The 55881-nt window shown below is 63.5% G+C and carries 52 protein-coding genes and 1 pseudogene (2 of these 53 running past the window's edge); 25 read left to right on the top strand and 28 right to left on the bottom strand.

Going from position 1 to position 55881, the window contains the following annotated elements; all coding sequences use genetic code 11:
• The 5 genes from ACGLHT_RS04160 to leuS all read right to left on the bottom strand — a co-directional run.
• Positions 1 to 1100: the 5' portion of a lytic murein transglycosylase gene (locus tag ACGLHT_RS04160; RefSeq protein ID WP_274120287.1), read on the bottom strand. The gene continues 217 nt to the left of window position 1, outside the view; the window shows 1100 of its 1317 coding nt (coding positions 1-1100); it begins with the start codon at positions 1098 to 1100; its stop codon lies beyond the left edge, outside the window.
• A 60-nt stretch (positions 1101 to 1160) separates the two neighbouring features.
• Entirely contained in the window at positions 1161 to 1325 is a 165-nt protein-coding gene (gene arfA, locus ACGLHT_RS04165) for an alternative ribosome rescue factor ArfA (protein ID WP_025340762.1), read from the bottom strand.
• Between the two features lie 189 nt (positions 1326 to 1514).
• Positions 1515 to 2552 carry a DNA polymerase III subunit delta gene (holA, locus tag ACGLHT_RS04170; protein WP_024087789.1) on the bottom strand — a complete coding sequence of 346 codons (1038 nt, stop codon included), beginning with the start codon at positions 2550 to 2552 and terminating at the stop codon, positions 1515 to 1517.
• Positions 2553 to 2591: 39 nt separating this feature from the next.
• Entirely contained in the window at positions 2592 to 3197 is a 606-nt protein-coding gene (gene lptE, locus ACGLHT_RS04175) for an LPS assembly lipoprotein LptE (RefSeq protein WP_137162479.1), read from the bottom strand.
• A gap of 60 nt (positions 3198 to 3257) precedes the next feature.
• Positions 3258 to 5864, bottom strand: coding sequence for a leucine--tRNA ligase (gene leuS, locus ACGLHT_RS04180; protein WP_274120288.1), 2607 nt, complete (start codon positions 5862 to 5864; stop codon positions 3258 to 3260).
• Between the two features lie 227 nt (positions 5865 to 6091).
• Here leuS and ACGLHT_RS04185 point away from each other — a divergent pair, with 227 nt between their 5' ends.
• Positions 6092 to 6406, top strand: a complete 315-nt coding sequence (locus ACGLHT_RS04185; protein WP_003257582.1) for a hypothetical protein — start codon at positions 6092 to 6094, stop codon at positions 6404 to 6406.
• Positions 6407 to 6541: 135 nt separating this feature from the next.
• Positions 6542 to 7303 carry a YdcF family protein gene (locus ACGLHT_RS04190; RefSeq protein ID WP_024087786.1) on the top strand — a complete coding sequence of 254 codons (762 nt, stop codon included), beginning with the start codon at positions 6542 to 6544 and terminating at the stop codon, positions 7301 to 7303.
• Positions 7304 to 7428: 125 nt separating this feature from the next.
• Here the strand turns inward: ACGLHT_RS04190 and lnt are convergent, their stop codons facing one another.
• Genes lnt through ACGLHT_RS04210 form a run of 4 tightly spaced genes read right to left on the bottom strand, consistent with a single transcriptional unit; the run spans position 7429 to position 11284 of the window.
• Positions 7429 to 8946, bottom strand: a complete 1518-nt coding sequence (gene lnt / locus ACGLHT_RS04195) for an apolipoprotein N-acyltransferase (protein WP_013974344.1) — start codon at positions 8944 to 8946, stop codon at positions 7429 to 7431.
• Between the two features lie 8 nt (positions 8947 to 8954).
• Positions 8955 to 9794, bottom strand: coding sequence for an HlyC/CorC family transporter (locus ACGLHT_RS04200; RefSeq protein WP_003257584.1), 840 nt, complete (start codon positions 9792 to 9794; stop codon positions 8955 to 8957).
• A 25-nt stretch (positions 9795 to 9819) separates the two neighbouring features.
• Complete coding sequence (ybeY, locus tag ACGLHT_RS04205) at positions 9820 to 10293, bottom strand: rRNA maturation RNase YbeY (protein WP_013974343.1); 474 nt, start codon at positions 10291 to 10293, stop codon at positions 9820 to 9822.
• Positions 10286 to 11284: a PhoH family protein gene (locus ACGLHT_RS04210; protein ID WP_013974342.1), complete on the bottom strand. Its 999-nt coding sequence runs from the start codon at positions 11282 to 11284 to the stop codon at positions 10286 to 10288. The genes ybeY and ACGLHT_RS04210 overlap by 8 nt, the downstream gene beginning before the upstream one ends.
• 168 nt (positions 11285 to 11452) lie before the next feature.
• Between ACGLHT_RS04210 and ACGLHT_RS04215 the strand changes: the two genes are divergently transcribed.
• Positions 11453 to 11779: a DUF1820 family protein gene (locus ACGLHT_RS04215; RefSeq protein WP_013974341.1), complete on the top strand. Its 327-nt coding sequence runs from the start codon at positions 11453 to 11455 to the stop codon at positions 11777 to 11779.
• Positions 11780 to 11782: 3 nt separating this feature from the next.
• On the opposite strand, the gene ACGLHT_RS04220 is transcribed toward ACGLHT_RS04215, so the two are convergent.
• The 4 genes from ACGLHT_RS04220 to ACGLHT_RS04235 all read right to left on the bottom strand — a co-directional run bounded on the left by ACGLHT_RS04220 (position 11783) and on the right by ACGLHT_RS04235 (position 15350).
• Positions 11783 to 12328, bottom strand: coding sequence for a tetratricopeptide repeat protein (locus ACGLHT_RS04220; protein WP_003257587.1), 546 nt, complete (start codon positions 12326 to 12328; stop codon positions 11783 to 11785).
• Positions 12329 to 12617: 289 nt separating this feature from the next.
• Positions 12618 to 13901, bottom strand: coding sequence for a glutamate-1-semialdehyde 2,1-aminomutase (hemL, locus tag ACGLHT_RS04225; protein WP_013974339.1), 1284 nt, complete (start codon positions 13899 to 13901; stop codon positions 12618 to 12620).
• A 14-nt stretch (positions 13902 to 13915) separates the two neighbouring features.
• Entirely contained in the window at positions 13916 to 14539 is a 624-nt protein-coding gene (gene thiE / locus ACGLHT_RS04230) for a thiamine phosphate synthase (protein ID WP_274120289.1), read from the bottom strand.
• A gap of 13 nt (positions 14540 to 14552) precedes the next feature.
• Positions 14553 to 15350, bottom strand: coding sequence for a hydroxymethylpyrimidine/phosphomethylpyrimidine kinase (locus ACGLHT_RS04235; protein ID WP_024087784.1), 798 nt, complete (start codon positions 15348 to 15350; stop codon positions 14553 to 14555).
• Positions 15351 to 15615: 265 nt separating this feature from the next.
• Here ACGLHT_RS04235 and ACGLHT_RS04240 point away from each other — a divergent pair, with 265 nt between their 5' ends.
• On the top strand, positions 15616 to 17604 hold the full coding sequence (locus ACGLHT_RS04240; protein ID WP_013974336.1) for a hybrid sensor histidine kinase/response regulator: 1989 nt from the start codon (positions 15616 to 15618) through the stop codon (positions 17602 to 17604).
• Positions 17605 to 18092: 488 nt separating this feature from the next.
• Positions 18093 to 18353: a DUF3077 domain-containing protein gene (locus tag ACGLHT_RS04245; RefSeq protein WP_003257593.1), complete on the top strand. Its 261-nt coding sequence runs from the start codon at positions 18093 to 18095 to the stop codon at positions 18351 to 18353.
• A 112-nt stretch (positions 18354 to 18465) separates the two neighbouring features.
• Here the strand turns inward: ACGLHT_RS04245 and ACGLHT_RS04250 are convergent, their stop codons facing one another.
• The 3 genes from ACGLHT_RS04250 to ACGLHT_RS04260 are packed head-to-tail and all read right to left on the bottom strand — an operon-like array spanning position 18466 to position 20882.
• A complete protein-coding gene (locus ACGLHT_RS04250) occupies positions 18466 to 19083 on the bottom strand; it encodes a hypothetical protein (protein WP_274120290.1) in 618 nt (205 codons plus the stop codon).
• A 22-nt stretch (positions 19084 to 19105) separates the two neighbouring features.
• On the bottom strand, positions 19106 to 19483 hold the full coding sequence (locus tag ACGLHT_RS04255; protein ID WP_274078606.1) for a hypothetical protein: 378 nt from the start codon (positions 19481 to 19483) through the stop codon (positions 19106 to 19108).
• Entirely contained in the window at positions 19476 to 20882 is a 1407-nt protein-coding gene (locus tag ACGLHT_RS04260) for a PAAR domain-containing protein (RefSeq protein WP_274120291.1), read from the bottom strand. The genes ACGLHT_RS04255 and ACGLHT_RS04260 overlap by 8 nt, the downstream gene beginning before the upstream one ends.
• 611 nt (positions 20883 to 21493) lie before the next feature.
• On the opposite strand from ACGLHT_RS04260, the gene ACGLHT_RS04265 reads away from it, so the two are divergent.
• The 3 genes from ACGLHT_RS04265 to ACGLHT_RS04275 all read left to right on the top strand — a co-directional run bounded on the left by ACGLHT_RS04265 (position 21494) and on the right by ACGLHT_RS04275 (position 25470).
• Positions 21494 to 23146, top strand: coding sequence for an acyl-CoA dehydrogenase family protein (locus ACGLHT_RS04265; RefSeq protein WP_274078608.1), 1653 nt, complete (start codon positions 21494 to 21496; stop codon positions 23144 to 23146).
• A gap of 215 nt (positions 23147 to 23361) precedes the next feature.
• Positions 23362 to 24825: an AMP nucleosidase gene (amn, locus tag ACGLHT_RS04270; protein WP_025340748.1), complete on the top strand. Its 1464-nt coding sequence runs from the start codon at positions 23362 to 23364 to the stop codon at positions 24823 to 24825.
• Between the two features lie 6 nt (positions 24826 to 24831).
• Positions 24832 to 25470, top strand: coding sequence for a pseudouridine synthase (locus tag ACGLHT_RS04275; protein ID WP_274120292.1), 639 nt, complete (start codon positions 24832 to 24834; stop codon positions 25468 to 25470).
• Between the two features lie 136 nt (positions 25471 to 25606).
• On the opposite strand, the gene ACGLHT_RS04280 is transcribed toward ACGLHT_RS04275, so the two are convergent.
• Together ACGLHT_RS04280 and ACGLHT_RS04285 are read right to left on the bottom strand one after the other, a co-directional pair.
• Entirely contained in the window at positions 25607 to 25810 is a 204-nt protein-coding gene (locus ACGLHT_RS04280; RefSeq protein WP_013974331.1) for a DUF2788 domain-containing protein, read from the bottom strand.
• 54 nt (positions 25811 to 25864) lie between these two features.
• Complete coding sequence (locus ACGLHT_RS04285; protein ID WP_003249795.1) at positions 25865 to 26341, bottom strand: Lrp/AsnC family transcriptional regulator; 477 nt, start codon at positions 26339 to 26341, stop codon at positions 25865 to 25867.
• A gap of 395 nt (positions 26342 to 26736) precedes the next feature.
• Here ACGLHT_RS04285 and ACGLHT_RS04290 point away from each other — a divergent pair, with 395 nt between their 5' ends.
• Positions 26737 to 27522 (top strand): DUF6515 family protein, encoded by a 786-nt coding sequence (locus ACGLHT_RS04290; protein WP_013974330.1) that lies wholly within the window; start codon positions 26737 to 26739, stop codon positions 27520 to 27522.
• A 77-nt stretch (positions 27523 to 27599) separates the two neighbouring features.
• Here ACGLHT_RS04290 and ACGLHT_RS04295 read toward each other — a convergent pair whose 3' ends face one another.
• Together ACGLHT_RS04295 and ACGLHT_RS04300 are read right to left on the bottom strand one after the other, a co-directional pair.
• On the bottom strand, positions 27600 to 28472 hold the full coding sequence (locus ACGLHT_RS04295) for a cation diffusion facilitator family transporter (RefSeq protein ID WP_274120293.1): 873 nt from the start codon (positions 28470 to 28472) through the stop codon (positions 27600 to 27602).
• A 22-nt stretch (positions 28473 to 28494) separates the two neighbouring features.
• On the bottom strand, positions 28495 to 28914 hold the full coding sequence (locus ACGLHT_RS04300; RefSeq protein WP_046613202.1) for a hypothetical protein: 420 nt from the start codon (positions 28912 to 28914) through the stop codon (positions 28495 to 28497).
• Positions 28915 to 29031: 117 nt separating this feature from the next.
• Between ACGLHT_RS04300 and hrpB the strand changes: the two genes are divergently transcribed.
• A complete protein-coding gene (gene hrpB / locus ACGLHT_RS04305; protein ID WP_274120294.1) occupies positions 29032 to 31572 on the top strand; it encodes an ATP-dependent helicase HrpB in 2541 nt (846 codons plus the stop codon).
• Between the two features lie 289 nt (positions 31573 to 31861).
• Here the strand turns inward: hrpB and ACGLHT_RS04310 are convergent, their stop codons facing one another.
• Positions 31862 to 32089 carry a hypothetical protein gene (locus ACGLHT_RS04310; RefSeq protein ID WP_137162471.1) on the bottom strand — a complete coding sequence of 76 codons (228 nt, stop codon included), beginning with the start codon at positions 32087 to 32089 and terminating at the stop codon, positions 31862 to 31864.
• A gap of 276 nt (positions 32090 to 32365) precedes the next feature.
• Complete coding sequence (locus ACGLHT_RS04315; RefSeq protein ID WP_137162470.1) at positions 32366 to 33022, bottom strand: YciC family protein; 657 nt, start codon at positions 33020 to 33022, stop codon at positions 32366 to 32368.
• A 166-nt stretch (positions 33023 to 33188) separates the two neighbouring features.
• Here ACGLHT_RS04315 and ACGLHT_RS04320 point away from each other — a divergent pair, with 166 nt between their 5' ends.
• From ACGLHT_RS04320 to ACGLHT_RS04340, 5 genes are all read left to right on the top strand, one after another.
• On the top strand, positions 33189 to 33944 hold the full coding sequence (locus ACGLHT_RS04320) for a DUF2076 domain-containing protein (protein WP_137162469.1): 756 nt from the start codon (positions 33189 to 33191) through the stop codon (positions 33942 to 33944).
• A gap of 162 nt (positions 33945 to 34106) precedes the next feature.
• Positions 34107 to 34586 (top strand): NYN domain-containing protein, encoded by a 480-nt coding sequence (locus ACGLHT_RS04325; RefSeq protein ID WP_004576858.1) that lies wholly within the window; start codon positions 34107 to 34109, stop codon positions 34584 to 34586.
• 8 nt (positions 34587 to 34594) lie between these two features.
• Entirely contained in the window at positions 34595 to 35200 is a 606-nt protein-coding gene (locus ACGLHT_RS04330; protein WP_137162467.1) for a PolC-type DNA polymerase III, read from the top strand.
• 394 nt (positions 35201 to 35594) lie between these two features.
• Positions 35595 to 36515 (top strand): drug/metabolite exporter YedA, encoded by a 921-nt coding sequence (gene yedA / locus ACGLHT_RS04335; protein WP_025340737.1) that lies wholly within the window; start codon positions 35595 to 35597, stop codon positions 36513 to 36515.
• Between the two features lie 55 nt (positions 36516 to 36570).
• Positions 36571 to 37902, top strand: coding sequence for a DEAD/DEAH box helicase (locus ACGLHT_RS04340; RefSeq protein ID WP_013974320.1), 1332 nt, complete (start codon positions 36571 to 36573; stop codon positions 37900 to 37902).
• A 116-nt stretch (positions 37903 to 38018) separates the two neighbouring features.
• Here the strand turns inward: ACGLHT_RS04340 and ACGLHT_RS04345 are convergent, their stop codons facing one another.
• The 3 genes from ACGLHT_RS04345 to ACGLHT_RS04355 all read right to left on the bottom strand — a co-directional run bounded on the left by ACGLHT_RS04345 (position 38019) and on the right by ACGLHT_RS04355 (position 41250).
• A complete protein-coding gene (locus tag ACGLHT_RS04345; protein WP_137162466.1) occupies positions 38019 to 39260 on the bottom strand; it encodes a TIGR03862 family flavoprotein in 1242 nt (413 codons plus the stop codon).
• A gap of 148 nt (positions 39261 to 39408) precedes the next feature.
• Positions 39409 to 40323, bottom strand: coding sequence for a histone deacetylase (locus tag ACGLHT_RS04350; RefSeq protein WP_015271914.1), 915 nt, complete (start codon positions 40321 to 40323; stop codon positions 39409 to 39411).
• Positions 40324 to 40563: 240 nt separating this feature from the next.
• Positions 40564 to 41250 (bottom strand): histidine phosphatase family protein, encoded by a 687-nt coding sequence (locus ACGLHT_RS04355; protein WP_137162465.1) that lies wholly within the window; start codon positions 41248 to 41250, stop codon positions 40564 to 40566.
• 179 nt (positions 41251 to 41429) lie between these two features.
• Between ACGLHT_RS04355 and ACGLHT_RS04360 the strand changes: the two genes are divergently transcribed.
• The 4 genes from ACGLHT_RS04360 to ACGLHT_RS04375 all read left to right on the top strand — a co-directional run bounded on the left by ACGLHT_RS04360 (position 41430) and on the right by ACGLHT_RS04375 (position 44778).
• A complete protein-coding gene (locus tag ACGLHT_RS04360; protein ID WP_084785273.1) occupies positions 41430 to 41999 on the top strand; it encodes a GNAT family N-acetyltransferase in 570 nt (189 codons plus the stop codon).
• Positions 42000 to 42146: 147 nt separating this feature from the next.
• A complete protein-coding gene (gene tesB, locus ACGLHT_RS04365) occupies positions 42147 to 43016 on the top strand; it encodes an acyl-CoA thioesterase II (protein WP_274078614.1) in 870 nt (289 codons plus the stop codon).
• Complete coding sequence (locus ACGLHT_RS04370) at positions 43013 to 43603, top strand: HAD family hydrolase (protein WP_025340732.1); 591 nt, start codon at positions 43013 to 43015, stop codon at positions 43601 to 43603. The genes tesB and ACGLHT_RS04370 overlap by 4 nt, the downstream gene beginning before the upstream one ends.
• A 164-nt stretch (positions 43604 to 43767) precedes the next feature.
• On the top strand, positions 43768 to 44778 hold the full coding sequence (locus ACGLHT_RS04375) for an NAD(P)-dependent alcohol dehydrogenase (RefSeq protein ID WP_025340731.1): 1011 nt from the start codon (positions 43768 to 43770) through the stop codon (positions 44776 to 44778).
• A 148-nt stretch (positions 44779 to 44926) separates the two neighbouring features.
• Here the strand turns inward: ACGLHT_RS04375 and ACGLHT_RS04380 are convergent, their stop codons facing one another.
• Positions 44927 to 45634: a FadR/GntR family transcriptional regulator gene (locus tag ACGLHT_RS04380; protein ID WP_025340730.1), complete on the bottom strand. Its 708-nt coding sequence runs from the start codon at positions 45632 to 45634 to the stop codon at positions 44927 to 44929.
• 261 nt (positions 45635 to 45895) lie between these two features.
• On the opposite strand from ACGLHT_RS04380, the gene ACGLHT_RS04385 reads away from it, so the two are divergent.
• Positions 45896 to 47248 (top strand): MFS transporter, encoded by a 1353-nt coding sequence (locus ACGLHT_RS04385; RefSeq protein WP_025340729.1) that lies wholly within the window; start codon positions 45896 to 45898, stop codon positions 47246 to 47248.
• Positions 47249 to 47267: 19 nt separating this feature from the next.
• A complete protein-coding gene (gene gudD / locus ACGLHT_RS04390) occupies positions 47268 to 48614 on the top strand; it encodes a glucarate dehydratase (protein ID WP_274078615.1) in 1347 nt (448 codons plus the stop codon).
• A gap of 109 nt (positions 48615 to 48723) precedes the next feature.
• Here the strand turns inward: gudD and ACGLHT_RS04395 are convergent, their stop codons facing one another.
• Positions 48724 to 49611, bottom strand: coding sequence for a LysR substrate-binding domain-containing protein (locus ACGLHT_RS04395; RefSeq protein WP_137162460.1), 888 nt, complete (start codon positions 49609 to 49611; stop codon positions 48724 to 48726).
• 99 nt (positions 49612 to 49710) lie between these two features.
• On the opposite strand from ACGLHT_RS04395, the gene ACGLHT_RS04400 reads away from it, so the two are divergent.
• The 4 genes and pseudogenes from ACGLHT_RS04400 (at position 49711) to ACGLHT_RS04415 (ending at position 55132) form a co-directional block, all read left to right on the top strand.
• The gene (locus tag ACGLHT_RS04400) at positions 49711 to 50652 is read left to right on the top strand and encodes a 2-hydroxyacid dehydrogenase (protein ID WP_274078616.1); all 942 of its coding nucleotides are present in this window, start codon (positions 49711 to 49713) and stop codon (positions 50650 to 50652) included.
• 175 nt (positions 50653 to 50827) lie between these two features.
• Positions 50828 to 52171: an MFS transporter gene (locus tag ACGLHT_RS04405; protein WP_137162458.1), complete on the top strand. Its 1344-nt coding sequence runs from the start codon at positions 50828 to 50830 to the stop codon at positions 52169 to 52171.
• A gap of 383 nt (positions 52172 to 52554) precedes the next feature.
• Positions 52555 to 53946: a GABA permease gene (gene gabP, locus ACGLHT_RS04410; protein WP_075046444.1), complete on the top strand. Its 1392-nt coding sequence runs from the start codon at positions 52555 to 52557 to the stop codon at positions 53944 to 53946.
• 251 nt (positions 53947 to 54197) lie between these two features.
• Positions 54198 to 55132: pseudogene (locus tag ACGLHT_RS04415) on the top strand (YhcG family protein).
• A gap of 7 nt (positions 55133 to 55139) precedes the next feature.
• On the opposite strand, the gene ACGLHT_RS04420 reads toward ACGLHT_RS04415, so the two are convergent.
• Positions 55140 to 55881 carry the 3' portion of a LysR family transcriptional regulator gene (locus ACGLHT_RS04420; RefSeq protein ID WP_137162457.1) on the bottom strand. Its footprint extends 128 nt past the window's final position, so 742 of the gene's 870 nt are visible here — the last part of the coding sequence; the start codon falls outside the window, past its right edge — the gene reads right to left on this strand; its stop codon occupies positions 55140 to 55142.

Here is a 55881-nt window from a genome sequence, read left to right on the forward strand (position 1 = left end):
ATGAAGCCCCAGCCCGTGAAGCGATCACCCAGCAGGCTTACCGCCAGCGCGTAGGACGACGAATTGTTGTACTTGAGGATGGCGCGGAAGTTGTCCAGCACCAGGAACGCCGGGCCGCGCGCGCCCGCTGGCAGCACCAGGGCGGCAGACAGCTGGTTGCTGCCCACTGGCAGCTGGGTACCGGCAGGCAGTTTCACGCCCATCGCCAGCCACTCGCTCACCGGCTTGCGCAGGGCGCCATCGGCCTGCCAGTAATCGAAGCCAGGCGGCACCTGTACCTCGAAGCCCCACGGCTGGCCCCGCTTCCAGCCCGAACTCTGCAGATAGTGCGCGGTCGAGGCCAAGGCGTCTGCCGTGCTGTTCCAGATGTCGCGGCGGCCATCGCCGTCGAAGTCCACGGCATGGGTGTTGTAGGTGGTCGGGATGAACTGGGTCTGGCCCATGGCACCGGCCCACGAACCACGCATGGCCTCAGGCTGGATGTCGCCGTGCTGAATGATCTGCAGCGCGGCGATCAGCTGGTCCTGAGCGAACTGCGGGCGTCGGCCCTCATAGGCCAGGGTAGCCAGTGAGCGGATCACCGACTTGTTGCCCTGAAACTGGCCGAAGTTGCTTTCCATGCCCCATACCGCGACCAGCACTTGGCGATCGACACCATAGCTTTGCTCGATGCGGGTCAGCAGTTCGGCGTTCTGCTCCAGCAGCTTCTTGCCGTTGCGCACGCGCAGAGGCGACAGGGCGCCTTCGAGGTATTCCCATACGGGGCGGGTGAACTCCGGCTGGCTGCGATCGGCCTTGATCACGTCCATGTCGGGGGTGACGCCGAGGAAGGCGCGGTCGAACGTATCCTGCGAAATGCCGGCTTGCAGGGCTTGCTGGCGAAAGCCTGCTTGCCATTGCGCGAAGGTTTGCAGAGGCTGGATTTCAGTGCTGGTGTCAGGCGTCGTGCCGGGCAGGGTCACCACAGGGGTGGGCTGGGCGGGGGCCAGCGGCAGGGCATCGGCGGCGGTGGGCTTTTCTGCGCAGGCCACGAGCAGGATGAAACTGGAGGCCGCGATCAGCTGGCGGGTTTTCCAGCGGGGGAGAAGACTGAGGAGCATTCACAGATCCAGAATTGCAGGTCAGGTGACGACCATATCATGCCTGCGCTCTCGATGCTTTCATGCAGCCAAAAAGTAGGAAGCCTCCCAATCTCTCGATTGGAAGGCTTCGCGGCGGTAGCTGCCTTTGCCCTTGTTCGGCCGTTCCTGGCGGCAGCGGAACAGCGGTTGGGCGATGATCGACTTGGCCTTGTTGGGGCCGTGCTTTTTCGGCTTTTTGCTCATGGCGGGGTTCCCGGGTTGGGTGGGTTTCGCGGCGCACTGTAGGGCTTGGGGCAGGGTGGGGCCAATTGATTGTGTATATGGTTCGAGGGCCCAATCGCCGGCAAGCCAGCTCCCACAGGTACAGCACAGCCTCCAAGGCCTGTTATATCCCTGTGGGAGCTGGCTTGCCGGCGATTGGGCCTTTGAATGTTACTCGGGAGGCAGTGCCAGGCGCTGGCCGGCCATCAGCAGCGACAAGCGCGCCAGGCCGGTCCACGGCGAGCCCTCGGCCTGGCCCTTGATCTGTGCATCGATACGCTGGGCATCTTGCAGCAACTGCGCCCAGCGCTGCGCCGACAGGCGCTGCAGGGCCTTGCTGACCAGGGGGCGGCGCTTGTCCCAGACCGGCGGGCGGGCCTGGCTGAAGGCCTTGTCCAGCGGTACACCCTGGCTGAACTGCTGGGCCAGCCCGGCCAGCTGGCGCAGCTCACGGGCCAGGGCCCAGAGAATCACTGGTGGCTCCACGCCTTCACCGCGCAAGCCTTCGAGCATGCGCAAGGCATGCGCGGCTTCGCCGTTGAGAATGGCATCGACCAGGCCGAAGACATCGAAGCGGGCGCTGTCGGCGACGGCGGCCTGCACGGTCTCCACGGTGATCTGGTTACCTTCGGCAAGCAGCTTGAGCTTTTCGATTTCCTGCGCTGCAGCCAGCAGGTTGCCTTCCACGCGTGCGGCGATCAGGTCGACGGCGTCACGTTGTGCCGACAGGCCGGCCTGCTGCAGGCGCTGGTTGATCCACTGCGGCAGCTGGTGCACATCCACCGGCCAGATCTGGATGAACTGGCAGTGGGCGCCTTCGATCAGCGCCTTGCCCCACTTGGTCTTCTGTGCGCTGCCGTCGAGCTTGGGCAGGCTGACCAGCAGCAGGGTGTCTTCGGCGGGGTTGGCGCAGTATTCCATCAGCGCAGCAGCGCCCTTGTCACCGGGCTTGCCCGAGGGCAGGCGCAATTCCAGCAGGCGGCGCTGGGCGAACAGGGACAGGCTGGCGCCAGCCTGGAGCAGGGTGCCCCAGTCGAAGTTGGCGTCGGCACTGAATACCTGGCGTTCGTCGAAGCCCTGCTGGCGCGCGGCGTTGCGGATGGCGTCGGCGGCTTCCTGGCACAGCAGCGGGTCGTCGCCGCTGACCACGTAGACCGGTGCCAGGGCGCCTTGCAGGTGCTTGTTGAGTTGGGCGGGGGCGAGCTTCATGGGAAACAGGCGGGGCACCCGAAGGCACCCCGCTCGGGCTTAGTTGCCCGGTACTTCCAGTGGCGACTGCTGAGGCGTCTCGGCCTGCTGGCGGCGAGCAGCCTCCAGTGCTGCGGCTTCGGCCTTGGCGCGCTCGTCGGCTTGACGCTGCAGCTCGTCCAGCTGGGACGGGGTCAGCATCTGCAGGCGAACGACCATGGCGTTGACCAGGTCTCGACGCATTTCTTCGCGGGCGCGGCTGGCTTCCTGCTCGGAGCCGGTGATGTTCGAGCCGTCACGCAAGTAGATCTTGCGCACTTCCAGCTTGTCGCTCATCAGCTCCAGGTTGTTCAGGCCCTGGATGCTGTAGTTCAGCACGGTGGTCAGCTCGTACTCGGCGGTACGGTTGCCGCTGTTGTAGGTCGCCGAGCGCTCGCGCTCCTGCTCGTTGGTCAGCACCAGGCGGTACGGTGCGCCAGCGTGCACGTTGACACCGCTACGCTGCAGTACTTCACGCAGCTGGACCACGGTCGGGCCGTAGGCGTTGCGTGCGCTGACGTCCATTTCCTTCACGCTCAGTTCGGTAGAGCCGGTGCCGCGCAGCTGGAAACCGCAGGCGCTGAGCATGACCGCCAGGCCAATTACCAGCAAATTGCGTTTGATCATGTTGTTGCTCCCTTGTGGGCCTGTTCGCCCGCCCGCAGTGGCTGCGGGCGGGCGTTGCCATCAGTTGGCGACGATGTTGACCAGCTTGCCCGGTACCACGATGACCTTGCGGATGGTCAGGCCATCGATGAAGCGCAGGACGTTCTCGTTGCTGCGCGCGGCGGCTTCGATTTCTTCGCGGCTGGCGGCGGCCGGCATTTCGACCTGGCCACGCAGCTTGCCGTTGACCTGCACCACCAGGGTGACGGTGTCCTGTACCAGGGCTGCCTCGTCGACGGCTGGCCAGCTGGCGTCGATGACGGCCTGCTGGTGGCCCAGCTGTTGCCACAGCTCGTGGGAGATGTGCGGGGTGATCGGTGCCAGCAGCAGGGTGACGGCCTCCAGGCCTTCCTGCAGCAGGGCGCGGTCCTGTTCAGTGGCCTGCGGGGCCTTTTCCAGCACGTTCATCACGGTCATCACCTGGGCGATGGCGGTGTTGAACTTGTGGAACTGGCCTACGTCGGTGCTGGCCTGCTTGATGGCGGCGTGGATGGCGCGGCGGATGACCTTCTGCGCGTCGTCCAGGGCGGCGACATCCAGCTTGCCCGGCAGGCCTTGGGCCACGTGGGCCTGGGCCAGGCGCCAGACGCGGCGCAGGAAGCGGCTGGCGCCTTCGACGCCGGAGTCGGACCATTCCAGGCTCATGTCGGGCGGCGAGGCGAACATCATGAACAGGCGGCAGGTGTCGGCGCCGTACTGGTCGATCATCGATTGCGGGTCGACGCCGTTGTTCTTCGACTTCGACATCTTCTCGGTGCCACCGATTTCCACCGGCAGGCCGTCGGTCTTCAGGCGGGCGCCAATGATCTTGGCCTTGGCATCGCGCTCGACTTCAACATCGGCCGGGTTGAACCAGTCCTTGCCGCCGTTGCTGGCCACACGGTAGTAGGTTTCGGCGACCACCATGCCCTGGGTCAGCAGGTTCTTGAACGGCTCGTTCGAGGTGACCAGGCCTTCGTCACGCATCAGCTTGTGGAAGAAGCGCGCGTACAGCAGGTGCAGGATGGCGTGCTCGATACCGCCGATGTACTGGTCGACCGGCAGCCAGTGGTTGGCCGCTTTCGGGTCGACCATGCCACCTTCGTAGTTCGGCGAGGCGTAGCGGGCGAAGTACCAGGACGACTCGACGAAGGTGTCCATGGTGTCGGTTTCGCGTTTGGCCGCGGTGCCGCATTTCGGGCAGCTGCACTCGTAGAATTCAGGCATGCGCGCCAGTGGCGAACCGGCACCGTCCGGCTCCACGTTCTCCGGCAGGGTGACCGGCAGCTGGTCTTCCGGCACCGGTACGTCGCCGCAGGACGGGCAGTGGATGATCGGGATCGGGCAGCCCCAGTAGCGCTGGCGGCTGATACCCCAGTCACGCAGGCGGAACTGGGTACGCGATTTGCCCAGCTCCTTGCGGATCAGGGCGGCTTCGATGGCGTCGAAGGCACCGGCGAAGTCCAGGCCGTCGAACTCGCCGGAGTTGATCAGCTGGCCGTGCTCGCCATAGGCGGCCAGCCACTCGTTGCCGACTTCATCGCCAGCGCTGGTGCGCACCACCGCCTTGACCGGCAGGTTGTACTTGTGGGCGAACTCGAAGTCGCGCTCGTCGTGGGCCGGCACGGCCATGACGGCGCCATCGCCGTAGTGCATCAGCACGTAGTTGGCGACCCATACCGGCAGCTTCTCGCCGGTCAGCGGGTGCTCGACCAGCAGGGAAGTGGCCATGCCCTTCTTCTCCTGGGTGGCCATGTCGGCTTCGGCAACGCTGCCGCTCTTGCACTCATCGATGAACGCCTGCAGCGCCGGGTTGCCCTGGGCGGCTTGGGTGGCCAGCGGGTGTTCGGCGGCGACGGCGACGTAGGTGGCACCCATCAGCGTGTCGGGACGGGTGGTGAAGACCTTGAGGGTGCCTTCGTGGCCGATGCTGGCCAGGTCGTACGGGAACTGCACTTCCATGCCGCGCGACTTGCCGATCCAGTTGCGCTGCATGGTCTTGACCTGCTCAGGCCAGCCCGGCAGCTCGTCGAGGCTTTCCAGCAGCTCGTCTGCGTAGTCGGTGATGCGGAAATAGTACATCGGGATTTCGCGCTTCTCGATCAGCGCGCCCGAACGCCAGCCACGGCCGTCGATGACCTGCTCGTTGGCCAGTACGGTCTGGTCCGCCGGGTCCCAGTTCACGGTACCGTTCTTGCGGTAGATGATGCCTTTCTCGAACAGGCGGGTGAACAGCCACTGCTCCCAGCGGTAGTAGTCGGGCTTGCAGGTGGTGACTTCACGTGCCCAGTCGATGGCCAGACCCAGGCTCTTGAGCTGGGTCTTCATGTAGTCGATGTTTTCGTACGTCCACTTGGCCGGGGCGACGTTGTTCTTCATCGCCGCGTTTTCCGCGGGCATACCGAATGCGTCCCAGCCCATCGGCTGCAGGACGTTCTTGCCCAGCATGCGCTGGTAGCGGGCAATCACGTCACCGATGGTGTAGTTGCGCACGTGGCCCATGTGTAGCTTGCCGCTCGGGTACGGTAACATCGACAGGCAGTAGTAGGTGTCCTTGCCTGGCTGTTCGGTAACAGCGAACGATTGTTGCTCGTCCCAGAACTTCTGGGCGGCGGCTTCGATATCACGGGGCGTGTATTGTTCGTGCATGGCTACTTTTTGCTGAGAGGGAAGAGACCTTGTTCCAGGCAGCGGAACCTCGCTGCGTCCGGCACTCCGGTGTCGTTTAGAGTGAACGCCGTAGCATACAGCAGCGCCGCGCATCGTGGGAAACCTTCGTTGCGAATGCCCGCTGGTCGCGGCACACGGCTGCTTTTTTGAACGACGCTAAGCTCAGGTGTGGGGGGAGATATTCTTATCTTCAATGAGGTGAACGGATGGGAGAGACGCAGCTACCCGCAATCAGACCGGAGCTATACGAACGCCTGATCGACCGGCTTGGCCTGGCGCTGGAAGTGGCCAGGACCTCGGTGCGATTGCGCGACGAAATGCCAGCCGAGCTGGAATTGCGTGGCCTGAGCCACGCAGAGTTCGAACTGATCAAGGCCTACCTGGATTCCCTCCCGGAGCGCCACAATGCCTGTGTCGGCAGTTACCCACAAGCGGAGCCGACATCGGCCAAGATCATCTGGCTCAAGGACAAGAAACGCCCCGCCAGCACGGCGAGATCCAGGACGCTGCCGCATCGCTAGCCGTTCAGGACGCCAGGCGCAGGCTATCGCGCGCCGGTTCTTAAATTTTGCACAGCTCACGATCGGCGCCGGCCACACCCTTGTTGACCGGCGTCGATCCTTCTAGGCTGCACGCCTGCCAAGGAGGTGTGGCCAATGTCGATCCGATTCTTCGTCAAACAATGGCTGATGCCGCCAGGCGTGCTGTTCCTGCTGCTGCTTGTGGCGTGGTGGCTGCGCCGCCGTCGGCCCCGGCTGGCAGCGCTGTGCTTTGCTCTGGGCCTTGGTGGCCTGTGGCTGATGAGCCTGCCGCTGGTGGTGCAGGAAACCGCTCGTGTGCTGGAGACGGAAGCGCCGCTGGCGGTAAGCGATTGGGCCGGCCTGGCAAGCCGGGCAGATGCCATTGTGGTGCTGGGCGCGGGGCGTGAGCGAGGTGACCCGGCCTGGGGTGGTGGCGACCAGCCCACAGCCACGGCGCTGGAGCGCATGCGCTTTGCCGCACGGCTGGCCAAGGCTTCGGGCTTGCCGGTGTTGACCAGTGGCGGGTTGCACTATGGCTCGCCGCCGAGCGAGGCGCAGTTGATGGCTGATCGCCTGCGTGAAGATTTCGGTGTCGAGGTGAAATGGCGAGAGGAGGGCAGCCGCACTACCTGGGAGAATGCCCGGCTGACGGCCAAGGTGCTGCAGCCGTTGGGGATTCGCCGGGTGGTCGTGGTGACCCAGGCGTGGCACATGCAGCGCTCGCGCTGGAGCTTCGAGCAGGCGGGGTTCGAGGTGGTGCCGGCGCCGGTCGGGTTCCTCGGGCGCGATCATGCGCGGCCGTTCGGCGGGTTGCTGCCGGAGAGCCGGGCGATGTGGCAGAGCGGGCAGTTGCTCAATGAAGTGGCCGGGCTGGTGGGGTATCGGCTGTTCTACTGAGCCTTGTGTTGCCTGTGCCGGCCTCTTCGCGGGTGAACCCGCTCCCACAGGTATACCGCAGGCCATGGGCTTGTGCGGTCCCTGTGGGAGCGGGTTTACCCGCGAAGAGGCCGGTACAGGAAAACTCAAACGGTCTTGGCAATGCGCCCGGCCAGCAACGCCCAACCCAGCAGCAATGCGCAGACTATCGCCAGCGGCCACGACCGCCATTGCAGGTACGGCGTCAGTTTCTGCATCGGCACCACCTCGCCATACAGCACCGCCTGCTGGAACTGCGGTACCTGCGTGGTAATGCGGCCAAACGGGTCGATCAGCGCGGTCACGCCGTTGTTGGTGGCGCGGATCATCCAGCGGCCGGCTTCCAGCGCGCGCATCTGCGCCATCTGCAGGTGCTGCAACGGGCCGATCGAGGTGCCGAACCAGGTGTCGTTGCTGATGGTCAGCAGCAGGTCGCTGCGGGCCGCCAGGCCAGCGGCGAATTCGGGGTAGACCACCTCGTAACAGATGTAAGGCGCAATCTGGTAGCCCTTGGCCTGCAGCAGCGGCTGGTCTTCCGGCCCGCGGGCGAAGTCCGACATGGGCAGGTTGAAGAACTCGATCAGGCCGCGCAGCATGTCCTGCAGCGGCACATACTCGCCAAACGGCACCAGCTTCTGCTTGAGGTAGGTACCATCGCCTTCACCGGTGACGGTGATGCCGTTGTAGTAGCGGCGCTGGTGGTGCACCACTTCACGCACCGGCACGCCGGTGATCAGCGCCGAATGCCGCTCGGCGGCGAACCGGCCCATCACGTCGATATAGCCCTGGGCCTGGTCCTTGAGCACCGGGACCGCGGTTTCCGGCCACACCAGCAGGTCCACCGGCCTGGAGCTGAAGCTCAGGTCACGGTACAGCGCCAGTTGCGCGTCGATGTGTGCCGGGTCCCATTTCAGGTCCTGCTCGACATTGCCCTGGATGGCCGCCACTTTCAGCGGGTCGCCCGCCGGCTTGGTCCAGGCATGGCCCTTGAGCGCCAGGCCCAGCACCCACGGGGCCAGCAACAGCAGGCAGCCCACCGCGAGGAACGAGGGGCGGGCGCGCAGGCGGTGCACGTTGCACAACAGGGCAGCGGTCAGGGCCAGTGCGAAGGAAATCAGCCACACGCCACCCAGCGGTGCCAGGCCGGCCAGCGGGCCGTCCAGCTGGCTGTAGCCGGCGTAGAGCCAGGGGAAGCCGGTCAGGAACCAGCCGCGGAAGGCCTCTTGCAGCAGCCACAGGGCGGCAAAGCACAAGGCGTCGGCCAGTGGTGCTTCGGTGCGGCGCAGCCAGCGTGCCCACAGCCAGGTGGGCAGGGCGAAGAACCAGGCCAGGGCGGCGAAGAACGCCAGCAGCAGCAGGATCGCCAGCAGCGGCGAGGCACCGCCGTAGGTGTTCATGCTGACGTAGATCCACCAGGTACCGGCACCGTACAGGCCGAAGCCGAACCACCAGCCGCGCCACATGGCCTGGCGCGGGCTGAGCTCGCGCAGGCCGAGGTAGAGCAGGGCGATGGACAACACGGCCAAGGGCCAGATGTCGAAAGGCGCCAGGGCCAGGAGGGTGGAGGCACCGGCCGCCAGGGCCAGCAGGTTACCGGGCCAGCCGGGGCGGGTGATCCAACGCATGTTTGTCCTTAACGGGTGATCGGTGTCAGGCGCAGCAAGTGTATCCGCCGGCTGTCGGCATTGAGAATACGGAACTTGTAAGGGCCGATCTCGGTGGTCTCGTTGCGCTTGGGCAGGTGACCGAAGGCGCTCATTACCAGGCCGCCGACGGTGTCGAACTCGTCATCGGAGAATTCGCTGTCGAAGAACTCGTTGAAGTTTTCGATCGGGGTAAGCGCCTTGACCAGGAAGTCGCCGCTGGGCAGCGGTTTGATGTAGCTGTCTTCCTCGACGTCGTGCTCGTCCTCGATGTCGCCGACGATCTGCTCCAGCACGTCCTCGATGGTGACCAGGCCGGCCACGCCGCCGTACTCGTCGATGACGATGGCCATGTGGTTATGGTTGGCGCGGAACTCGCGCAGTAGCACGTTCAGGCGCTTGGACTCGGGCACGAAAGTGGCCGGGCGCAGCAGGTCCTTGATGTTGAAGCTGTCGCCATTCTCCTTGAGGATCAGCGGCAGCAGGTCCTTGGCGAGCAGGATCCCGAGCACATCGTCGTGGCTTTCGCCGATCACCGGGTAGCGCGAGTGCGCGGCGTCGATCACCGCCGGCAGGAACTCGCGGGGCGACTGGCTGGCCTTGATGCTGATCATCTGCGAACGCGGCACCATGATGTCGCGAACCTGCAGGTCGGCCACCTGGATGGCGCCTTCGACGATGGTCAGCGCTTCGCTGTCCAGCAGTTTGTTCTGATGGGCTTCGCGCAGCAGTTCAAGGAGTTGCTGGCGGTTTTTCGGCTCATGGGCAAAAGCCTGGGTCAGTTTACCCAGCCAGGACTTCTGCCCGTTGCTCGATCGATCTTCGCTCATGGCGGTTCTCGTGATCCTTCGTGTTTCAGTGTGTGATGGTGTCGGTTTCATCGTCGGCGTACGGGTCGGGATGACCCAGTTCTGCCAGCAATTCCCGTTCCAGGCCTTCCATTTCCTCGGCTTCCTCATCCTCGATGTGGTCGTAGCCGAGCAGGTGCAGGCAACCGTGTATGACCAGGTGTGCCCAGTGCGCTTCCAGCGACTTGCCTTGATCGGCGGCTTCGCGCTCGACCACTGGCACGCAGATCACCAGGTCGCCCAGCAACGGGATATCGAGCAGGTCGTCGGGGACGTCGGCCGGGAACGACAGCACATTGGTCGCGTAGTCCTTGTGCCGGTAGGTGTGGTTCAGCTCGCGGCCTTCGGCTTCGTCGACCAGGCGAATGGTCATTTCCGAATCGGCGCTGCGCTGGCGCAGGGCCAGTTCGCACCAGCGGCGAAAGGCGGTGTCATCCGGGGCGGCAGCATCCGTGGCCCGTTGAATATCGAGTTCAAGCATCTTTGCCGGGCGCCTCGGGCTTGGCCTGGCGGGCATCGAAGCGGTCGTAGGCCTCGACAATGCGCTGCACCAGTGGGTGACGAACCACATCTTTGGGTTGGAAGTGGGTGAAGCTGATCCCCGGAACGTCCTTCAGCACCTCGATGACGTGTGCCAGACCTGACTTGGTGCCGCGGGGCAGGTCAACCTGGGTGATGTCACCGGTGATGACCGCGGTGGAGCCAAAGCCGATACGGGTAAGGAACATCTTCATCTGTTCCAGCGTGGTGTTCTGGCTTTCGTCGAGGATGATGAAGCTGTTGTTCAGGGTGCGGCCACGCATGTAGGCCAGCGGCGCGATCTCGATCACCTGGCGCTCGATCAGCTTGGCCACATGTTCGAAGCCGAGCATTTCGTACAGGGCGTCGTACAGCGGGCGCAGGTACGGGTCGATCTTCTGGGCCAGGTCGCCGGGCAGGAAGCCGAGCTTTTCGCCCGCCTCAACCGCCGGGCGCACCAGCAGGATCCGGCGCACCTGTTCGCGTTCCAGCGCGTCCACGGCGCAGGCCACGGCCAGGTAGGTCTTGCCGGTACCGGCCGGGCCGATGCCGAAGTTGATGTCGTTGGCCAGGATTTCTTTTACGTAGCGTTGCTGGTTGACTCCGCGCGGGCGGATGTTGCCCTTGCGCGTGCGCAGCGACACGCTGACCTCGTTGACGGCCGGGTTGTCGATGTTCTCGACGGTCGATTCCTGCAGGTACAGATGCACGGTTTCCGGTGACAGGTCGCTGGCCTTTGTCTCGCGGTAGAGACGGCGCAGCAGTTGTTCGGCAGCGGAGGTGGTCTTGGGTTCGCCGATCAGTTCGAACTGATTGCCGCGGTTGCGGATCTCGATGGCCAGGCGCTGTTCGATCAGGCGCAGGTGCTCGTCGAACTGGCCGCACAAGTTGGCGAAACGGTGGGCCTCGAAAGGTTCGAGGATGAAGCGATGGGGTTGTATGGGTGCGTTCAAGGTCGTTTTTAGCCGCTCGACGGCAATGAATGTGAACTCAAGAATAACCCTTGAATGGCAGTGGCGAAAGCACTGAAACGTTCAACGGTATGTATGGCCTGTTCCGGCCTCTTCGCGGGCACTGGTATGATGCCCGCCTTTTCTTACGCATGTGTTATCCCGACGAACATGAGCAAACGCGAACCTGCCATCTATAAAGTGATCTTCCTCAACCAGGGGCAGGTCTTCGAGATGTATGCCAAGCAGATCTACCAGAGCGACCTGTGGGGGTTCCTGGAAATCGAGGAGTTCGTGTTCGGCGAGCGTTCGCAGCTGGTGGTGGACCCGAGCGAGGAGAAGCTCAAGAGCCAGTTCGATGGGGTGATCCGCAGCTTCGTGCCGATGCACTCGATCGTGCGCATCGACGAGGTGGAGCGACTGGGCACGGCTAAGATCAGTGAAGCCAAGGGCGGCGGCAACGTGATGCCGTTCCCCATGCCGATGCCGGAAAAGTAACCCTCAGGGGAGTGGCGAGAACGGCGTGCGCCCTTCGGCGTTCTGCAGTTCCAGCAGGTACTTGCGGAAGATCTGGCCGAGCACCTGGGTGGCATGCTCCAGCTCGTCGCGGGGCATTTGCTCGGTCACTTCGTCGGCCATGTCCAGCGCATCCTCGGCGCCGTTGACCGCGGCCATCTTCAGCAGTATGTAGGCCTGCACATTGTTGGCCTTGACCCCTTCGCCACGGAAGAACATGGCGCCCAGGCGGTACTGGGCCTCGGCATGGCCTTGCAGCGAGGCCTTTTCGAACCAGTTCAGGGCTTTGCCCAGGTTTTTCGGCGTTTGCGTGTAGTAGTACTCGCCCAGTTCGAATTGCGCCTGGGCATCCCCCGCCGTTGCCGTCTGCTCACAAGCCTTGAGGGCGTTTGCCAGGTCTTCAGGCTGGACATTCAAGGTGCAGCGGCCCGTCGCCGGAATGAGCAACGAGTTACCGCCCTCCGCCAGGGCCAGCAGGGGCTGAAGAAGCAACAGGCAGCCCAGGGTCAGGGCGCGGCCGGTGCGGTTCATGGGGATCGACTTACCTCTGCAAAGCTGCGGCCAATGTCTCTGGTGGCACATTATGGGATAAGCAGCGCCAACCTTACAAAGTTTTACTCGAATTTCTGCTTGGTTGGGGAAGTCAGCTGATTGTGCATGGGTATTTGTTGCCTGTACCGGCCTCTGTGGGAGCGGCCTTGTGTCGCGAAAGGGCTGCGAAGCAGCCCCAGCAATCTGTGCATTACTGCTGAAGTCCTGGGGCCGCTTTGCGGCCCTTTCGCGACACAAGGCCGCTCCCACAAAAGCGCGGTGCAGCGTGTTATTTCAGGGCTGCAAAAGCCTTTTCAGCCGCATCCAGGGTGATCTGCAGCTCCTTGTCCCCATGGGCGATGGAGGTAAAGCCGGCCTCGAACGCGCTCGGCGCCAGGTATACGCCACCATCGAGCATCAGGTGGAAGAAGCGCTTGAAGCGCTCGGCATCGCTGGCCATCACGTCTTCGAAGGTGACGATGTCGTCGGCGCCGCTGAAGTACAGGCCGAACATGGCACCGGCCTGGGTGGTGACGAACGGCACGCCAGCGGCATCGGCGCGCTGTTGCAGGCCGTCGAGCATGCGGCTGGTGTAGTCGGTCAGCTCGGCGTGGAAGCCCGGGCGGCTGATCAGCTTCAGGGTGGTCAGGCCGGCGGCCATGGCCAGCGGGTTACCCGACAGGGTACCGGCCTGGTAGACCGGGCCGAGCGGGGCAATGCAGCCCATGATTTCACGCTTGCCGCCGAAGCAGCCGACCGGCATGCCGCCGCCGACGATCTTGCCGAAGGTCGACAGGTCCGGCTTGATGCCATAGTGGCCCTGGGCGCCGCCGAGCGAAACGCGGAAACCGGTCATCACTTCGTCGAAGATCAACACCACGCCGTGCTTGTCGCACTGCTCGCGCAGGCCTTCGAGGAAGCCTGGCGCCGGCGGTACGCAGTTCATGTTGCCGGCTACCGGCTCGACGATGATGCAGGCTACGGTCTGGCCGACTTCGGCCAGGGTCTTCTCGACGGCGGCGATGTCGTTGAACGGCAGGGTCAGGGTGTGTTTGGCGAAGTCCGCCGGCACGCCCGCCGAGCTCGGCACACCCTGGGTCAGCAGGCCGGAGCCTGCTTTTACCAGCAGGCTGTCGGAGTGGCCGTGGTAGCAGCCTTCGAACTTGATGATGGCGTCACGGCCGGTGTAGCCACGGGCCAGGCGGATGGCGCTCATGGTGGCTTCGGTGCCCGAGCTGACCATGCGCACCATCTCCATGGATGGCACCAGCGAGCAGACCAGGTCGGCCATCTCGGTTTCCATGGCGGTCGGGGCGCCATAGGACAGGCCGTGCTCCAGCTGCCTGCGTACCGAGTCCAGTACCTCCGGGTGGCCGTGGCCGAGGATCATCGGGCCCCAGGAGCCGACGTAGTCGACGTAGCGCTTGTCATCCTCGTCAACGACGTAGGCGCCTTCGGCATGCTTGAAGAACAGCGGCGTGCCGCCAACGCTCTTGAAAGCGCGGACCGGCGAGTTGACGCCACCGGGGATGTGCTTCTGGGCTTGGGCGAACAGGGCTTCGGAACGGGACATGGGGATCTCTCGAATCAGGATGCGAACAAGGCGTTGAAGGCGCGGGCGCGGCGGGTGACTTCCTGCGCGCTGTCGGCACCGAACAGGCCGTGGATCACCGCCAGCAGGTCGGCGCCATGGGCGACCAGCGGGGCGGCGTTGTCGAGGGTAATGCCGCCGATCACCGCGATCGGCAGTTTCACCTGGGCGCGGGCCTGCTCCAGCAATTCGATGTTGGCAGCGGGTGCACCCGGCTTGGTGACAGAATTGAAGAAGCGGCCAAAGGCCACGTAGCTGGCGCCTTCGCTGGCAGCCTCCGCGGCCAGCTCGAGGCTGGCGTGGCAGGTGGAGCCAATGATTGCCTGGCGTCCGAGCAATGCGCGGGCCGGGGTCAGCGGGCCGTCGGTCTGGCCCAGGTGCACGCCGACGCCCAGGCGCGCGGCCAGTTCGGCGTCGTCGTTGATGATCAGCTGAGTGCCGTAGCGCTCGCAGAGCTGCATCAGCCCTTCAGCTTCGCGCAGGCGGCGTGCCGCGTCGTCACTTTTGTCGCGGTACTGCAGCAGGCATACGCCGCCTTCCAGTGCCGCCTCGACATGGGACAGGAAACGGCCAGCGAGCAGCTGGCTGTCGGTGATGGCGTACAGACCGCGTAGCTTCATTGGAGGCCTCGTGTCAGGAGCAGAAATCCAGCGGCAGGCGGCGCGGCACGAACTGGCCCTTGCCCAGCTGTTCGGCGTCACGCAGGGTGCGCCAGGTGTAGTCCAGGGCGCTGCGGACGGCGCTTTCCAGCTGCTCGCCAAGGGCCAGGCGGCCGGCCAGGGCACTGGCCAGGGTGCAGCCCGAACCGTGGTAGCTGCCCGGCAGGCGCTGGCAGGTCCAGGTGTGGTGCTGGCCGTCGCGGCTGTACAGGCGGTTGTGAATTTCGTCTTCGTCGCCGTGACCGCCGGTAATCAGCAGGTGTCTACAGAACGGCAACAGTTTCTCGGCACACTCGTCGGCGGTGCCTTCGGGCAGTTCGGCAAGGATGCGGGCTTCGGGCAGGTTCGGCGTGGCGATGGTCGCCAGCGGCAGCAGGCGTTCGCGCAGGGCGTAGCCCACTTCGTCCTTGCCCAGGCGGCCACCACCACCGGCACGCAGCACTGGGTCGCAGACCAGCGGCAGATGCGGGTGGGCCGCCAGCAGTTCGGCGACGGTGTCGACCATTTCGATCGAACCGAGCATGCCGAGTTTGACGGCGGCCACCGAGGAGTCGGCCAGCACGGCGTTGGCCTGGGCCAGCACCCACTCGCGGTCGAGCACGCGGAAGTCGGAAACGTTGACGGTATCCTGCACGGTCAGGGCGGTCACTGCAGGTGCGGCGTGACAGCCTTGGGCGATCAGGGCTTCGATATCTGCCTGCAGGCCGGCGCCGCCACTGGGGTCGTGGCCGGAGAGACAGAGGACAACGGGGCGGGAGCTGTAGGTATTCATGGTCGGCGAGCTTACCACCAATCCTGTTTGGGCGGATCGTCCTACAAATGAGTTTTGTTGATCATAAGGTCAGTTTTTTGCTGGTTTAATTTCTGAAAGCATTGATTTAGAGCCTTTTCTTTGTGATTGGATATGGTCGATTGCCAGGTTGCGAAGCTATGCTAGAGTGCTCGGATAACTCTACAAACGGGTTCTGCCGGATCGTGTCGTCTCAAACGGATGGGAGGCAACCGCGACTCGACCGGACAGGCCATGCTGGGGCTGTATGCGCTATTTGCTGATTGTGCTTCTGGGCTTGCTGCCCGCGCTGGCCGGGGCAGTCGATTTCGACGCAGCTACACGGCATCTTCCGCTGGGCAAGGCCATGCAGGTTTATGAAGACCCCGATGGCAGTGCCAGCATCACCCAGGTCAGTGCCCCTGATTTCGCCAAGCATTTTCGCCCCCACCACAAAGACGTGTTGAACGCCGGTTATTCCACCTCGGTGTTCTGGCTCAAGGTCGAACTGCGCCCTGTAGCCGCGCCTGGCGCCGCCCCACGGCAATGGCTGCTGGAGTTGGCCTACCCACCGCTGGATCACCTCGAGCTCTACCTGCCCGACGGCAGCGGCAGTTACCGCCTGGCCCGGCGTACCGGCGACGCCTTGCCCTACCACAGCCGTCAAATACTGCAGAACAACTACCTGTTCGAACTGCAGCTGCAGCCTGGCCAGGTGACCACCGCCTACTTGCGTCTGCACAGCCAGGGCTCGGTGCAGGCGCCGCTGGCGCTGTGGTCCGCCCAGGCCTACATGGAGGAGCAGCCTACGCGCCTGTATGTGCTGGGGATAATCTATGGCGTGCTGCTGGTGATGCTGGTGTACAACCTGTTCATCTACCTCAGCGTGCGCGACGTCAGCTACCTCTATTACATCCTCTATATCGCCTCGTTCGGCTTTTACCAGGTGTCGGTTAATGGCGCCGGTGTGGCCTACTTCTGGCCGGACAGCCCGTGGTGGGCAAATGCCTCGACGCCGTTGTTCATCGGTTCCGCAGGCCTGTTCGGTTGCCAGTTCGCCCGGCATTTCCTGCAACTTGGCAGCATCAGCCGTGCTTTCGATCGGCTGCTGCAGTTGCTGATGCTGGGTGGCGCGCTGGTCATGGTGCTGGCGGTGACCATGCGCTACGGTGTCGCTTTGCGCATGGCCACGGTGCTGGCGTTGCTGTTTACCGTGAGCATCTTCGCTGCCGGGCTGTATGCCTGGTGGCGTGGCTTGCGCGTGGCACGCTGGTTCATCATCGCCTGGACTGCGTTCCTGCTCGGTGGGCTGGTCAACACCCTGATGGTGTTGGGCTACCTGCCGAACGTGTTCATCACCATGTATGCCAGCCAGCTGGGGTCGGCGCTTGAGGTGGCCTTGCTGTCGCTGGCGCTGGCTGACCGCATCAACAGCCTGCGCGAGCAGCAGGCGCAGACCTTGCGCGACACCGGGCGCACGCTGGAACAACTGAACCTGCAACTGGCCAGGAGCAACCGGCTGAAAGATGAATTCCTGGCCAGCGTGACCCATGAACTGCGCACACCGATGAATGGCGTGATCGGCTCGCTGGAGCTGATGCATACCCTGCCGATGGAGGCCGAGATGGCCCAGTACCACCGCACGGCGGTGGGCTCGGCCCAGGGCATGATGGATATGGTCGATGCCATCCTGACCCTGTCCGAACTGCAGGCCGGCCGCCTGCGCGCGCAGCCGGCGCCATTCAGCCTGCGTGACCTGCTGCAGGGCGTACGTGCCGGTTATGCCGGGCAGGCTTTGGGCAAAGGCTTGTACCTGAGCCTGGACATCCCGGCCGATGTGCCGGACGGGTTGCTGGGCGATGCTCAGAAGCTGGCCCGCTGCCTGGGGTGCCTGGTGGACAACGGTTTGAAGTTCACCCACCAGGGCGGGGTGATGATCCAGGTGCGCGGGCGCCGGGTGGGGCCTGACGACTTGGCGCTGACCTTCATGGTCAGCGACAGCGGTATCGGCTTCGATGATCTCGATCAGGCGACCCTGTACCAGCGCTTCTTCCAGGTGGATGGCTCGATGACCCGGCGTTACGGCGGGCTGGGGATTGGTTTGTCGATCTGCCGGCAGATGGGGGAATTGCTGGGGGCACGGTTGTCGCATGAGTCGACGCGGGGGTTGGGGAGCCGGTTCGAGTTGAGTTTGAACATGGCTATTGCGCAGGTGCAGATGGCATCGAATGTTCTGCAGACGCGACGGTTGCTTTAGAGGTTTTCGTTTCCGCAGGCTTTGTTGGGGCTGCTTTGCAGCCCTTCGCGGGCACGCCCGCTCCCACAGGTTTGGCGCTGAGTTCGGGCAATGCGCGATCCCTGTGGGAGCGGGCATGCCCGCGAAGGGCCGCAAGCGGCCCCCAAGACATGCCCTGACCGCACCTGCACTCCTACAACAACGCCAGACTCTTCCTACGCTTCAGCACTGGCAACTCCATCCCCTGCGAAATACCCTACAACCTCTGTCGACACGCGTCTGATTGTTCCTGCAAATCCCGCGCTCTAGGCTTTTCCAGTCGCTGACGGTTCAGCGATCGGGTGTGGAAACCTGGCAAGACCTATGGTGCGTGTCGTTACGACAGCTGTACGCGGGAGGCCTTTGGGCCTACCGGGTTCGCACCATGCCTGGTTTTCCACCCCGTGTGCAGCTGTCACCCCTATGTGTGGAAACGGATGGGTGGCATATATCTCCATGGTGCCGAACTCATGAACGACGAAACCAAAACCACCCCTGGCGTTACCTACTTCTACCAAGGCGAAGGCCAAACCCATCCACTATTCCGCATTGCCGAGGGCATCCCCTGTCGCAGCGCCCGTGAGCAGGCCTCGGAGCTGATGGGCTATGCGCGGGACTTGTCGCTGACCGGTTTGATGGATGGCGACCAGCAAATGATGTGGGCTTCGCACTACTTCGCAGCAATGGCCAAGGCGCTGCTGGATGATGCCGAGCTGGGTTTGATGCGCTGATTCTTGTTCTGGCTGTACCGGCCCTTTCGCGGGTGAACCCGCTCCCACAGGAGTTGTGCATAGACTGAAAGATGAGCTATCTCTGTGGAAGCGGGTTTCGCGCGGTGAGTCCTCAGGCAAGGCTGGGCAGCGCTAATGGTGCGTAAGCCGACAAAAATCCCAATAGTGCGGTAATGGGCATCCAGCAGATAATCAGCCATAGAACATTTGCCCAAGTTATTTTTGAATTTTCAAACCCGCACGCATCATCCTCGTAAACATTGACTGATTGTTGAATCTGCACCATTGCTACCGAGAAAAAGGTGGTGTACAGGAGCATGAGCATAATCGGGATTGTGGTGAAAACTGAGAGTGGCAGGCTATCGAATACCTTTTCGGATATATAGAATTCCCAGCCCGTTATCATTAAGATGGGGGCGCAAAACATCAGGGTGACACCGAGCGCACTGCCTTCTACGGGCCGGTTCGCTTGAGTGCAGCGAGCGACGATTTTTTTCATCAAGAAGTATATTGTTAATGCACCGAAAATTGTACAGAACAGTGGGATGAGTCTGAAGCCATGCTGGCCTCTAATAAGTAGCCAGTGTCGGTAGTACCAGTAGTAAAGGTACAGGCCCATTGATAAGGAGCCCATGATTATGAGTTTTGAAATGGAAATGACATAGAGTTGTGTTTTTTTAGGGGGCGAGGTGGTAAGCGATTCGGGGTGGTGCTTCTGGTCTGAGGTCATATGGGGTGGTCTCTCAGTTTGGCTATTCTATGAAGAAGTTTATGGCTATCCAGATGATGCCGATGATGTTCAGCAATGATGAAATAAGTATTTTTCTTTTTAGCTTTTTAGGGAATTGTAGATAGTCTTGCTCATCCATAAGCCCTCTGCGAATACTTGCGGCTGGTGATCCGATGGTGCCAGCGATTACAGAAATGACTAGTACTCTGGAGCCTATCTTTTTCTCTCCCCACATACCGGTCGCAAATGGAAGGCACGCACTCCGTTGGAGTGCCGATGTCATCTCTTTATATTGGCGAGAGCAGGCGATATGAACATCAGAAGCAAACCCAATAAAAATTAGGCATGCAGGTGTTGCTAGCAAGAATAGTCTTAGTTTTAAGTCAAGATGCTCAATCATCTGCAAAGACCTCGAAGACTAATTCGCCGAGTTTTTCGCCGTATTCCATGCCACCTATGCTTCCAGCCAAGGCTCCTGCACCAGTGATTACTATTCCGCATGCGAGAGTCCCAGATCCGAATCTCCAGCAAACCTTCGCAGAGACTCTGGCTGTTACTTTGCCAGCCGCCCAGCCGCCAGCTAAGCCGCCAGAGAAATTACTAGCCTCAGTAACTTTGACTTTTTCGCAGGCTTTGGAGTTTCCTTCTTTGCAGACTTCAGAGACTTTGATTGCCGAGCCTATGCCACCAATGGTTACGCCTATACGCCCTCCGGTTTTCAAATATTTGGCCATCTTGGCCAGTTTATCCAAGTGCGTCGAATAACCAGGGATGTGTGTCGGTCCTCCCGCTTTGGTCCGGTGATGGACCAAACTTCTGGATGAGATTCCCAAGTCCCGCCGCAAACTTTCATGATTTCCGAGATTGAGCCGCTTGTTCAGAACGGTCGCGTTCAGGTTTGCACTTAATTGCTTAAATAGTTTCTGACGCTCCGCAAAAAATTCAGGGTGCCTAAGATGCCCATGTTTGATGAATTGATCTTTATGCAGGTCTTCAATTTTTCGCAATATGTCGCTGAGCTCATCCAGCGACTTGCCAACCATCGCCTCACTCACCCCCATCGCCAGGCTCACATCACTGAGCAACCCGGCGATCTCGGCTTGATGGCGCATCATGAATTCGGCTTCCTCCGGCGTCAGTTTTGCCAACGCTTCCCGCGCCTGTTTCGCCGCACTCATCGCAATCAGTTCTTCACGCGTGCAGACCGGCCGCCGCAAGCCGTCGCCGATGACAAAGATTTCGCCTGCCTTGAACCCACGTTCATAGGTCGGGTTCAGTCGCTCCAGAATCGAACTCGGCAAATTGGCCTGCGGCGCGCCGAGCTCTGCCAAGACTTCCTGGTACGTCATGCAACGCGGAACGATGTAGAAGCCAGGTTCCATGCCTTGCGCAGCGGTCGAGGGCTGGAATGCCCCAGGTTGATAGCTGTTTCTTACCTGATTACTCGCTTGAGCCTGTGGCGGTGCCTCATGAACGGCCTCAGGTACAGGCGCCCTGCGCGGCGCTGGAGCTGAATGCCCTCCCGCAATCAGGCGATTGCTGCCCAATGGGCACCCGCATTGCACCAGCGCTCCATCCAAAGCTGTAGGTATGCCGTCCTGCTGCCAGCGGGACTCGCCTTCGATGAGGGTGCCCATTTGGCCACAGCGCGGGCAGGGGGTGGTCTTGTCGCCCTTTAGCAGCCAGTCTTTATCGTGTACACGGCCCCTGGCCTGGCCGGCAATGCAGATGGCGCCAGTGGTGGTTTCGTCCCCGTCCAGGCCCTGGCCTCGGCCGAAGATGTTCATGCGCATGCTCATGGCTCGCCTCTTTTTTAAAAGTGAAAGCCAGGAACCTAGCAGCCTGTAGGCGAGTATTTTCAGGCTGGGGAGGGTTTAGGAAGAGTCCTACAGTGGATAGGGATTTGGACTACAGCGATTTTTGTTGGCAGTGCCGGGAAGTGAAGCGGGGATCGGGTTAGGGCTGGCAGGTGCTCGCCGTGACAGGTGTAGCGTTTGGGAGATCGAGCGCCGCCCGCGCGGCGCTTCGCGGGACAAGCCCGCTCCCACATTTGTTGCAACGTGACCAAGCCTTTGAGGCCATGGGTGGCAGCCTTGTCGCTATGACTGGATTTCAAGGTGGGTATTAATGCCGCCTTGCCTGTCTCAAGACAGGCACCAAGACAGGCAACCATGGCCTGGCAAGTTCGGCACGTTGCAACAAGTGTGGGAGCGGGCTTGTCCCGCGAAGCGCCGCGCGGGCGGCGCTCGATCTCACAGGCGCTGCAACTGTCGTGGCGAACACCTGTCAGCCCCGCTGCATCCCCAAGACATGCCCCCCCACCCCATGTTTAGTCATTAATGTCACTTTGACTGACCCGCGGGGAGTGCTTCACTGGGGCTCTCAAGCTACCCGGATCCAGGAGCCCCCGATGAACCTGCACCAGTACGCTGAAACCCACGAAGTCACCAACCAGCCACCGCCCCTCGACGGTGCCAACCTGTACCGTCTCGACCTTCCTCTACAGGAATGGTCGCGGCGCTTCGGTGCGGGTTGGGCCGAATCGCGGATCGATGCCTACGGTGCCCTGGCCGGCGGCCCGCTGATGCAGGCGGGCTTCCTGGCCAATGCGCACAAGCCGGAGTTCAGCAGCCACGACCGCTACGGCCATCGCATCGACCTGGTCGAGTTCCACCCCGCCTACCACGAACTGATGCGCACCGCCGTCGAGCACGGCCTGCCTTCGCTGCCATGGGCCGAACCCCGCCCAGGTGCCCATGTGGCGCGAGCTTCGATGACCTACCTGCACAGCCAGGCTGAGGCCGGTACCGGCTGCCCGCTGACCATGACCTTCGCCGCCGTGCCAGCGCTGCGGCTGCAACCCGAACTGGCCGAATACTGGCTGCCGAAAATCCTCGCCTGCGAGTACGACCCGCGCAACGTCGGCGACCGGCACAAGGCCGGGGTCACCTTGGGCATGGCCATGACCGAGAAGCAGGGCGGCACCGATGTACGCGCCAATACCACGCGGGCCTATCCGGTCGGCGCACCTGGCCCAGGCCAGCCGTATGAGCTGGTCGGGCACAAGTGGTTCTGCTCGGCGCCGATGTGTGATGCCTTCCTTACCCTGGCGCAGACCGAAAAGGGCCTGAGCTGCTTCTTGCTGCCGCGCCATCGGCCGGACGACAACCGCAACCAGTTCTATATCCAGCGCCTGAAGAACAAGCTGGGCAACAGTTCCAACGCCTCCAGCGAGGTGGAGTTCCGCGGTGCCCTGGCGTGGATGGTCGGGGAAGAAGGGCGGGGCGTGCCGACCATCATCGAAATGGTGGCCATGACCCGCTTCGACTGCATGGTCGGCTCCAGCGCCCTGATGCGCCAGGCGCTGACCCAGGCGACCCACCATTGCGCGCACCGCAAGGTCGGCGGGCGGCTGCTGAGCGAGCAGCCGTTGATGCAGAACGTGCTGGCCGACCTGGCGTTGGAAAGCGAGGCCGCGCTGGCCCTGAGCCTGCGCATGGGGCAGGCGCTGGAGCAGCTGGAAGACCCGCAGCAGGCGCATTTCGCCCGGCTGGTCACGGCGGTGGGCAAGTACTGGATCTGCAAGCGCGCGCCGGCGATGATCAACGAGGCCGCCGAGTGCCTGGGCGGGGCGGGTTATGTGGAAGACAGCATCCTGCCACGGCTGTACCGCGAAGCGCCGGTCAACTCGACCTGGGAAGGCTCGGGCAATGTGCAATGCCTGGACGTGCTGCGGGCCTTGTCCAAGGAGCCGGGCGTGCTCGATGCGCTGTTCGCCGAGCTGGGCGATGGGCACGGGGACCCGCGCCTGGCGGCGCACATCGGTAACCTCAAGGGGGCGTTTGCCGACACTGGCGACATGCAGTACCGCGCGCGGCAGCTGACCGAGGATATTGCCCTGGCGCTGCAGGCCAAGCTGTTGCTTGAGGCGGGCAATGCGGTGGTGAGTGATGCGTTTATCGACAGCCGCTTGACGGGGGGCGGGCGCGTGTATGGGGCGTTGCCGCGGGGTGTGGATGTGGAGGCATTGGTGGCCAGAGCGACGCCAGCACAAGACCTGTAGGAGCGGCCTTGTGTCGCGATAGGGCTGCGAAGCAGCCCCAGGGGATCAGCGCAGATGCACAAATTGCCGGGGCTGCTTTGCAGCCCTATCGCGACACAAGGCCGCTCCTACAGGGACCAGCGCTGGCCTGCTGATTAACACCGATCAATGGGGATGTATTTAGCCAAGAAGGCAGGCAAGATGGTTCACATGCATGTCCAGACAGGAAGCACAGTGTGAGCCAAGCTTTTGTAGTCGTTGATACCCCCGAACAGGCCGTCGACCGTCTGGCGGCCCTGCATGACCAGGCCACCGGGGCCCTTAGCCAGGCCCTCAAGCGTTACCTGAAGGACCGTACCGAGCCGGGCGTCGAAGAGCGCGACCTGTTCCGCTACCCGGCGCTGCGCCTGACCTATTACAGCCACGGTGAAGTCGCCGCCACCACGCGGGCTTACGCCAAGGTTCAGGTGGCCGGTACCTACAGTGTCACCATCACCCAGCCGGCTGCTTTCCGTGGCTACCTGCTGGAGCAACTGCGCCCGCTGATGCACGACTACACCGTCACGGTAGAGGTCGGCGTCAGCGAACAGAACATCCCTTACCCCTACGTGGTCGACCAGGGCGACGAACTGGCCGGCAGCGGCATCACCGCCGCGCAGCTGGCGCGGGTGTTCCCCAGTACCGACCTGTCGGCTGCCACCGACAACATCGCCGACGGCCTGTATGACTGGGGCAGTGCCGAAACCCTGCCGCTGGCGCTGTTCGATGCCGCGCGTGTCGACTTCTCGCTGCGCCGCCTGGTGCACTACACCGGTAGCGACTGGCGCCATGTGCAGCCGTGGATCCTGCTGACCAACTATCACCGCTATGTCGACCAGTTCATCAGCCACGGCCTCGACCAGTTGCGTGACGACCCGCGCTTCGTGCGCATGGTGCTGCCGGGCAACGTGGTGATCGAAAAGGGCATGGACCACGGTGAAACCCAGGCCCTGGTGGCCAGCGTGGTCTGGCACCGCTACCAGATGCCGGCGTATCACCTGATCGCCGCTGATGGCGACGGCGTCACGCTGGTCAACATCGGCGTCGGCCCGTCCAATGCCAAGAACATCACCGACCACCTGGCCGTGCTGCGCCCGCACTGCTGGCTGATGATCGGCCACTGCGGCGGCCTGCGGCAGTCGCAGACCATCGGCGATTATGTGCTGGCACACGCCTACATGCGCCGTGACGGCATTCTCGACCGGGTGGTGCCGCCGAACATCCCGATTCCGGCCCTGGCCGAAGTGCAGCTGGCCTTGCAGGAAGCCGCCGCGCAGGTCACCGGCGAGCGTGGCGAACAGCTGAAGAAGCGCCTGCGCACCGGCACCGTGCTGACCTACGACGACCGCAACTGGGAGCTGCGCTGGGCCCAGGAGCGGCCGCTGATCAACCTGTCGCGTGCCGTGGCGGTGGACATGGAAAGCGGTACCATTGCCGCCCAGGGTTACCGCTTGCGCGTGCCGTACGGCACCTTGCTGTGTGTGTCCGACAAACCGCTGCACAGCGAGATCAAGCTGCCGGGTTCGGCCAACGCCTTCTATAACCGGGCGGTCAGCCAGCATCTGAAGATCGGCATTGCCGCCCTCGACCTGCTGCGCACCGAGCTCAACTCGCTGCACTCGCGTAAACTGCGCAGTTTCGATGAGCCGCCGTTCCGCTGAGGATCCATGTCACTGCCACCCCGTTCCAAGCCGCGCCGCCCCCAGGCGCGGCCTGCCACCGGCCCGCGTCGCCAGCCCAAGGCGCCACCGGCCGAGCCGCGCCTGATCCTGTTCAACAAACCGTTCGACGTGCTGACCCAGTTCAGCGACAGCGACGGGCGCGCGACGCTCAAGGACTACATCGACATCCCCGGCGTGTACCCGGCCGGGCGGCTGGATCGCGACAGTGAAGGCCTGTTGCTGCTGACCAACGATGGCGGCCTGCAGGCGCGCATTGCCGACCCGAAGCACAAGCTTGCCAAGACTTATTGGGTTCAGGTGGAGGGGGAGCCGAGCGAGGAGCAGTTGCAGCGCTTGCGCGATGGCGTGGAACTGAACGATGGGCCGACCTTGCCGGCCGAGGCGCGGCGCCTGGACGAGCCCGAGCTGTGGCCGCGCAACCCGCCGGTGCGTTTTCGCAAGAGCGTGCCGACCAGCTGGCTGGAGCTGGTTATTCGCGAAGGGCGTAACCGCCAGGTGCGGCGGATGACGGCGGCGGTGGGGTTGCCGACCTTGCGCCTGGTGCGGGTGCGGATTGGCGACTGGGCGCTGGATGGGTTGGAGCAGGGCTGCTGGCGCGAAGTGGCGGCAAAGTTGCAGCGCTAGCGGGGGCCGCTTTGCGGCCCATCGCGACACAAGGCCGCTCCTACAGGTGCAGCGCAAACTCAGGCATTGTGCGATCCCTGTAGGAGCGGCCTTGTGTCGCGAAAGGAGCGCAAAGCGCTCCCGGCTTTCTTGAGGCTTACACCCCTTCGAGAAACCCCACCACCACGCTCTTGATGATAAAGGCCAGCACCCCCAGGCCCAGCACGAAGAACAGGATCAGCGTCCCGAACCGCCCGGCCTTGGACTTTTTCGCCAGGTCCCAGACGATGAAACCCATGAAACCGATCAACACGGTGACCAGGATGATCATCATCCACTCTTCGAATACGGCGGGATCCATCGGTGTTCTCCAGGCGGGTTGAGCGTCCGATTATACGCTTGCTGGCGCAGGCAATTAACGCAGGTGGGTCAAGGGCAGCTCGGTGCTGGCCAGCACCTGGTTCAGCACGAAGCTCGAACGTACGCTGGTGACGCCTTCAATGCGGGTCAGGCTGCCTAGCAGCAGTTTCTGGTAGTGGTCCATGTCGGGCACCACCACCTTCAGCTGGTAGTCGGCATCCATGCCGGTGACCAGGCTGCATTCGAGCACCTGTGGCAGGTTGCGGATGGCTGCCTCGAAGGTTTCGAAACGCTCCGGGGTGTGGCGGTCCATACCGATCAGCACATAGGCAGTCAGGCTCAGGCCCAGCTTCTTGCGGTCGAGCAGGGCCACCTGGCGCGAGATGTAGCCATCGTCCTCCAGTTGCTTGACCCGACGCGAGCATGGCGAAGGCGACAGGCCGATGCGTTCGGCCAGTTCCTGGTTGGAAATGCGCGCATCGCGCTGCAATTCGGCGAGGATGCTCAGGTCGTAGCGGTCAAGTTTGCTCATGGTTTATGCCTTTTCTGTTCGGATTGCGGTGAATTATCAATCCAGGGTGAAAAATTGCGCAAGTGCTATTTATCCGAGCAATCTTCGCAATCATCTGCCGCAGCCTGTCCGGTATCTTTATCCACAGAATCACTGCCCGGACATCAGTCCACGGCGACGCGCCCTAGGCGGGCGGTCGCGGCCAGCCATCCAACAGGATCTGCAGGCCCCCGGGCTACACACCTTCCAGAAGACGGTGTGAGGTGAGCCGGCGCCACAAGTGCCGAGCACGGACGACAATTCCTGAAGGGAGGCCCAGCGGCCTCCCTTTTTTCATGTCCGGAAATTTAATTGGCCTGCGTGACAGGCGCGGTAGACTGGCTGAGGTTGCCGTATTTTCTACCGAGAGGAACAGCATGAAGTCGCGCATCTGGCAGTTGGCAGGTGTTGGTGTGTTGGGGGTGAGCATCAGTCTCGGGGCCATGGCCGAAGGGCCGGGCGAGGGGGCGCCGGGCCGCTCGCTCAATTCGCGTGACGAAGTGCAGCAGACCCAGCCGCCACGCCAGGGCTATTACCAGGACATTCCCCACCGCCATGGCGATAACCGCCACTGGGAAGCCGGTGGCCCGGGGCAACGGCCTGGCGGTGACTGGCAGGGGCGCCCGGATGGTCATGGCAATGGCTGGGGGCCGGGGCCGCAGTATCGCCCGGGGCACACCATCGATCATTTCCCGGACCGCTACTGGAAAGTGCCCTACCGTGGCGATGACTACTTCTACTCCGGTGGTTACTGGTATCGCCCCCATGGTGGCCGTTATGTCGTGGTGAGCCCGCCCTACGGCGTGCGGGTCGACTACCTGCCGCCTTATGCGCGGGAAGTCTGGTTGGGCGGGGCGCTGTTCTTCCTGGTGGCCGATACCTATTACCAGTACCTGGCCGACAGCCGCGAGTACGTGGTGGTCAATCCGCCGCTAGCCGCGCCCGCACCTGTAAGTGGTCGGTATGATGTGGTGGCCTACCCCATGTATGGGCAAGGGCAGGAACAGCAGGAACAGGACCGTTACCAGTGCCACCGTTGGGCGGTGAGCCAGTCAGGGTTCGACCCGGCGACGGCGACTTATGCGCCGCCGGCCAATGTGGCGGACAACTACCGGCGGGCGCTGGGCGCGTGCTTCAGTGGCCGAGGCTACAACATCAACTAAAGCAAGACATGCGGTGCATGGCACCGGCTGTGCCGGTGTTCGCGGGTAAACCCGCTCCTACAGTTACGCTCACTGATTCACACCGGATCCGCATGCACCATCACATCCGCCTGTGGATAACGCTGGCGGATCACCTTCGAGGCCTCCACGCACAAGGCATGCGCCTCATGCAGCGGCAACTGTCCCGGCATCTCCAGATGCAACTGCACGAACCACTGGTTGCCCGACACCCGTGTACGCAGGTCGTGCACGCCTTTGACCCCGGGAATGGCCAGCACCAGCGCAGCCATGGCCTCGCCGACATCGCCGGGCAGTTCCTGATCCATCAGGATGGCCGTGCTTTCCCGTGCGATCTGCAGCGCGCTCCAAAGGATATAGACAGCGATGCCCAGGCCGAACAGCGCATCCAGTTGCGGCCAGCCAAAGCGTGCCAGCAGCAGGGCCAGCAGGATGCTTCCGTTGAGCAGCAGGTCCGAGCGGTAGTGCAGGGAGTCGGCCCGCACCGCCGTGGAGCCGGTCAGGCGGATGACCTTGTGTTGCAGTGCCAGCAGGGCAAGGGTCAGCACCAGCGACAGCAGCATTACCCCGATACCGACGGCGGTATCGCCCAAAGGTTGCGGGGTGTGCAGGCGTTCAACCGCCTGCACACCGATCAGCACCGCACTGACCCCGATGAACAGCGCCTGCGCCATACCGGCCAGGGCCTCGGCCTTGCCATGGCCGAAACGGTGGTCGTTGTCGGCCGGGCGCAGGGCGTAGTGCACGGCGAGCAGGTTGAGAAACGAGGCAACGGCATCCAGTGCCGAGTCGGTCAGCCCGGCCAGCAGGCTGACCGAGCCGCTCAGCCACCAGGCCAACGCCTTGCTCAGGACCAGGATGCTGGCCACCGCCAGCGATGCGCGAGTGGCCAGGCGTAGCAGGCGCTGGTGTTCAGCCGGGGTGGTCATCATCCGTGGGTAGTGTCCTTGTACTTCAGGCTGCAGGTACCAGGCCCAGGCTGGCCAACTGCTCGATGCTGCCGCGATGCTGGATCAGCCGTGGGTCGTTCAGCGGCAGGCGCTGGCCCAGTTCGCTTTCCAGAATGGCCTGCAGCTTCAAGTTGTCGACCTTGCCATCGGGGCTCACGGCCTCACGCAGCTTGACCGGGTCAACCTGGGCGGATCGCCCGCCTGGGTAATAGATGGCGCCCGTGGCGAAGTCGATACCGAAGGCGATCAGCCCCGGGATCACATAGAACAGGATGCCGATGGCATCCATTGCGGCAACCACTGGGTCGATCTTGCCGCCGATCTGGCCACGACGTTCCGGGTACAGAATGGTGCCGCAGGCCGTCAGTTGGGTCAGCAAGGTGACGATGAGGGCGCCACCGATGACGCGGGATGGGATGCGCATGTAAAAACTCCGAAAAGGTATTCAGCAGGGCAAGCGAAACGCCTGCACCTGAAGCTAAGACCATGATAGGGCAGCTTGGGTTCGCCGTTATACTCGCCAGACTGTTCGAGGACCACCATGATTTCATTACCGATCGATGCTGTCTTGCCCGCCCTGCGCCAGGCCCTGGAAAACCGTGACGAAGCGGTGCTCGAAGCGCCACCTGGCGCGGGCAAGACCACCCGCGTGCCGCTGGCGCTGCTCAACGAGCCGTGGCTGGCTGGGCAGAGCATTCTCATGCTCGAGCCCCGCCGCCTGGCAGCGCGGGCTGCGGCTGAGCGCCTGGCCAGCGAGCTGGGCGAAAAGGTCGGCGAAACCGTGGGCTATCGCATCCGCCTGGACAGCAAAGTCGGGCCGAATACCCGCATCGAGGTGGTGACCGAAGGCATCCTCACCCGCCGCCTGCAGGCCGACCCGGCGCTGGAGGGGGTGGGGCTGGTGATCTTCGACGAGTTTCACGAGCGCAGCCTTGATGCCGACCTGGCCCTGGCATTGAGCCTGAATGGCCGGGAGTTGCTGCGGGACGACCCGCCACTGAAGGTTTTGCTGATGTCCGCGACCCTGGAGGGCGAGCGCCTTTCGCGGCTGCTGGATGATGCCCCGGTGGTCAGCAGCGAAGGCCGCATGCACCCCGTCGACATCCGTTGGGGGCGGCCTTTCCAGCCGGGTGAGTTCATCGAGCCACGGGTAGTGGACAGCGTGTTGCAGGCACTGGCCGACCAGACCGGCAGTGTGCTGGTATTCCTGCCAGGTCAAGCCGAGATCCGCCGGGTACACCAGAGCCTGCAGGAAGCGCTGGGCGAGCGCCCCGAGGTCCTGCTTTGCCCGTTGCATGGCGAGCTCGATCTCGACGCCCAGCGTGCGGCCATCGACCCGGCGCCCAAGGGCCTGCGCAAGGTGGTGCTGGCCACCAACATCGCCGAGACCAGCCTGACCATCGACGGTGTGCGCGTGGTGATCGACGCAGGCCTGGCCCGGGTACCGCGTTTCGACCCCGGCAGCGGCATGACTCGTCTGGACACCCAACGCATCTCTCGCGCCAGTGCCACTCAGCGCGCTGGCCGTGCCGGCCGCCTGGAGCCCGGCGTGTGCTATCGCCTGTGGTCCGAGGCCCAGCATGACCAGCTGGCCGCCCACGGCAGCGCCGAGATCATGCAGGCCGACCTGGCTGGCCTGGCCCTGCAACTGGCGCGCTGGGGTGTTACACCCGAGCAGTTGCGCTGGCTCGACCAGCCCCCCACGGCCGCCTTCGCCCAGGCCCAGGACCTGCTGGCGCGGCTCAACGCCTTCAAGCCCGGCAGCCGTGACAACCTCAGCGAACACGGCCAGGCCATGGCCGAGTTGCCGGCGCATCCGCGTATCGCGCATCTGCTGTTGCGCGGCCAGGATCTGGGCCTGGCACAGATGGCCTGCGATGTGGCTGCGCTGCTGGGCGAGCGGGATATCCAGCGCGGCGGTGGTGCCGATTTGCACAGCCGGCTGGCGCTGGTCAGTGGCGAAAGCAAAGCTTCCCGTGGCAGCCACGGCGGTGTGCAGCGTGCGCGCCAACTGGCTCGCCAGTACCGTGGCCTGCTGCGTGGCAAACCAGGCGCGCCGGTTGCGGACCCCGATCATCCGCGCTGGCTGGGCGCGCTGCTGGCGCTGGCCTACCCCGACCGCGTCGCCCAGCAGCGCCGCGAGGGCGGTGCGGAATACCGGCTGGCCAACGGCCGTGCGGCGCTGTTTGCCGAAGTCGATGCACTGATGAAGTGCCCGTGGCTGGTGATCGCCGACCTGGGCAGCCGCCAGGGGCAGCGCGAAGAGCGCATCTATCTGGCTGCCGAGTTCGATCCGGCGCTGCTCGAGGGCGTGCTGGCCGAACAGGTCGAGCGGGTCGATATCCTCGACTGGGACGAACGCGAGCAGGTGTTGCGCGCCGAGCGCCAGGTCAAGGTCGGCGAGCTGGTGCTCAGCCGCGAACCGCTGCCCGGCCTGGATGACGAAGCGCGGGCTCGCGCACTGATTGGGCTGGTCCGGCGCAAAGGCTTGAACCTGCTGACCTGGACTCCCGAGCTGCGACAATGGCAGGCGCGCGTGGCCTTGCTGCGTCAACTGGACCTGGCCAAGGACGGCCATAGCGAATGGCCCGATCTGGCTGACGAGGCCTTGCTCGCCAGCCTGGAAGACTGGTTGCAGCCCTACCTGGGCAAGGTGTCGCGCCTCAGCCATTTCGCCGCACTGGACTTGTCGTCGATGCTGCGCAACCTGTTGCCCTGGCCGCTGCCGCAGCGCCTGGAGGAGCAGGCCCCCGCGCACCTGGCGGTACCGTCCGGCTCGAACATCCGCCTGGACTACAGCGAAAACCCGCCGATCCTCGCGGTGCGCCTGCAAGAGCTGTTCGGCCTGGCCGACACTCCACGCATCGCCAACGGCCGCCAGCAGGTCAAGTTGCACCTGCTGTCACCGGCACGCCGCCCGGTGCAGGTGACCCAGGACCTGGCCAACTTCTGGCGTACGACCTATGCCGAGGTGAAGAAAGATCTGAAAGGGCGATATCCGAAACATTACTGGCCGGATGACCCGCTAGTGGCCGAGGCGACGGCACGGGCCAAACCCAGAGGCCTTGTTCGAGGCACCTGAAGTTACCGTATGCAATGAAGTTATTCAGGCCTGGCATTTTCGACTTCATAGTTTCGAAGTTCGGCGCCGAGCACGACGTATTTTCGACTTGAGCCGGAAATGCTATTGGGGAAAAAATTCGGTTGTCGCTAAAAACTGCAGCCATTGTTCAATGGAAAGCGTGGCGATAAATTAATTTGAGGCGATGTTGCGCCATTGCATTGAAGGTGTCCATGTAGATTGGCATGTCAGCGACATTCGCTTCCCATGTATTCGTTACATGGGCTAGCCCCCTATGCGTTTGCAGAGATCAACTTCCGGATTTGCCCCCTTCAGCAGTTTCGGTCTGGGCGGTTTTTTTCGAATCTTCATGGGCTTTAGCTAGCACCTCACGATCATGCCGCTGTTTTTGCAGAAGGAAGGTCTGCCTGTTGTGCTCCTGGAATTTTCTTGCGTTTTCCATCCCGTCTTCAGCATGGGCAAGATACGGAATGGAAATTGCCACGGCCACGGCGATGTATTTCGACAGCTGTTTCATAAGAACTCCTCATAGGTAAAGTTTGGGGCTACAGGCAGCCAGGGGCGCCCATGCCGAGATTATGGAAATGCTTGAAGTCGAAGTTTGGTTGGGCTTGGTGCGTGGGCAAGATTGAGGGGCAATAGTTAAATAAGGATTAAGAAATTTCCCTTTCTTGATGTGCTGTTGAACGGTCGACTGGGTACCTTGGCGCAGCAGTTGGCGAACACATGCGACGGTGCAGGTAGCGCTAGGGGGGCAGCTCGTCAAGCAGATTGACGGCTGTCCCTCGTGGCCTCAGGCGCCGGCTTCGCCTTCCAGCAACATGAACAGGCGGTACAGCACTACGGTGCTGAACAACTGCAGGAAGCCGCTGAGGCTGTCCATGGCCAGCTCCATGCCGGGCGATGGCTCGGGGAAGGCCATCAGCAGCAGGCCGTCGATCAGCCAGATCGGCGCCAGCACACCTACGACACAGATCATGATGCGCATGAAGTGCCCAGTGGTCATGCTTGCGCTGTCGCGCATCGACTGCACCACCGGCCGGCCGCGCAGTACTAGCAGGTACTCGGCGAACACCAGGTTGATCATGATCCACACGCCCGGGAAGATGAACAGCGCCAGGCCGGCCATGATCAGCAGCGAGCTGATCAGGATCAGCAGGGCCAACTGTGGCCACAATTGCAGGGCGCGGGCGAACAGGTCGCGCTTGGCGATTTCCTGGCCGTTGCTGCGGGTGTCGAGGTACAGGATCAGCGCGGCGCTGTACAGCGGGTAGAACAGCAGGCTGATCAGCATGCCGTAGGCCGGCGATGCCTGATCGCCCATCTGCCGGTACAGCAGCTGGGTGAGCAAGGCTTCCAGCACCACCAGCGGCAGGCACAGCTGGAGGATGTTCGGCAGGTGGCGGCGGAAGAAGTACAGGGAGTCGCGCAGGACGCTCAGCGGGTTCATCGGTCTACATCGCATGGCAGTAAAAACAGGGGCATAACTTTAGCCCAAAGCAGGCCTGGGGCTGTCACTTGCTGAAAAAAGTTTCACGCCGCCGGTGATTGAATCCCACGCCTGTACGCCCCATCTTTGACGCTGTCCGTTGTCCGCTACCCCACGAGGTCGCCCCATGAATACTGAAGAACAAACCCTGATCGACGGCCTGTTCGGCCGCCTCAAGCAAGCCGAGGACCCGAGCCAGCCACGTGATGCGCAGGCCCAGGCATGCATCGAGGAACATGTGCGTCAGCAGCCGGCGGCGCCTTATTACATGGCCCAGGCGATCCTGGTGCAGGAGGCAGCGATCAAGCGCCTCGACGAGCAGAACAAGCAACTGGAAGCCGAACTGAAGCAGGCCCGTGCCCAGGCCGAGGCCGCCCGTGCCAGCAGCGCGCCGAGCAATGGCGGTGGTGGTTTCCTGTCCAGCATCTTTGGTTCGTCTGGGCGCAATGCGGCCCCGACCGTGCAACCGCAGCGTCCCGCTGCAGCCCCCGTGGCATCCGGCGGTGGCTGGCGTGAGCCGTCGGCGCCGGGCTTTTCCCAGCCACAAGCGCAGCAGCCTGCCTTTGGCGCTGCGCCGGCACGCAGTGGTGCCAGCAGCTTCCTCGGCGGTGCGATGCAGACTGCGGCCGGTGTGGCGGGTGGTGTGTTGCTGGCGCAGGGCATCAGCAGCCTGTTCAACCACAACTCGCAGCCGGAGGAGGTGGTCGAGGTGATCAAGGAAGAGCCGGCCCCGGCCAGCGACAGCGGAGGCTGGAACGACTCGGGGGCGCAGCAGCAGGTGGCTGACGACAGTGGTTGGGGCAGCGACCAGGGTGGTTATGCCGACAGCGATTATGGCAGCGATGATGGCGGGTTCTTCTCGGACGACGATTCGTACGTCTGACAGGTCTGGCATACTGCTGGCAATTTTGGGGGCGCTTTGCGCCCCTTTCGCGACGCAAGGCCGCTCCTGCAAGGGTACGCGAACCCCTGTAGGAGCGGCCTTGTGTCGCGAAAGGGCTGCAAGGCAGCCCCCAGCATTCCAGGCCGACCAAGGGGTTCCAAGGTGAAAAAGATCGCGCTGTTCGCCGATGTGCAGAACCTCTACTACACCGTGCGCCAGGCCCACGGCTGCCATTTCAACTACACCGCCCTGTGGGCCGATGTCAGCCGCGAAGGCCAGATCGTCGAGGCCGTGGCCTATGCCATCGACCGTGGCGACAGCAAACAGCAGCAGTTCCAGCAGATCCTGCGCAATCTCGGTTTCGATGTGCGCCTCAAGCCCTTCATCCAGCGCAGCGATGGCTCGGCCAAAGGTGACTGGGATGTGGGTATCACCCTGGATGTGATCGACGCCGCCAGCCGCGTCGACCAAGTGGTACTGGCCTCTGGCGATGGCGATTTCGACCTGCTGCTGGAGCGGGTGATACAGCGCCATGGCACCGAGGCAGTGGTGTATGGTGTGCCCGGGCTTACCGCACTGTCGCTGATCCGTGCTGCCACCCGCTATGTGCCCATCGAGGGTGCGCTGTTGCTAAAACACTGAGATTTTTCATGGAACGTATCGCTGTCATCGACTTTGAAACCACCGGCATCAGCCCCGGCGCCGGCTGCCGCGCCACTGAGGTGGCGGTGGTGATGCTGGAGGGCGGGCGCATCGTCGAGCGCTACCAGAGCCTGATGAACGCGGGTGTGCCGGTACCGGCCTTCGTCGCCGGGCTCACTGGCATCACCACCGCCATGCTGCGCAGTGCGCCGCCGGTGGACAAGGTGATGAATGAGGTGGCCGAGTTCGTTGGTGGCACCCCGCTGCTGGCACACAATGCCGCCTTCGACCAGAAGTTCTGGGACTACGAACTGAGCCGCATCGGCCGTAGCCGCAGCCAGGCCTTCGCCTGTTCCCTGCTGCTGTCACGGCGCCTGTTGCCAGCGGCACCGAACCACAAGCTGGGCACCTTGACCCGCTGGGCCGGGCTGCCGGATACCGGTACCGCGCACCGTGCCATGGCCGATGCCGAAATGGCCGCCAACCTGCTGCAACATCTGGCTGGCGTGCTGCGCCAGAGCCACGGTGTACAGCAGCTTTCGCACGACCTGCTCTGCCGCCTGCAGAAAACCCCGGCCGCCAAGGTTCGTGAGGTCTTGGCGAAGTATTGTTAAGGGCTAGCAGGTGATCGCCTTGGGTATTGTGTCGCCTGGGAGATCGAGCGCCGCCCGCGCGGCGCTTCGCAGCACAAGGCTGCTCCTACATCTGTTTCCGGCCAGTCACGCCTGTACGAGCGCACGCGATCGCCTTGTTTGTCCGGCACGATATCGAGGTGGACACCAGAGGGGCCGCGTGCTTTCGCCTCAGGAATAATTGGCCCGAAACAAATGTAGGAGCAGCCTTGTGCTGCGAAGCGCCGCGCGGGCGGCGCTCGATCTTTCAGGCGACACAACTCCCAAACCCAACGCCCCAAAATTGTGCCGCTCATTTGAGCCGGTTTTGTAACTTATCTTTACCCAGGCACGCCCTTAAACTGAATCACCCGTAAACGGATTTCGAGTGTTTCCCATGCCTGCCTCCCGTCGCTTCCCGTTGTTGCTCATTGGCGCATTCCTGGCCCTGTACCTGGTCTGGGGCTCCACCTACCTGTTCATTCGCATAGGCGTCGAGAGCTGGCCGCCGATGCTCATGGCCGGGGTGCGCTTCCTGATTGCCGGGGGCCTGCTGTATGGCTTCTTGCGCTGGCGCGGTGTGCCGGCACCGACCTGGCCGCAGTGGCGGGCTGCGGGGGCGATCGGTTTCCTGCTGCTCAGCTGTGGCAACGGTGGCGTGACCGTGGCCGAGCATGCCGGTGTGGCCTCGGGCGTGGCGGCACTGGCGGTGGCGACGGTGCCGCTGTTCACCTTGCTGTTCGGCCTGCTGTTCGGGCACCGCAATTCGAAGCTGGAGTGGGCGGGGATCGCCCTCGGGCTGGTGGGTATCGGCCTGCTGAACCTGGGCTCCAACCTGCAGGCAAGCCCGATTGGCGCGGCGCTGATCATCTTTGCGGCAGCGTCGTGGGCATTCGGCTCGGTATGGAGCAAGACCTTGCCGCTGCCTCAGGGGCCTATGGCCAGCGCTGCGGAAATGCTGGTCGGTGGCGCCGTGCTGCTGCTCGGCAGCGTGCTGTCTGGCGAGCGCATGACGCAGATGCCGACCGCTGCCGGCTGGGGGGCACTGGCCTACCTGGTATTCTTCGGTTCGATCCTGGCGTTCAGTGCCTACATGTACCTGCTCAAGCACGTGCGCCCGGCAGCTGCCACCAGCTATGCCTACGTCAACCCGGCAGTGGCCGTTCTGCTGGGTATCGTCTTTGCCGGTGAGCAGATTGGTGCAGAAGAATGTGTGGCCATGGCGGTGATCATCGGCGCAGTGGTGCTGATCGGCCTACCGCAGTGGCGCAAGGCACCAGAGCCGGCGCAGCCATTGAAAGGCGAAATCTGCAAGTAGGCAGGGGTGATGCGGTAAACTTGCCGCCTTCGCTGAACCCCCTGACGGTATTGCCATGAATTTCGCCAAACTCGGCCTGATCGAACCGCTGCTGCGCACCCTGCAGCAACTGGACTACACCACCCCGACCCCGGTGCAGGCCAAGGCCATCCCCGCCGTGCTGGCCGGCCGCGACCTGATGGCCGCGGCCCAGACCGGCACTGGCAAGACCGCGGGCTTTGCCCTGCCTGTGCTGCAGCGCCTGGCGCTGGAAGGCGAGAAGGTGGCCAGCAACTCGATCCGCGCGCTGGTGCTGGTGCCCACTCGTGAGCTGGCCGAGCAGGTGCACAACAACGTGCGCGAGTATGCCGAGAACCTGCCGCTGAGCACCTACGCGGTGTATGGCGGGGTCAGCATCAACCCCCAGATGATGCGCCTGCGCCGTGGTGTCGACCTGCTGGTGGCCACCCCGGGGCGCTTGCTCGACCTGTTCCGGCAGAACGCCGTGAAGTTCAACCAGGTGCAGACCCTGGTGCTGGACGAAGCCGACCGCATGCTCGACCTGGGCTTTGCCGAAGAGCTGCAGTCGGTGTACGCCGCGCTGCCACGCAAGCGCCAGACGTTGCTGTTTTCCGCCACTTTTTCCGACCAGATCCGCATGCTGGCGGGGCTGGCCCTGAACGACCCGCTGAGCATCGAAGTCAGCCCGCGCAATGCCACGGCCACCAGCGTCAAGCAGTGGCTGGTACCTGTGGATAAAAAGCGCAAGGTCGACCTGTTCTGCCACCTGCTGCGCAAGCAGCGCTGGAAGCAGGTGCTGGTGTTCGCCAAGACCCGCAATGGCGTCGATCAACTGGTGGAGCGCTTGCTGGCCGAGGGTGTGAATGCCGACGGTATCCACGGTGACCGCCCGCAAGCCACCCGCCAGCGCGCGCTGGACAGCTTCAAGGCCCGCGAAATCCAGGTGCTGGTGGCGACCGATGTGGCGGCCCGCGGCCTGGATATCGACGACTTGCCGCTGGTGGTCAACCTTGACCTGCCGATCGTTGCCGAGGATTACGTGCACCGCATCGGGCGTACCGGGCGGGCGGGCAACAAGGGCGAGGCGATTTCGCTGGTGTGTGCGGATGAAGTGCAGCTGTTGGCGGCTATCGAAGTGCTGACCCGGCAGACCCTGCCCCGTCATGAAGAGCCGGACTTCATCCCTGACCACCGGGTGCCGATGACCGACGCCAGTGGCCAGGTGATCAAGAAGCCGAAGAAGCCCAAGAAGCCGAAGGAAAACAGCGCCAAGCGCGGGTTGGGGCGTTGGATGGACAGTGCTGAATCAGGCAGTGCGGAGCCGGCGGTGAAGGCGGTGCGCAAGGTGCCGAGCTTCAATGGTGGGGCGCGCAAGCGTAAGCCGTAGATTTGCAGTGTACGCGGACTCTGTGGGAGCGGGTTTACCCGCGAAGAATGCGACTCGGTGCATGGCACGGGCTTCGCCCGTGTTCGCGGGTAAACCCGCTCCCACAGGGGACAGTGTCAACCTTTGGATTTGAGCCAATCCGCCGCCGCCCGCCCGGCGCGCAAGCCGCTGGCAAAGCACGCCGTCAGCAGATACCCCCCAGTCGGCGCCTCCCAGTCCAGCATCTCGCCGGCACAGAACACCCCCGGCATGCCCTTGACCATCAAGCCCTCATCCAGCCCCTCGAAACGCACCCCGCCTGCGCTGCTGATCGCCTCATCCAGTGGCCGCGTGCGCACCAGCGTGATCGGCAATGCCTTGATCGCCCTCGCCAAGGCACCAGGGTCGGCAAAGGTCGCCTGATCGGTCAGCTCGCGCAACAGCGCAGCCTTGACCCCATCGATACCCAGTTGGCTGTGCAGGTGCTTGGCCATCGAGCGCGAACCCCGTGGCTTGGCCAGCGCCTGGGCAATCTTGTCCACAGGCTTGTCCGGCAACAGGTCGAGCAGCAACACCCCGTGGCCCTCACGGTTGATGGCCTCGCGCACCGGCGCTGACCATGCATACACCAGGCTGCCTTCCACACCCTGCGCGGTGAGGATGAACTCGCCCTTGCGCGGCGCGCTGCCGGGAACGCTGAGGGCAATGTTCTTCAACGGCGCACCGGCGAACTTGTCCTTGAGCAGCGCGCTCCAGCCTGCCACTTCAAAACCGCAGTTGCTGGGCTGCAAGGGCGAGATATCCACAGCCCGTGCGGCCAGCAGCGGCTGCCAGCTACCGTCCGAGCCCAGTCGCGCCCAGCTGCCGCCACCCAGCGCCAGCACCACCACGGCGGCCTTCACCGCCCGCTCGCCCTGTGGATAAGCAATCCGCAATCCACCTTCGGCATTCCAGCCCAACCAGCGGTGACGGGTGTGGATAACTACTCCGCTGTCGCGCAGGCGCTTGAGCCAGGCGCGCAGCAGTGGCGCGGCTTTCATGTCGGTGGGGAACACCCGGCCCGAGGTGCCGACGAAGGTTTCGATACCCAGGCCGTGAATCCACTGGCGCAAGGCGTCGGCATCGAAGTCGTGCAGCAGCGCGGCGATTTCGCCCTGGCGCTCGGCATACCGGCTGACGAACGCCGGGTAGGGCTCGGAATGGGTGATGTTCATGCCACCGACACCCGCCAGCAGGAACTTGCGACCCACCGAAGGCATGGCATCGAACACCTCGACCGCCAGGCCCGCCTGGGCCAGTGCTTCGGCGGCCATCAGGCCGGCTGGGCCGCCGCCGATGACGACTGCGAGGGGAGGGGAGGCGGGGCTCAGATCAGGCATGGTGGGAAGCAGGCTGTGGAAAAGAGGCGCATTCTAGCGCAGCGCGGCCTGTGGAAGCACTGCTCAAAAAATGATCAGAGCTTTGCAGGCCTTGCCTGTAAAGGGCTGCAGCGCCTTTCCCGCAGGTTATCCACAAGCGGTTCCACAGTCATTGTGAACAACCGATTACGCGTGCCGCACTGTGATGAAGGATGCCATGGCGCCTGGCCAGGGCTGCGCGGTCCTTGCTGTAGCCACCGCCGATCACGCCCACCACCGGGATGTCGCGGCCCAGGCAGTGGCGCAGCACCGCTTCGTCACGGGCGGCAACGCCTGCATCGGTCAGTTGCAGATAGCCCAGGGCGTCGTCCTTGTGCACATCGACCCCGGCGTCGTACAGCACCAGGTCGGGTCGATAGAGTGGCAGCAGGTAGTTGAGGGCGTCGTCCACCACCTTCAGGTAGGCCATGTCACCCATGCCGCGGGGCAGGGGGATGTCCCAATCGCTTTGTGCCTTGCGCGCCGGGAAGTTCTGTTCGCAGTGCAGCGACACGGTGATGGCGTCTGGTGTGTCGTGCAGGATGCGCGCGGTGCCGTCACCCTGATGCACATCGCAGTCGAAGATCAGTACCCGGTGTACCCGGCCAGCCTCCAGCAGGTAGCGGCTGATCACGGCCAGGTCGTTGAAGATGCAGAAGCCGGCAGGGTGGTCGTAATGGGCGTGGTGGGTGCCGCCGGCAAGGTGGCAGGCGATGCCGTGCTGCAGCGCCATCTCGGCGCTCAGCAGCGAGCCGCCTACGGCGCGCACGGTACGCCGAGCCAGGGCCTCGCTCCAGGGCAGGCCGAGACGGCGCTGGTCCTCGCGTGACAGGTCACCGTTCATGTAGCGCTCGATGTAGCTGCGGTCGTGGGCCAGGGCGAGGATGTCGTTTGGGCAGATGTCCGGGCGCAGCAGGGCCTGGTCGGTGGTCAGCCCGCTGTCGATCAAGTGGTCGTGCAGCAGGCGAAACTTGTCCATGGGAAAGCGGTGTTCGGCAGGGAACTCCGGGCTGTAGTCTTCGTGGTAGATCAGCGGCAACGGCATGGGTGGGGTCGCAATCGGGGCCAGTGCTGATCTTGCCATGGCTGGAGACTGCTGTGGGAGAACCTGCTAGGCATCAATCTCCTGGCCTGCGCCGGCCTTTGTAGGAGCGGCCTTGCGTCGCGAAAGGGCTGCGCAGCAGCCCCGGGGTATCAGCGCAAATGCACAAATTGCCGGGGCTGCTGCGCAGCCCTTTCGCGACGCAAGGCCGCTCCTACAGGGCGTGTTTGCCGCGAGGGGGCGTTATTTCGTGGTACTGGCCAGCACCCGTTGCCAGTCCGGTTCGTTCAGGCGGCCGAGGATACGCGTCTTGCCATTGCCGTCCACCGAAACGAACAGCGCACTGGCATAGCCGCTCTCACGCTCGCCCCCCGCAACTTTCTGCTGGCGGGCAAAATGGTCGATGCAGCCGTTGTGGGTCACCAGCACCAGGTTATGCCCCGGTCGTTTGTGTGCCAGCGCTTCGCTGGCGAACTGGCTGTCACAGCTTTCCAGCCAGTCCTCACTGGCCACCGCCTGGCCAAGGATGAAATGCGCGGTTTGCCGTGTGCGCAGTTTCGGGCTGCTGAGCATATCGGCGTTGTTCAGGCCCAGCTGGTGCAGCCCTTGGCCAACACGTCCGGCAGCCTGGCTGCCGGTCACGGTGATGCCGGTGGGGTCGTCCAGGCACGGGCCGGGGGCGCTGTCGCAGCGCTCGGCGTGGCGGATCATCACGATCACCGCACCTTCGGCCCAGTCCTGCAGCAGGCCGCTGTCACTCAATTGTCGTTCGTTGCCAAGGTCCACGATGTGCGTCCTCGTCGCCAGCCAGGTGCTCAACGCCGCCACGACCATGCACAGGCCAAGGGCGGCCCCGAGGGCTTTGCGGGTCAGGCGTCGCTTGCGCCGGGCGTGGATGGCAGGGTGCCCCAGGGTATTGCTCGATAGCATGCGTTGCTCCGTTGGCATGGTCGCGGCTGGCGCGGCGGTATTGGCTGGCATCCTGCCAACAGGCCTGTCGGGGGGCGGTGAAGGGCGTGTGAAAATTGCATTCGGCTGCGCCGGCTGGGTGAAACCTGCACCCGCGCCTACGCTGTAAACTGCAAGACGGTAAAACCGGAGCACGCCCGATGACCCCTATCCTGCAACTGGAAAGCGCGCGGCTGGTGCTGCGCCAATGGCACGACGACGACTTGCGCGAGTTCGCCGCCCTGTGTGCCGACCCGCAGGTGATGCGCTACTTCCCGGCGCCGCTGACGCGCGTGGAGGCAGCCGCGCTGATCGGCCGCGTGCGCGGGCATTTCAATGAGTACGGCTTTGGCCTGTGGGCCCTGGAGCGCAAGGACAGCGGTGCCTTCATCGGCATGACCGGGTTGCTGCACGTGGGCTTCGATGCCGATTTTGCGCCGGCGGTGGAGATCGGCTGGCGCCTGGCACGCCGCCACTGGGGCCTGGGTTTCGCCAGCGAGGCGGCGTGGACCTGCCTGCGCTGTGCTTTCGCCCAATTGCGCCTGGAGGAAGTGGTGTCGTTCACTAGCGAGAGCAACCTGCCCTCGCAGAAGGTCATGCAGGCCATCGGTATGCAGCAGGACCTGAATGGCAGTTTCGAACACCCGCGCCTGCCCGTGGGCCATCCGCTGCGCCCGCATGTGCTGTACCGCATCGACCGCGCTCACTGGGAGCGTACCCTGCGCGCCTGAATGCATGGCAATGCCCGGCGCGAATGACAAACCCTGTATCATTTCCCTAATGGAGGGCGCTTGCCGCAAGATGTTCAGCGCCTATGAGATCGAGCGCCGCCTGGGCGGCGCATCGCGAGCAAGACTCGCTCCTACGGAGAACCCCCGATGAGTCATGTGTTGGACGACCTGGTCGACCTGTTGAGCCTCGAGTCCATCGAGGAGAACCTGTTCCGTGGCCGCAGCCAGGACCTGGGCTTCCGCCAGCTGTACGGTGGGCAGGTACTGGGCCAATCGTTGTCGGCGGCCAGCCAGACGGTCGAGGATGCACGCCATGTGCATTCGTTGCACGGCTACTTCCTGCGCCCTGGCGATGCCAGCCTGCCGGTGGTGTATTCGGTGGACCGCGTGCGCGATGGCGGCAGCTTCAGCACCCGGCGGGTGACTGCGATTCAGAAGGGCCAGCCGATCTTCACCTGCAGCGCCTCGTTCCAGTACGACGAGGACGGTTTCGAGCACCAGGCGCAGATGCCCGAGGTGGTCGGCCCGGAGAACCTGCCCACTGAAGTCGAGCTGGCCCGGGCCATGGCCGACCAGTTGCCCGAACGCATTCGCGACAAGGTGCTGTGCGCCAAGCCGATCGAGATCCGCCCGGTCACCGAGCGCGACCCGTTCAACCCCCAGGCTGGCGACCCGGTGAAGTACGCCTGGTTCCGCGCCGACGGCAACCTGCCCGATATCCCCGCCCTGCACAAATACATGCTGGCCTACGCCTCGGACTTCGGCCTGCTGACCACTGCGTTGCTGCCCCATGGCAAATCGGTGTGGCAGCGTGACATGCAGATCGCCAGCCTCGACCATTCGCTGTGGTTCCATGGCAACCTGCGTGCCGACGAGTGGCTGCTGTATGCCACCGACAGCCCCTGGGCGGGCAATGCCCGTGGCTTCTGCCGCGGCAGCATTTTCAACCAGGCCGGGCAACTGGTGGCGTCGTCGTGCCAGGAAGGCCTGATTCGCCACCGCAAGGACTGGGCATGAGCCTGGGCGAGGTGCGCAACTGGGTGTTCGACATGGACGGCACCCTGACCGTCGCCGTGCACGATTTTGCCGCCATCCGCGTGGCGCTGGATATCCCGGCCGAGCACGACATCCTCACCCACCTGGCAGCCTTGCCGGCGGACGAGGCGGCGGCCAAGCATGCCTGGCTGCTGGAGCACGAGCGTGACCTGGCGATTGCTTCCACGGCGGCCACCGGGGCGGTGGAACTGGTGCGCGAGCTGGCCCAGCGTGGTTGCCGGCTGGGCATTCTGACCCGCAATGCCCGCGAGTTGGCGCATGTGACGCTGGAGGCCATCGGCCTGGCGGACTGCTTCCCGGTGGAGCACATTCTGGGGCGTGACGAAGCGGCGCCCAAGCCAAGCCCGGATGGGCTGCTGAAGATTGCCAATGCCTGGGGTGTGGCACCGGGTGAGCTGGTGATGGTGGGGGATTACCGGTTTGACCTGGACTGTGGGCGGGCCGCAGGGGCGCGCACAGTGCTGGTGAACCTGCCGGACAATCCGTGGCCGGAGCTGGTGGATTGGCATGCGGCCGATTGCCGGGCATTGAAGGTGATGCTGGGCTGAGTTTTTGTGTCGCCTGTGCGGGCCTCTTCGCGGGCTTGCCCGCTCCCACAGGGACCGCTCCGAGCTCAAGTCCAGCACTCAACCTGTGGGAGCGGGTTCACCCGCGAAGAGGCCGGACCTGTCTATGCTGAACCCCAATCTATTCCCTGAACGGAGACCTATCCATGACCAGCAAGGCCATCTACGTAAAACCCGGCGGCGGCTACGACAAGGTCGAGGTCGGTACCAGCGAGGCTCTCGCACCCCAGGCCGGTGAGATCACCGTGCGCCTGCACGCCAGCTCTCTCAACTACCACGATTTCGCCGTTGTCAGCGGCATGTGGGGCCCGAGCGAGCGGCGCATCCCCATGGCCGATGGCGCTGGCGAAGTGGTCGCGGTGGGGAGCGGCGTCACCGAGTTCCAGGTCGGCGACAATGTGGTCAGTACCTTCTTCCCCGACTGGCTCGACGGCCAGGCCAATGTGGAAGGCTTCGCCAGGGTGCCCGGCGACGGTATCGATGGTTACGCCCGTGAACAGGTCACCGCTCGCGCCACCGCCTTCACCCTGGCGCCCAAGGGCTTCAGCCATGCAGAAGCTGCCACGCTGACCACGGCCGGTCTCACGGCCTGGCGTGCGTTGATGAGCGACGACCATCTCAAGCCAGGCGATACGGTGCTGGTGCAGGGCACCGGCGGTGTGTCGATCTTCGCCCTGCAGTTTGCCAAGCTGGCTGGCGCAACGGTGATCGCCACCTCGTCCAGCGACGCCAAGCTTGAGCGCCTGAAAGCCCTGGGTGCCGACCACCTGATCAACTACAAGAGCACCCCGGCGTGGGGGGAGAAAGTGCGCGAGCTGACCGGCAACCGCGGCGTCGACCATGTGATCGAAGTGGGTGGCCCGGCGACGCTGGAGCAATCGATGATTGCCGCGCGCATTGGTGGGCATGTGTCGTTGATCGGCATCCTCACCGGCGTGGCCGGGCAGTTGCCACTGGTGCAGGCGCTGGTGCGGCAGATTCGCCTGCAAGGCGTGCTGGTGGGCAGCCGCGCCCAGCAGCAGGCGATGGTGCGGGCGATCGATGCCAACGGCCTGCGGCCGGTTGTGGACAAGCATTTCGAGCTGGAACAGATCGTCGAGGCGTTCCGTTATCAGGAGAGCAACCGGCATTTCGGCAAGATCTGCCTGACCTGGTAACAGGGCCTGATGCGGTTCTCTTTGTAGGAGCGGCCTTGTGTCGCGAAAGGGCCGCAAAGCGGCCCCCCGGCCTGCAATTCTGTAGCTGAAATCGAGGGGCTGCTGTGCAGCCCTTCGCGACACAAGGCCGCTCCTACAGGGGATCGTGTCAGACCTGTTCGGGCAGTAGTCGGTCGCGGCTATTGGACAGATGCAGGCACACCGCCGCCCGCGCCGCGTCCGGGTCTTGCCGGCGGATGGCATTGAGGATCGCCTCATGCTCGAGGTTGGCCAGGTACGCCTGCCGCGCCAGCTTCGCCCCGCTGCGTTCGGCCAGGGCCATGCGGTTGCGCGGGATCAGGCCGTTGCCCAGCTGCAACAGCATTTCAGTGAAGTACAGGTTGCCAGTGGCCTCGGCAATCAACAGGTGAAAGCGCCGGTCGGCCTCGATGCAGCTGTCGCCGGCGGCGGCCAGGTCCTGGTAGTCATCCAGCGCCTGGCGCATGCGCCTCAGGTGCCCCTCGTCACGGCGTAGCGCGGCCAGGGCGGCGGCCTGGCCTTCAAGGCCGATGCGCAGCTCCAGCAGGTCGCGCACATTCGCCGCGCTTTCCGCAGCGATGCGCAGGCCGGCCTGGGCCTGGCGCTCCATCACGAACGTACCGATACCGTGGCGTGGCTCCACCAGCCCCGAAGCCTGCAATTTCGACAGGGCCTCGCGGACCACGGTGCGGCTGACCCCATGCTCGCGCACCAGGCTGTTTTCCGAGGGCAACTTGTCGCCTGGCTTGAAGGTACCCAGCAAGATCTGTTGGGTCAGGCTGGAGACCAGGTCATGGGCACGGCTGTGGCCGCGTTTGTGGGCTTGTTCGGTGGCCATGGTGTGATCCGATTGTTGTTGTGCTTGTACGACAAGTTAATCGATAAAAATATTTTTTGCCGTTTTTTCCTGCGCTAAAGCCGGTGAGTAGTTTGTCTATTTTTGCAAGATCGATGCATATAGGCTTTGCGGTGGCTTGTATTTTGTGATTTTGCCGATGTTGCTGATCTTGTCGTACAACTGCGCTGCGCATATGCTCCTCCCCACTGCCATGTCAGACAACCTCGACCCGCACAAAAACAATTAGTGGGAGATCCGCAAGTGAACGATACCCTCGCTCCGTCTGCCCGGAATGAAGGCGACGCCCTGGCCAGCGCCGTGGCCAAGGTCAAGCGCCACGTCCTGCCGCTGTTCGTCATCATGTTCATCGTCAACTACCTGGACCGCGTCAACATCGGCTTCGTCCGCCCCCATCTGGAAAGCGACCTGGGCATCAGCGCCGCGGCCTATGGCTTTGGCGCCGGCCTGTTCTTCATTGGCTACGCGTTGTTCGAAGTGCCCTCGAACATGCTGCTGCAGAAGGTCGGCGCACGGCTGTGGCTGACCCGCATCATGTTCACCTGGGGGCTGGTGGCCACGGCCATGGCCTTCGTGCAGAACGAAACCCAGTTCTACGTGCTGCGCTTTCTGCTGGGCGTTGCCGAAGCGGGCTTCTTCCCCGGGGTGATCTACTACTTCACCCGCTGGTTGCCGGCCGCCGAGCGTGGCAAGGCGATTGCCATCTTCCTCAGCGGCTCGGCATTGGCGTCGCTGATTTCCGGGCCGCTGGCCGGCGCGCTGATGCAGATCCAGGGCCTGGGCATGCATGGCTGGCAGTGGATGCTGTTCATCGAAGGCATGGCCTCGGTGACGCTGTGCTTCTTCGTGTTCTTCTGGCTCGACTCCAGGCCGCAGGACGCCAAGTGGCTGAGCCAGGCCGAGCAGGAAGCACTGGTGGGCGCCATCGATCGCGAGCAGCTTGAGCGCGAAGCGGTCGGCGCGGTCAGGCCTTCGGCCTGGAGCCTGCTCAAGGACCGCCAGATCCTGCTGTTCTGCCTGATCTACTTCTGTATCCAGCTGACCATCTACGCCGCCACCTTCTGGCTGCCGAGCATCATCAAGCGCATGGGTGACCTCAGCGACCTGCAGGTCGGCTTCTTCAACTCGATCCCGTGGCTGATCTCGATCCTGGCCATGTATGCCTTCGCCGCCGGCTCGGCGCGCTGGAAGTTCCAGCAGGCCTGGGTCGCAGGTGCGCTGGTGATCGCTGCCATCGGCATGTTCATGTCCACCACGGGTGGGCCGGTGTTCGCCTTTGTCGCGGTGTGCTTCGCGGCCATCGGTTTCAAGTCGGCGTCGTCACTGTTCTGGCCGATCCCGCAGGGCTACCTGGATGCCCGCATCGCCGCTGCGGTGATCGCCTTGATCAACTCGGTCGGCAACCTCGGCGGCTTCGTCGCCCCCACCACCTTCGGCCTGCTGGAGCAGCAGACCGGTTCGATCCAGGGCGGCCTGTACGGCCTGGCGGTGACCTCGGTGCTGGCGGCCATTGCCATCTTCTTCGTACGCACTCGCCCAAAGGGCGTCCCTTCCGATGACCTCAAGGCCCCTTCGGCCCTGGGTCAGAGCCATTGATGACTGCGAGACAACAACCATGAACATGCAGACCCTTCACACCAGCACCCCCGTGGTCACTGATCTGCGCGTGATCCCCGTCGCCGGGCACGACAGCATGCTGCTCAACCTCAGTGGTGCCCATGGCCCGTTCTTCACCCGCAACGTGGTGGTGCTGCGTGACAGCGCCGGCAATACCGGGTTGGGCGAGGTGCCCGGCGGCGAGAAGATCCGCCAGACACTGGAGGACGCCCGCAGCCTGGTGGTCGGCCAGCCGATCGGCCATTACCAGCGCGTGCTCAATGCCATGCGCCAGACCTTCGCCAACCGTGACTCGGCTGGTCGCGGCCTGCAGACCTTCGACCTGCGCATCACCGTGCATGCGGTGACGGCCATCGAGTCGGCGCTGCTCGACCTGCTCGGCCAGCACCTGAACGTGCCGATGGCGGCACTGCTGGGGGAGGGGCAGCAGCGCGAGGCGGTGAAGATGCTCGGTTACCTGTTCTACATCGGCGACCGCCAGCAGACCGACCTGGCCTACCGCAACGAAGCCGATGCCGAGGACGACTGGTTCCGCCTGCGCCACGAAAAGGCCCTGACCCCGGACGCGGTGGTGCGCCTGGCCGAGGCCGCCGAGGCGCGCTATGGCTTCAGCGACTTCAAACTCAAGGGCGGGGTGTTGCGCGGCGAGGAGGAGATGGAAGCGGTAACGGCGCTGGCCGAACGCTTCCCCGAAGCCCGCATCACCCTCGACCCGAATGGTGCCTGGTCATTGAAGGAGGCCATTGCCCTGTGCCGCGACAAGCACGATGTGCTGGCCTACGCCGAAGACCCGTGCGGTGCCGAGAACGGCTACTCGGGCCGTGAGGTGATGGCCGAGTTCCGCCGCGCCACCGGCCTGCCCACCGCCACCAACATGATCGCTACCGACTGGCGGCAGATGGGCCATGCGATCCAGTTGCAGTCGGTGGACATTCCGCTGGCCGACCCGCACTTCTGGACCTTGCAGGGGTCGGTACGGGTGGCGCAGATGTGCAACGACTGGGGGCTGACCTGGGGTTCGCATTCCAACAACCACTTCGATATCTCGCTGGCAATGTTCACCCAGGTGGCGGCTGCGGCGCCGGGTGAAATCACTGCGATCGACACCCACTGGATCTGGCAGGACGGCCAGCGCCTGACCCGCGAACCACTGCGCATCGTCGACGGGCATGTGCACGTGCCGGCGCGGCCGGGGCTTGGGGTGGAGCTGGATGAAGACCAGCTGGCCAAGGCGCATGAGTGCTACCGCAACATGGGGTTGGGCGCGCGGGATGACAGCGTGGCAATGCAGTTCCTGATTCCGGGGTGGAGCTTCGATAACAAGCGGCCTTGCCTGGTGCGCTGAGGCTGCTGGCCCTTTCGCGGGCTTGCCCGCTCCCACAGGTACTGCATCAGGCTCCAGGCCTGCATTTATCCTGTGGGAGCGGGCAAGCCCGCGAAGAGGCAGGCACAAATCAACCTGCTTCGAAAAACTTCCGCGCCATCGCCACGAATGCCCCCAGCACCGGGTTAGGGTTATCCCGGCAGAACGCCAGGAAAATCTCCGCCTGCTGCTCCATCCCCACCAATGGCCTGAACACCACCTGCTCCAGGCGCAATGCCTGCGCCGAGGCCGGCACCACCGCGCAGCCCAGCCCCACATTGACCAGCCCCAGTATCGAGTGGGTCTGCCCCAGTTGGTGCAGGTACCGCGGCTGCACCTCATGCCGGGCAAACAGGTTGGCGATGCGGTCATGGAAATAGCGCCCTTCGTTGGCGCTGTACATCACGAACGGTTGTTCATCGAAATCGCTCGGCCTGAGCCGCTCGCGTGCCGCCAGCGCATGCCAGGCGGGCAGGGCGGCGATGAAGGGTTCGCGGTGGATCGGCAGGTACTCCACACGCGCGCTGGGCAGCACCTGGCGCACCAGGCCAACATCGATCAGCCCTGCCTCCAGGTCATGCACCTGGGTGCTGGAGACGCGTTCGCTGAGCACCAGTTCGATGTCCGGCAGCGCCTGCCCGGCATGCACCAGCAAGCGCGGGATCATGCTGTAAGCACCCACTGCGGTGAAACCCAGGGTCAACCGGCCCGCTTCGCCATGAGCAATGCGCCGCGCCGATTGGCTGGCCGACTCGGCGATCTGCAGGATGCGACGGGCGTCTTCGAGAAAGCTCTGGCCCGCCAGGGTCAGCCGCGCCTGGCGGTTGTTACGCTCGAGCAGCAACACGCCGAGGGCATGTTCCAGCAACTGGATCTGCCGGCTCAAGGGCGGTTGGGTCATGTGCAGGCGGGTGGCGGCGCGGCCGAAATGCAGCTCTTCGGCCACGGCCACGAAACAGCGCAGCTGATGCAGCTCCATGATTCAATTCCTGAATTATTCGATCCAGCATCTATATTAGACCTGTATCAAATGCCGGCCTAGCATCGAGTCATGTCTTCGAACTGCCGGATGCCCACCATGAACGAAAACCCCATCGAAGTGCTGTTGACCCAGCCAGTACCAGAGGCCATCGACGCCCGGCTGGTCAGCGCCTATCGGGTACATCGCCTTTATCAGCATTCCAACCCGCAACAGTTGCTCGACGCAGCCGGCCCGCGCATTCGTGGTGTGGTTACAGGCGGTGCCAAGGGGCTGTCCAATGAGCTGATGGAGCAACTGCCCGCGCTGGAGATCATCGCCATCAGCGGCATCGGCACCGATGCCGTGGACCTGCGCCATGCGGCCAGCCGCGGCATCCATGTCACCACTACGCCGGGCGTGCTCACCGCCGATGTGGCCGACCTGGCCATGGGCTTGATCATCGGCACCTTGCGCCGCCTGGGCGAGGGCGAGCGGCTGGTGCGTGATGGCTTGTGGGGCAAGGTCGACCTGCCATTGGCGCGCAAGGTCAGCGGTATCGAACTGGGCATCGTCGGGCTTGGTGAGGTGGGCAAGGCTATCGCTCGGCGTGCCGCTGCATTCGACATGCGCATTGCCTACAACGGGCGGCGCGAGCAACCAGAAACCGGCTACCGCTATGAGGCCGACCTGGTCGAGCTGGCGCGTTCGGTGGATGTGCTGGTGGTCTCCGCTGCCGCCGATGGCGGCCAGGTGCTGGTGACGGCCGAGGTGCTCGATGCACTGGGGCCGGAGGGGTACCTGGTCAATGTAGCGCGCGGCAAGTTGGTGGATGAGGACGCGCTGGTCGAGGCGTTGCGCGAACAGCGCATTGCCGGTGCCGGGCTGGATGTGTTCGTCGACGAGCCGCATGTGCCGCCGGCGCTGCGTGACCTGAACCAGGTCGTTCTGCAGCCGCATCGAGGCAGCGCCACGCTGCAAACCCGGCTGGAAATGGGGCAGATGGTTTTATCGAATCTCGCTGCTTGCTTCCGCGGCGAGGTTCCCCCGAATTGCGCGTAGGCCCCATCGCCGGCAAGCCGGCTCCCACAGGGCCAGCGCATGCCTTGAGCACTGCACTGACCCTGTGGGAGCGGCTTTAGCCGCGAAGAGGCCGGCACAGGCAACACAAGGCCCCGAGGGCCACACCTTCTCCGCACAAGAACAATCGCTTCCACCGAGAAGCAAGAGGGTCCACATGAACAGCAAATCCGCCGTCGCCGCACCGCAGGCCGTGGCCGGGATCGGTCGCCATCGCTTCCTGGTCCTGGCACTGATCTTCGTCATCACCGTCATCAACTACGCCGACCGCGCCACCCTGTCGATTACCGGCACCGAGGTGCTCAAGGACCTCGGCCTGGACCCGGTCATGCTGGGCATGATCTTCTCTGCTTTCGCCTGGGCCTACGCCCTGGGCCAGGTACCTGGCGGCTGGTTGCTCGACCGCTTCGGCGCTCGCCGGGTCTACGGCATCAGCCTGATCCTCTGGTCGCTGTTCACCCTGCTGCAAGGGACCGTGGGCTGGATGGGCCTGGCTGGTGTGTCCGCCGCCGTGGCGCTGTTCTCCATGCGGTTCATGCTGGGCCTGGTGGAGTCGCCGGCCTTCCCGGCCAACTCGCGCATCGTCAGTTGCTGGTTCCCCACCCGCGAGCGCGGCACCGCCTCGGCACTGTTCAACTCGGCGCAGTACATGGCCGTGGTGGTGTTCGCACCGTTGATGGCGTGGATGACCCATGCGCTGAGCTGGGAGCAGGTGTTCATCTGGATGGGCGTGCTGGGGCTGGCGCTGAGCGTGGTGTGGTTCCGCTTGTACCACGAGCCGCACAGTGCGCCGGGGCTGAGCCCCGAAGAGCTGGACTACATGCGTGAAGGCGGCGCCCTGGTCGACCTGGAAAAGGAACGCAAGACCGCCAAGAACAAACCGACCCGGGCCGAGCTTGCGCAACTGTTCACCAGCCGTAACCTGTGGGCGGTGTACCTGGGCCAGTACTGCATCACCGCGCTCACCTACTTCTTCATCACCTGGTTCCCGATCTACCTGATCAAGGGCCGTGGCATGACCATCATGGAGGCCGGCTGGGTGGCCGCGTTGCCGGCAATCTGCGGTTTTAGCGGTGGCATTCTCGGTGGCTTCGTGTCCGACTGGCTGATCCGCCGTGGCGTGCACCCGTCCAGGGCGCGCAAGACCCCGTTCATCATCGGCATGGGGCTGTCCACCAGCCTGGTGCTGGCCAACTATGTGGACGGCAATGCCGCAGTGATCGCCCTGATGACCCTGGCCTTCTTCGGCAAAGGCCTGGCGGCGGTGGGCTGGGCGGTGTTGTCGGATGTGGCGCCGAAGAAGATGGTTGGCCTGTGCGGTGGCGTGTTCAACGGCATCGGCAACATCGCCGGTATCGTCACCCCGTTGGTGATCGGTTATGTGGTGGCCAGCACCGGCTCGTTCCACAACGCACTCTGGTTCGTGGCCGCCCATGGCGTGCTGGGGATCCTCGCTTACCTGTTGCTGGCCCGACGCTTCGAGCGTACCGGGCAGGCGTAGGCAGACGCCTGGCAACAGAGGCCCCGGGAGACCGGGGCTTTTTTGTGGCTGGCAGAAAGGGCCAGTACAGCCACAAACACACCCAAATGAAAAACAAAAGCTCCAGACGGCCTGGTGACGCGATCGGGCATGCGATTCGCGACATCTGGCGTTCATGGAAATGCCCTGTCGTGATCGAACAGTTCCGGGGCGTTCTCGTGTAATTTCCCACAGCCCTGCGGGGCTTAAATGAAGCCCGGCCTGCACTGACACGTTGCTCTGTGACGCGTGCCAAATATCAACAACAGAGCGCGAGTAACGTGTCGACTTATTGATTTCAAAGGAGATATTTTCGCCTACACCTGCCCGTCCATCCTTGTGTCAGCAAAAAGAGAACAACATCAATGAACACCGTGGGATCTGATGGCAACCTTGCACAAGGTTTCAAGCCACGTCATGTAACGATGCTGTCCATCGCCGGCATCATCGGCGCCGGACTTTTCGTCGGCTCTGGCCACGCCATCGCGGCAGCCGGGCCAGCTACCATAATTTCCTATTTCGTGGCCGGGACCCTGGTGGTACTGGTCATGCGCATGCTCGGCGAAATGGCCGTGGCACACCCGGACACCGGATCGTTTTCCACCTACGCCGAGCAGGCCATCGGCCGCTGGGCCGGCTACACCATCGGCTGGCTGTACTGGTGGTTCTGGGTATTGGTAATCCCGATCGAAGCACTGGCCGCCGGGCATGTGCTGAACGCCTGGTTCCCGCAGGTGGACAGCTGGATATTCGCCCTGGCTTCGGTGCTGCTGCTGGCTGGTACCAACCTGTTCAGCGTGGCCAAATACGGTGAGTTCGAGTTCTGGTTCGCCATCCTCAAGGTCACGGCCATTCTCGGTTTCATCGGCCTGGGTTTCGCCGCACTGATGGGCTGGCTACCCAACCGCGAGGTCAGCGGCCTGAGCGGCTTGATGGCCGAGCACGGCGGCTTCGCGCCGAAGGGCTGGTCGGCCGTGGTGGGTGCGTTCATCACCGTGATGTTCAGTTTCATCGGCACCGAAGCGGTGACCATCGCCGCGTCCGAATCCAGCGACCCGTCGCGCAACATCGCCAAGGCCACTCGCTCGGTGATCTGGCGCATCAGCACCTTCTACATCCTGTCGATCTTCGTGATCATTTCGGTGGTGCCGTGGAACGACCCGCAGCTGGCGGTGGTGGGTTCCTACCAGCGTGCGCTGGAGATCATGAACATCCCCAACGCGGCCTTCATGGTCGACCTGGTGGTGCTGGTGGCAGTGACCAGCTGCATGAACTCTTCGATCTACATTGCCTCGCGGATGATGTACTCGCTGGCCAAGCGCGGTGACGCCCCGGCCATGCTCAACAAGACCTCCAAGGTCGGTGTGCCACGCGCTGCGGTATTCGGCAGCACGCTGATCGGCGCGGCCATTGCCATCCTCAACTACTTCGCGCCGAAGGGCGTGTTCGAGTTCCTGCTGGCCAGCTCCGGCGCCATTGCCTTGCTGGTGTACATGGTCATCGCCATTTCGCAGCTGCGCATGCGCCGCCGCCTGGAGCGGGAAAACACCGAGCTGAAGTTCCGCATGTGGCTGTTCCCGTACCTGACCTGGGCGGTGATCCTGTTCATTGGCGGGGCACTGGCGGTCATGATGTTCACGCCTGAACACCGGGCAGAAGTGAGCTCGACATTGGGCTTGGCGATCGTGATTTCCTTCCTGGGGATCGTGACCACTCGGGGCAATGCGCAACCTGTGGGGGTGCGTTCGATGGGGTGATTGAGTTCACCTGGCGGTAGGGCAAAGGGCACCAGTGGATGGGTGCCCTTTGTTTTTTGAAACACTTGTTCGGTGTCGTTGACGGTCGAACGGCGACTCCCCGGGCGTAGACTCCCTTTCGAATTCATAAAGGGAGTCGATGCATGAGCGCAGAACAACAAGACCTACAAGCGCCGCCGGCCCTTCCTTTGGTAAAGGATGACCGTTTTGAGGAAGTGCTGGCGTTGATTCAAGGCGCCAGGCAGCGGGTGGTGCAGGCGGTCAATACACAACTGATCGAGTTGTACTGGCAGGTTGGTGCCTACATCAGTCGCAAACTGGAGCAGGCGGAGTGGGGTGATTCGGTGGTCAGTCAGCTGGCTGTGCATCTTGCTCGAACGCAGCCTGGATTGCGCGGGTTCACTCGTGCGAATCTGTTCCGGATGCGTCAGTTCTACGATTCATACCGAGGTGATGAGAAAGTCGCACCACTGGTGCGACAATTGTCTTGGAGCCACAACCTCATCATTCTGGGACAGTGCAAGCAGCGCGATGAGCGCGAGTTTTATGTGCGCATGGCTGTTCAGGAGCGCTGGTCAAGGCGTGAGCTCGAGCGTCAACTGAAAGCCGCATTGTATGAACGCAGCATCGCTAGCCCGGCAAAAGTTTCAGCGGCGCTGAGGCAGAATTATCCGGCGGCCATGGATGTTTTCCGAGATGCCTACATGGTCGAGTTCCTTGGCCTGCCTGGGGACCATGCTGAAGCTGACCTGCATTGCGCACTGATGGAGCGGCTCAAACAGTTCCTGAGCGAACTGGGCCGGGATTTCTGCTTCGTCGGCTCTCAATATCCGCTTCAGGTTGGCGGCCGGGATTTCGCACTGGACTTGCTGTCTTCCACCGTGGCCTCAACTGCCTGGTAGCGATCGAACTGAAGGTTGGTCGCTTCGAGCCCGAGTACCTGGGCAAGCTCGATTTTTATCTGGAGGCGCTGGATCGCAATGAGCGTAAGCCTCATGAAAACCCTGCCATCGGCGTGTTGTTATGCGCCAGCAGGGACGACGAGGTGGTCGAGTACGCACTTAATCGCAGTTTGTCTCCAGCTCTGATAGCGGAGTATCAAACGCGCTTGCCGGACAAGGCACTGCTACAAGCCAAGCTGCATGAGTTCTATGCCTTGGGCGCTGCTGAGGAACAGGGCGCTTGAGCACCCATCAAATGCCGCACTTCACGCTTTCCACATAACGCATCACCGCCGGCGCTTTCTCGAAGCGCCGGTGGATCAGGCTAAGCCACGAGCTGGCCTGGCTGTCGACAATACGCCGGTAGTTCACCTGCGGCAGGCTGATGCGTTGCACCACCGACTCTGGCACCACTGCGATGCCTTGGCCGAGTGACACCAGGGTGATCACCGCCACCAGGCTGCCTGGTTGGGGGCCGAGCCTCGGGACGAAACCACCTTGTGCGGCCACCTCCAGCGTGCCGGAGATCTGTTCGGGCAGGATGAAGGTTTCATTGGCCAGGCGCGAGGCCGGGATCTGCGGCACTTCATTTATCCGCGAGCTGGCGGGCAGGGCGAGCACGAAACCTTCCTGGTGCAAGGCGATGGCTTCGAGCTCCTCAGGCAGCTCCATCGGTGAGCGCACATAGGCAAGGTCGAGCAGGCCGTCGCGGACCATGCCGGGCAGTTCGGCCATGGGCAGTTCGCGAATGTTCAGGCGCACGCCGGGGCAGGTTTCGCTGTAGCGGCTGACTTGCTGCTGGAGCATGCCCGAGTACGCGGCCGAGGCCACATAGCCCAGTTCTATGCGCCCGCTTTCGCCTCGGGCGGCCCGTTGCGCGCCCAGTTGTGCGGCATCGAATTGGCGCACGGCATGTTCGGCCTCGACCAACAGCGCCTGGCCCGCTGCGGTGAGGTTGACCTCGCGCTGGTTGCGTTCGAACAGGCGCACGCCC

The organism is Pseudomonas sp. PsB (genome assembly GCF_043658375.1).
Taxonomy (GTDB): Bacteria; Pseudomonadota; Gammaproteobacteria; order Pseudomonadales; family Pseudomonadaceae; genus Aquipseudomonas; species Aquipseudomonas putida_Z.

Coding starts and splice junctions, on each gene's coding strand:
- arfA (WP_025340762.1), bottom strand. CDS start 1,325: ATGAGCAAAAAGCCGAAAAAGCACGGCCCCAACAAGGCCAAGTCGATC.
- holA (WP_024087789.1), bottom strand. CDS start 2,552: ATGAAGCTCGCCCCCGCCCAACTCAACAAGCACCTGCAAGGCGCCCTG.
- lptE (WP_137162479.1), bottom strand. CDS start 3,197: ATGATCAAACGCAATTTGCTGGTAATTGGCCTGGCGGTCATGCTCAGC.
- leuS (WP_274120288.1), bottom strand. CDS start 5,864: ATGCACGAACAATACACGCCCCGTGATATCGAAGCCGCCGCCCAGAAG.
- ACGLHT_RS04185 (WP_003257582.1), top strand. CDS start 6,092: ATGGGAGAGACGCAGCTACCCGCAATCAGACCGGAGCTATACGAACGC.
- ACGLHT_RS04190 (WP_024087786.1), top strand. CDS start 6,542: ATGTCGATCCGATTCTTCGTCAAACAATGGCTGATGCCGCCAGGCGTG.
- lnt (WP_013974344.1), bottom strand. CDS start 8,946: ATGCGTTGGATCACCCGCCCCGGCTGGCCCGGTAACCTGCTGGCCCTG.
- ACGLHT_RS04200 (WP_003257584.1), bottom strand. CDS start 9,794: ATGAGCGAAGATCGATCGAGCAACGGGCAGAAGTCCTGGCTGGGTAAA.
- ybeY (WP_013974343.1), bottom strand. CDS start 10,293: ATGCTTGAACTCGATATTCAACGGGCCACGGATGCTGCCGCCCCGGAT.
- ACGLHT_RS04215 (WP_013974341.1), top strand. CDS start 11,453: ATGAGCAAACGCGAACCTGCCATCTATAAAGTGATCTTCCTCAACCAG.
- ACGLHT_RS04220 (WP_003257587.1), bottom strand. CDS start 12,328: ATGAACCGCACCGGCCGCGCCCTGACCCTGGGCTGCCTGTTGCTTCTT.
- hemL (WP_013974339.1), bottom strand. CDS start 13,901: ATGTCCCGTTCCGAAGCCCTGTTCGCCCAAGCCCAGAAGCACATCCCC.
- thiE (WP_274120289.1), bottom strand. CDS start 14,539: ATGAAGCTACGCGGTCTGTACGCCATCACCGACAGCCAGCTGCTCGCT.
- ACGLHT_RS04235 (WP_024087784.1), bottom strand. CDS start 15,350: ATGAATACCTACAGCTCCCGCCCCGTTGTCCTCTGTCTCTCCGGCCAC.
- ACGLHT_RS04240 (WP_013974336.1), top strand. CDS start 15,616: ATGCGCTATTTGCTGATTGTGCTTCTGGGCTTGCTGCCCGCGCTGGCC.
- ACGLHT_RS04245 (WP_003257593.1), top strand. CDS start 18,093: ATGAACGACGAAACCAAAACCACCCCTGGCGTTACCTACTTCTACCAA.
- ACGLHT_RS04250 (WP_274120290.1), bottom strand. CDS start 19,083: ATGACCTCAGACCAGAAGCACCACCCCGAATCGCTTACCACCTCGCCC.
- ACGLHT_RS04255 (WP_274078606.1), bottom strand. CDS start 19,483: ATGATTGAGCATCTTGACTTAAAACTAAGACTATTCTTGCTAGCAACA.
- ACGLHT_RS04260 (WP_274120291.1), bottom strand. CDS start 20,882: ATGAGCATGCGCATGAACATCTTCGGCCGAGGCCAGGGCCTGGACGGG.
- ACGLHT_RS04265 (WP_274078608.1), top strand. CDS start 21,494: ATGAACCTGCACCAGTACGCTGAAACCCACGAAGTCACCAACCAGCCA.
- ACGLHT_RS04275 (WP_274120292.1), top strand. CDS start 24,832: ATGTCACTGCCACCCCGTTCCAAGCCGCGCCGCCCCCAGGCGCGGCCT.
- ACGLHT_RS04280 (WP_013974331.1), bottom strand. CDS start 25,810: ATGGATCCCGCCGTATTCGAAGAGTGGATGATGATCATCCTGGTCACC.
- ACGLHT_RS04285 (WP_003249795.1), bottom strand. CDS start 26,341: ATGAGCAAACTTGACCGCTACGACCTGAGCATCCTCGCCGAATTGCAG.
- ACGLHT_RS04290 (WP_013974330.1), top strand. CDS start 26,737: ATGAAGTCGCGCATCTGGCAGTTGGCAGGTGTTGGTGTGTTGGGGGTG.
- ACGLHT_RS04295 (WP_274120293.1), bottom strand. CDS start 28,472: ATGATGACCACCCCGGCTGAACACCAGCGCCTGCTACGCCTGGCCACT.
- ACGLHT_RS04300 (WP_046613202.1), bottom strand. CDS start 28,914: ATGCGCATCCCATCCCGCGTCATCGGTGGCGCCCTCATCGTCACCTTG.
- hrpB (WP_274120294.1), top strand. CDS start 29,032: ATGATTTCATTACCGATCGATGCTGTCTTGCCCGCCCTGCGCCAGGCC.
- ACGLHT_RS04310 (WP_137162471.1), bottom strand. CDS start 32,089: ATGAAACAGCTGTCGAAATACATCGCCGTGGCCGTGGCAATTTCCATT.
- ACGLHT_RS04315 (WP_137162470.1), bottom strand. CDS start 33,022: ATGAACCCGCTGAGCGTCCTGCGCGACTCCCTGTACTTCTTCCGCCGC.
- ACGLHT_RS04320 (WP_137162469.1), top strand. CDS start 33,189: ATGAATACTGAAGAACAAACCCTGATCGACGGCCTGTTCGGCCGCCTC.
- ACGLHT_RS04330 (WP_137162467.1), top strand. CDS start 34,595: ATGGAACGTATCGCTGTCATCGACTTTGAAACCACCGGCATCAGCCCC.
- yedA (WP_025340737.1), top strand. CDS start 35,595: ATGCCTGCCTCCCGTCGCTTCCCGTTGTTGCTCATTGGCGCATTCCTG.
- ACGLHT_RS04340 (WP_013974320.1), top strand. CDS start 36,571: ATGAATTTCGCCAAACTCGGCCTGATCGAACCGCTGCTGCGCACCCTG.
- ACGLHT_RS04345 (WP_137162466.1), bottom strand. CDS start 39,260: ATGCCTGATCTGAGCCCCGCCTCCCCTCCCCTCGCAGTCGTCATCGGC.
- ACGLHT_RS04350 (WP_015271914.1), bottom strand. CDS start 40,323: ATGCCGTTGCCGCTGATCTACCACGAAGACTACAGCCCGGAGTTCCCT.
- ACGLHT_RS04355 (WP_137162465.1), bottom strand. CDS start 41,250: ATGCTATCGAGCAATACCCTGGGGCACCCTGCCATCCACGCCCGGCGC.
- ACGLHT_RS04360 (WP_084785273.1), top strand. CDS start 41,430: ATGACCCCTATCCTGCAACTGGAAAGCGCGCGGCTGGTGCTGCGCCAA.
- tesB (WP_274078614.1), top strand. CDS start 42,147: ATGAGTCATGTGTTGGACGACCTGGTCGACCTGTTGAGCCTCGAGTCC.
- ACGLHT_RS04370 (WP_025340732.1), top strand. CDS start 43,013: ATGAGCCTGGGCGAGGTGCGCAACTGGGTGTTCGACATGGACGGCACC.
- ACGLHT_RS04375 (WP_025340731.1), top strand. CDS start 43,768: ATGACCAGCAAGGCCATCTACGTAAAACCCGGCGGCGGCTACGACAAG.
- ACGLHT_RS04380 (WP_025340730.1), bottom strand. CDS start 45,634: ATGGCCACCGAACAAGCCCACAAACGCGGCCACAGCCGTGCCCATGAC.
- gudD (WP_274078615.1), top strand. CDS start 47,268: ATGAACATGCAGACCCTTCACACCAGCACCCCCGTGGTCACTGATCTG.
- ACGLHT_RS04395 (WP_137162460.1), bottom strand. CDS start 49,611: ATGGAGCTGCATCAGCTGCGCTGTTTCGTGGCCGTGGCCGAAGAGCTG.
- ACGLHT_RS04400 (WP_274078616.1), top strand. CDS start 49,711: ATGAACGAAAACCCCATCGAAGTGCTGTTGACCCAGCCAGTACCAGAG.
- ACGLHT_RS04405 (WP_137162458.1), top strand. CDS start 50,828: ATGAACAGCAAATCCGCCGTCGCCGCACCGCAGGCCGTGGCCGGGATC.
- gabP (WP_075046444.1), top strand. CDS start 52,555: ATGAACACCGTGGGATCTGATGGCAACCTTGCACAAGGTTTCAAGCCA.